The sequence below is a fragment of the Burkholderia sp. ABCPW 14 genome, assembly GCF_001523835.1.
GTDB classification, from domain to species: Bacteria; Pseudomonadota; Gammaproteobacteria; order Burkholderiales; family Burkholderiaceae; genus Burkholderia; species Burkholderia mayonis.
Window position 1 is genome coordinate 1 of sequence record NZ_LOVS01000204.1, and the last position, 45,217, is coordinate 45,217.

Here is a 45,217-nt window from a genome sequence, read left to right on the forward strand (position 1 = left end):
GTGAAACGACTCTACGCCGATGATAGTGCGGATTGCCCGTGTGAAAGTAGGTAATCGTCAGGCTCCCCTCTCAAAACCCCCGCCCACCCAGGCGGGGGTTTTGTTTTTTACACCCCCTCCACTCCAAACTCCCAGGCCCCTCGACCAGGCACAGGCACCCGCGTCTTCCCAACGCCCCACCTCCCTTCTCACCCAACTCCTGCTCCAGCCATCGTCAGCCTTGTCTGCAGGCCTCGTCGCATCGCATGGCCGACGCGGTAGCGAGCCACTGGCGTGGGACGCAACCGCGCTACGATGGCTGGCGTAGATCGACCGCTTTGAAATCCGCCGTCGGGCACACGCCGATCCTGTTTTCTTCTTTGGGTAAACTCCCGCGCCGCGTGCATCTATGCCAAGCTTCAAGGCTACCGCTTCGCGACAACCCCGCACCTAGGAATTCAATCGCCGCGCGACGAACCGCTCTTGCGCGGTGTATGTCGTCGCGAACGCCTGCCATTGGCAAGCGGTAGTGCAAGTGCCGCGCCCGTGACGCTCGAGGATCCGATGGCATCGGAAATGCCCAGGGCAAGATTCCGAGTTCAATGGAACAACTCACCCACGGTACTGCCTTTGAAGAACTCGCCCGAATAATCCTCGCGAGCGAAATGGATGCATATTCCGCTCTCAATGGTCGCCTAATTCGGCCAATGGTCGTTAAACCTCACACTGAGGCGTCGTGCAGGGGGCTTTTCTTGCAGCTTCGATCTCGGCCTCCTAGCGAAACGCCATTTCTCCTCTTTTGCTTGGACGGTTGCCGGCATCGGCAACTCAAGCGTCGCACTCGTCTACTCCTGGCACCTATTTGCATCAGGCGAAAGAGAAGGATGGTTGAGTCGAGGAAATTCGCTTAGAACAGAATGCCGGAGCGTCTCATCGGAGCAGATCTGCTGAGAGGCCGACGCGTATGCATCATCAAGAAAGGCCGAAATCGGATTTCCAACGTTTCCGACGGTGAAGGAAGATGCCACATCGACGCGAATTTGCTCTCGGCAGCCTCGTCGTGGCGAAAGGTATCGCCTGGCAGGCGGCGACCCCCACGCATGCGCGAGCGCTGCACCGCTATTACACGTCGAACATCGACCATCTAGCACCGTGGGAACCGCTCAGGGATGGCGCCTTCTACTCCCTGTCCTCGATCGAGGTGAGGCTCATCGATATGGCGCGGAAGAATGACTCACAATCCACGCTGCATTTGCTCCTGTTTCGGGCCGAAGACAGCGCCGCTCTCCGGAGTCTGCCACTTCACGAACATCGTGCGCGGGCCGTTTCAGGCGTGCCACCTCGGATTTTCTGGCGACGGGGCGCTACAGGGGCGAGGGTTGATGCGGGCGGGCCTGCGGGTCGCGATCGAGCACGTGTTGTTCGGCGTGCTGCGCCTGCATCGCATCATGGCGAACTACCGTCCCGAGAATGGGCGTAGCGGCCGGCTTCTTGCTCGGTTAGGCTTCGAGAGCGAGGGCTTTGCGCGTCGCTATCTTCAGATAAACGGCACACGGACGGACCACGTGCTGACGTCGCTGATCAATCCCGCGAGCGACGATTCATATATGGGGCTCGATTATTGATCGCTTGCTTTTTGCACTTGGGGCGATTTCTTTTGTGTTTGATCGCCGTTCGGCACTTGGCGGCACTCTTCCAACACCGTATGATTCAGGTCTTCCGTTTTCCGGCGCGTTTCTTGCCAGGCGGGCGGAGGCGGCGAAAGGTGGTGCCAGACGTTCCCGTTCGGTTCAGTAACGCGCATAGATGGCCCCGTTGCCGATGCGGCGGCAACTGAAAAGCGGCGACGCAGGTCGGACGACATCGGCGCGCTCGAAGAAGATGTAAATAATCTCAACGAAGCGCTTGACACGAATTCGATGTACCCCCATAATCGTCAGTTCTCTACGGAGGGGTGCCCGAGTGGCTAAAGGGGGCAGACTGTAAATCTGTTGGCTTACGCCTACGTTGGTTCGAATCCAACCTCCTCCACCAAGACATAAGCACAGAGCGGTATAAGGAATCGTTGCTGGCCCTTGCGGGTGTAGCTCAATGGTAGAGCAGAAGCCTTCCAAGCTTACGACGAGGGTTCGATTCCCTTCACCCGCTCCAGTCCAAGTAGTTGAAGCGTAGGGCGCCCATGTGGCTCAGTGGTAGAGCACTCCCTTGGTAAGGGAGAGGTCGGCAGTTCGATCCTGCCCATGGGCACCAGCGAAGTAGTCAGTGTCTGTTTGCGCGCGGCGCAACATGTGAAATTCCTTTCGGGAGTTGAAAATGGCCAAGGAAAAGTTTGAGCGGACCAAGCCGCACGTGAACGTTGGTACGATTGGTCACGTTGACCACGGCAAGACGACGCTGACGGCAGCGATCACGACGGTGCTGACGAAGAAGTTCGGCGGCGAAGCGAAGGCATATGACCAGATCGACGCGGCGCCGGAAGAAAAGGCGCGCGGCATCACGATCAACACGGCGCACGTGGAATACGAGACGGCGAACCGCCACTACGCCCACGTCGACTGCCCGGGCCACGCTGACTATGTGAAGAACATGATCACGGGCGCGGCGCAGATGGACGGCGCGATTCTAGTGTGCTCGGCTGCGGACGGCCCGATGCCGCAAACGCGTGAGCACATTCTGCTGGCGCGTCAGGTTGGCGTTCCGTACATCATCGTGTTCCTGAACAAGTGCGACATGGTGGACGACGCGGAACTGCTCGAACTGGTCGAGATGGAAGTGCGCGAACTGCTGTCGAAGTACGACTTCCCGGGCGACGACACGCCGATCATCAAGGGTTCGGCGAAGCTGGCGCTGGAAGGCGACACGGGCGAGCTGGGCGAAGTGGCGATCATGAGCCTGGCGGACGCGTTGGACACGTACATCCCGACGCCGGAGCGCGCGGTCGATGGTGCGTTCCTGATGCCGGTGGAAGACGTGTTCTCGATCTCGGGCCGCGGTACGGTGGTGACGGGTCGTGTCGAGCGCGGCGTGGTCAAGGTTGGTGAGGAAATCGAAATCGTCGGTATCAAGCCGACGGTGAAGACGACCTGCACGGGCGTGGAAATGTTCCGCAAGCTGCTGGACCAGGGTCAGGCGGGCGACAACGTCGGTATCCTGCTGCGCGGCACGAAGCGTGAAGACGTGGAGCGCGGCCAGGTTCTGGCGAAGCCGGGTTCGATCACGCCGCACACGCACTTCACGGCTGAGGTGTACGTGCTGTCGAAGGACGAAGGTGGTCGTCACACGCCGTTCTTCAACAACTACCGTCCGCAGTTCTACTTCCGTACGACGGACGTGACGGGCTCGATCGAGCTGCCGAAGGACAAGGAAATGGTGATGCCGGGCGACAACGTGTCGATCACGGTGAAGCTGATTGCGCCGATCGCGATGGAAGAAGGCCTGCGCTTCGCGATCCGCGAAGGTGGCCGTACCGTCGGCGCCGGCGTCGTCGCCAAGATCATCGAGTAAGCCAGTTCTCGCTGATCGACAGTTTAGGGGCCGGTGTCAGCCGGTCCCAACATGGTCTAGGGGTATAGCTCAACTGGCAGAGCGTCGGTCTCCAAAACCGAAGGTTGGGGGTTCGATTCCCTCTGCCCCTGCCACATAAGCCACGTTCTTCTACGTGGCGTTTGTTTTAGAGTGTTATGGCGAATCCTTCCGTCGAAACTGTAAATACCTCCGGCGATAAGCTGATGCTGGCCCTGGGTGTATTGTTGGTCTTGGCCGGATTCGCGGGCTTCTTCTTGCTGGGTGGCAAGGAGTGGTATGTCCGCGGCGCTGCTCTGGCAGTGGGGGTGATCGCCGGTGTGGGCGTTGCATTGATATCGCTCCCGGGCAAGAGCTTCATTGCTTTTGCGAAGGATTCATATCGCGAAGTGCGCAAAGTCGTTTGGCCCACGCGCAAGGAAGCCACGCAAACCACGCTTGTCGTCTTCGGTTTTGTGCTGGTCATGGCTCTCCTTCTTTGGATAAGCGATAAATCCATCGAATGGGTGATTTTCTCGGTGATTCTGGGTTGGAAATGATATGAGCGATACTCCGGCATCCCCGAGCGGAAAACGTTGGTACGTCGTGCACGCCTACTCCGGTATGGAGAAGAGCGTGCAACGTGCGCTTCAAGAGCGTATCGAGCGTGCCGGCATGCAGGACAAGTTCGGCCAGATCTTGGTTCCGACTGAGGAAGTGGTTGAAGTCAAGGGCGGTCACAAGGCGGTGACCGAGCGTCGTTTCTTTCCCGGCTACGTGCTGGTGGAAATGGAGATGACGGACGAAACGTGGCACCTCGTGAAAAACACCGCGAAGGTCACCGGTTTCGTCGGTGGGGCACGTAATCGCCCGAGTCCGATTTCCCCGCGGGAAGTCGAAAAGATCATGTCGCAGATGCAGGAAGGCGTGGAGAAGCCACGCCCGAAGACCCTGTTCGAAGTCGGCGAGATGGTGCGGGTGAAGGAAGGTCCGTTCACGGACTTCAACGGCACGGTCGAAGAAGTGAACTACGAAAAATCGAGAGTTCGCGTGTCGGTCACCATTTTCGGTCGCGCAACACCGGTCGAATTGGAATTCGGTCAGGTCGAGAAGGTTTGAGCAAGTTCAGGTGGGCAGCTCCGGGAGCTGCCCACCTTTCGCGCTTACGGCCCGCGCTAATGGTCGTTGAGGAGCGCAAGTAGTCGCAGGACGAACCCGCGTTATCACTCACCGGACGCTTTCATGCGTTCCAACGAGGTTTTCAAATGGCAAAGAAGATTGTCGGCTTTATCAAGCTGCAGATCCCTGCAGGTAAAGCCAACCCGTCGCCGCCGGTCGGTCCGGCACTGGGCCAGCGCGGCCTGAACATCATGGAGTTCTGCAAGGCGTTCAACGCGCAGACTCAAGGCATGGAGCCGGGCCTGCCGGTGCCGGTCGTCATCACGGCATACGCGGACAAGAGCTTCACGTTCGTGATGAAGACCCCGCCCGCAACGGTCCTGATCAAGAAGGCGGCGAAGGTCGACAAGGGCTCGAGCAAGCCCCACACCGACAAGGTCGGCAAGATCACCCGCGCGCAAGCGGAAGAAATCGCGAAGACCAAGATGCCGGATCTTACGGCAGCTGATCTCGATGCAGCCGTTCGCACCATCGCTGGTAGCGCACGCTCGATGGGCATCACTGTGGAGGGCGTGTAAATGGCCAAGATCTCGAAGCGCCGTCAGGCATTTGCCGCTAAGGTCGACCGTCAGAAACTGTACGTGATCGACGAGGCTTTGGCTCTCGTGAAGGAATGTGCGAGCGCGAAGTTCAACGAGTCGATCGACGTCGCGGTTCAGCTCGGCATCGATGCGAAGAAGTCGGACCAGGTCGTTCGTGGTTCGGTCGTGCTGCCGGCTGGTACCGGCAAATCGGTCCGCGTCGCCGTGTTCGCGCAAGGCGAGAAAGCCGAGCAAGCGCGCGCTGCCGGCGCCGAAGTGGTCGGTATGGAAGATCTGGCTGAGCAGATCAAGGCCGGTCAAATGGACTTCGACATCGTGATCGCTTCGCCGGACACGATGCGTATCGTCGGTACGCTGGGTCAGATCCTCGGTCCGCGCGGCCTGATGCCGAACCCGAAGGTCGGCACGGTCACCCCGGACGTCGCGACCGCAGTGAAGAATGCGAAGGCGGGTCAGGTGCAATTCCGTGTCGACAAGGCGGGTATCATCCACGCGACGATCGGCCGTGCATCGTTCGAGTCGACCGCGTTGCGCACGAACCTGTCGGCGCTGATCGAAGCGCTGCAGAAGGCGAAGCCGGCGACGAGCAAGGGCGTGTACCTGCGCAAGATCGCGCTGTCGAGCACGATGGGCGTCGGCGTTCGCGTCGACCAGGGCTCGCTGGCCGCGCAGTAAGCGAAGTATTCGGGCCGCTTCCGCAAGAAGCGGCTAAAAAGGGCTTTGGGCGGTCGTTCGGTGCAGCATCGTCGGACGGCCGGTTATCAAAGACCGTTGGTGGGAAAGCAGCAGTTGAGCGATCCCTTAATGCAAGCCAACGCAGATGGCGAACCCGAAAAAGTTTTGCAGTGGTGAAGCGGAAGGTCGGCGAGCGATCGACGATCTTCGGCGGAAATACTCCTAACGAGTCGGACGCCGTTGTTGAACGAGGTACGCGACGCGTCATGCGGAGCGTATCGATTCTGGAGGCTAACCGTGCCGCTTAATAGAGAAGACAAGCAAGCCGTCGTTGCTGAGGTCGCCGCGCAAGTTGCGAAGGCCCAGACCGTTGTGCTGGCTGAGTATCGTGGGATTACGGTTGGCGATCTGACCACGCTGCGCGCGAAAGCGCGCGAGCAACAGGTTTACCTGCGCGTGTTGAAGAACACGCTGGCGCGCCGCGCCGTCGAAGGTACGCCGTTTGCTCCCCTGGCGGAGCAGATGACTGGCCCCCTGATCTACGGCATCTCGGAAGATGCCATTGCTGCTGCGAAGGTCGTCAACGACTTCAGCAAGAGCAATGACAAGTTGGTCATCAAGGCCGGTTCGTTCGATGGCAAGGTGATGGACAAGGCGGGCGTGCAAGCGCTGGCCAGCATCCCGAGCCGCGAAGAACTGCTCTCGAAGCTGCTGTTCGTCATGCAGGCACCTGTTTCCGGCTTTGCGCGCGCTCTGGCCGCGCTGGCGGAGAAGACGCAGGCCGAAGCTGCATAAGCGGACGCATCTGGGCACAACAGATCGCTGGCTGTATCCGAATTCAATTTAGGAGTATTTCAAATGGCAATCGCAAAAGAAGACATCCTGGCAGCAGTCGAAGGGATGACTGTTCTGGAACTGAACGAGCTGGTCAAGGCGTTTGAAGAGAAGTTTGGCGTGTCGGCTGCTGCTGTCGCCGTTGCTGGCCCGGCTGCTGGCGGCGCGGCTGCTGCTGCTGAAGAAAAGACCGAATTCACGGTCGTTCTGGCTGAAACCGGCGCCAACAAGGTTTCCGTCATCAAGGCCGTTCGCGAACTCACGGGCCTGGGCCTGAAGGAAGCGAAGGACCTCGTCGACGGCGCACCGAAGCCCGTCAAGGAAGGCGTGGACAAGGCCGCTGCCGACGATGCGAAGAAGAAGCTGGAAGAAGCTGGCGCGAAGGTCGAAATCAAGTAAGTTTCGACGCGCTGTGCGAAGGCTGGCGGTTTTTCACCGCCGGCCTTTTTGTGCTTTGTGGGGGCAGTGTTTTGACACTCTTTGAAGAGGTCGGACGAGCACCCTTAGAAGCCAAAGAAAAACGCCTATCCACCATCGATCGGCGATTCTCTTTGTCTTCTGAAGCGACTGCAGAAGGCAAGTTTGGTCGGGCAGCGGGCAACACAGGCATCCGCTGCCGTCAGCCAGCGGTTGGTAGCGGCCAACCACCAAGCTTCTCGGCTCGTGCCGTCGGACGGCCATCGGGTCTCAGTCGGTGAACACTCGGGTTTGACACGTCAAGGTATCCCGCCTCGATAGCGCCCGTCGTGATTCGGAGATCGTATGCAATATTCCTTCACCGAGAAGAAGCGCATTCGCAAGAGTTTCGCGAAGCGTTCCATCGTTCACCAAGTGCCTTTTCTGCTGGCCACCCAGCTTGAATCATTCAGCACATTTCTGCAAGCCGATGTGCTCGCCGCGCAACGCAAGTCCGAAGGGTTGCAGGCCGCCTTCACGTCGGTGTTTCCCATCGTCTCGCATAACGGCTTTGCTCGTCTCGAGTTCGTAAGCTATGCGTTGTCGTCGCCGGCGTTCAACATCAAGGAATGCCAGCAGCGCGGCCTGACCTATTGCTCGGCGCTGCGCGCGAAGGTGCGCCTCGTGCTCCTCGACAAGGAGTCGCCGAGCAAGCCCGTCGTCAAGGAAGTCAAGGAACAGGAAGTGTACATGGGCGAAATTCCGCTCATGACGCCGACCGGTTCGTTCGTCATCAACGGCACCGAGCGCGTGATCGTGTCGCAGCTGCACCGGTCACCCGGCGTGTTCTTCGAACACGACAAGGGCAAGACGCATAGCTCGGGCAAGCTGCTGTTCTCCGCGCGGATCATTCCGTACCGCGGCTCTTGGCTCGACTTCGAATTCGATCCGAAGGACGTGCTGTTCTTCCGCGTCGACCGTCGTCGCAAGATGCCGGTCACGATCCTGTTGAAGGCGATCGGCCTCACGCCGGAACAGATCCTCGCGAACTTCTTCGTCTTCGACAACTTCACGCTGATGGACGAAGGCGCGCAGATGGAGTTCGTGCCCGAGCGCCTGCGTGGCGAAGTCGCGCGCTTCGACATCACTGATCGCGAAGGCAAGGTCATCGTCCAGAAGGACAAGCGGATCAATGCGAAGCACATTCGCGATCTCGAAGCCGCGAAGACCAAGTACATCTCGGTGCCCGAAGACTATCTGCTCGGCCGCGTGCTGGCGAAGAACGTCGTCGACGGCGACACGGGCGAAGTGATCGCGAACGCGAACGACGAGATCACGGAAGGTGTGCTCGAGAAGCTGCGCGAAGCGAAGATCAAGGAAATCCAGACGCTCTACACGAACGATCTGGACCAGGGTCCGTACATCTCGTCGACGCTGCGCGTCGACGAAACCGTCGACAAGACGGCCGCGCGCATCGCGATCTACCGGATGATGCGCCCGGGCGAGCCGCCGACGGAAGAAGCCGTCGAGGCGCTGTTCAATCGTCTGTTCTACAGCGAAGACGCGTACGACCTGTCGAAGGTCGGCCGCATGAAGTTCAACCGCCGCGTCGGCCGTGACGAAATCACGGGCCCAATGACGCTGCAGGACGACGACATCCTCGCGACGATCAAGATCCTCGTCGAGCTGCGCAACGGCAAGGGCGAAGTCGACGACATCGACCACCTCGGCAACCGTCGCGTGCGCTGCGTCGGCGAACTGGCGGAGAACCAGTTCCGCGCGGGTCTCGTGCGCGTCGAGCGCGCGGTGAAGGAACGCCTCGGCCAGGCCGAAAGCGAAAACCTGATGCCGCACGACCTGATCAACTCGAAGCCGATCTCGTCGGCGATCCGCGAGTTCTTCGGTTCGTCGCAGCTGTCGCAGTTCATGGACCAGACCAACCCGCTGTCGGAAATCACGCACAAGCGCCGCGTTTCCGCGCTGGGCCCGGGCGGTCTGACGCGCGAGCGCGCGGGCTTCGAAGTCCGCGACGTGCACCCGACCCACTATGGCCGCGTGTGCCCGATCGAAACGCCGGAAGGTCCGAACATCGGTCTGATCAACTCGCTCGCCCTGTACGCACACCTGAACGAGTATGGCTTCCTCGAGACGCCGTACCGCAAGGTCGCCGACAGCAAGGTGACCGATCAGATCGACTATCTGTCGGCGATCGAAGAAGGCCGCTACATGATCGCGCAGGCGAACGCGGCGATCGACAACAACGGTCAGCTGGTCGACGAACTGGTGTCGTCGCGCGAAGCCGGCGAAACGATGATGGTCACGCCGGACCGCATTCAGTACATGGACGTGGCGCCGTCGCAGATCGTGTCGGTTGCGGCCTCGCTGATTCCGTTCCTCGAGCACGATGACGCGAACCGTGCACTGATGGGCTCGAACATGCAGCGTCAGGCCGTGCCGTGTCTGCGTCCCGAGAAGCCCGTCGTCGGTACCGGCATCGAGCGCACCGTGGCGGTCGACTCGGGTACGACGGTGCAGGCGCTGCGCGGCGGCGTCGTCGATTATGTGGACGCGGGCCGTATCGTGATTCGCGTGAACGACGACGAAGCGGTCGCGGGCGAAGTCGGCGTCGACATCTACAACCTGATCAAGTACACGCGTTCGAACCAGAACACGAACATCAATCAGCGTCCGATCGTGAAGATGGGCGACAAGGTCGCGCGAGGCGACGTGCTGGCCGACGGCGCATCGACGGATCTGGGCGAGCTCGCACTCGGCCAGAACATGCTGATCGCGTTCATGCCGTGGAACGGCTACAACTTCGAGGATTCGATCCTGATCTCGGAGAAGGTCGTGGCCGACGATCGCTACACGTCGATCCACATCGAAGAGCTGAACGTCGTTGCACGCGACACGAAGCTCGGGCCGGAAGAAATCACGCGCGACATCTCGAACCTGGCGGAAGTCCAGCTCGGCCGTCTCGACGAATCGGGCATCGTCTACATCGGTGCGGAAGTCGAAGCGGGCGACGTGATGGTCGGCAAGGTGACGCCGAAGGGCGAAACCCAGCTCACGCCGGAAGAGAAGCTGCTGCGCGCGATCTTCGGCGAGAAGGCGTCGGACGTGAAGGACACGTCGCTGCGCGTGCCGTCGGGCATGAGCGGCACGGTGATCGACGTCCAGGTCTTCACGCGTGAAGGCATCCAGCGCGACAAGCGTGCGCAACAGATCATCGACGACGAACTGAAGCGCTATCGTCTCGACCTGAACGACCAGCTGCGTATCGTGGAAGGCGACGCGTTCCAGCGTCTCGCGCGCATGCTCGTCGGCAAGGTCGCGAACGGCGGTCCGAAGAAGCTCGCGAAGGGCACGAAGATCGACCAGGCTTACCTGGAAGACCTCGACCACTATCACTGGTTCGACATCCGCCTCGCCGACGACGAAGCGGCCGCGCAGCTCGAAGCGATCAAGAACTCGATCGAAGAGAAGCGTCACCAGTTCGACCTCGCGTTCGAAGAGAAGCGCAAGAAGCTCACGCAAGGCGACGAACTGCCGCCGGGCGTGCTGAAGATGGTCAAGGTGTATCTCGCGGTGAAGCGCCGTCTGCAGCCTGGCGACAAGATGGCAGGCCGTCACGGTAACAAGGGTGTCGTGTCGAAGATCGTTCCGATCGAGGACATGCCGTACATGGCCGACGGCCGTCCGGCAGACGTCGTGCTGAACCCGCTCGGCGTGCCGTCGCGGATGAACGTGGGTCAGGTTCTGGAAGTGCACCTCGGCTGGGCCGCGAAGGGTCTCGGCTGGCGTATCGGCGAAATGCTGGCGCGTCAGACGAAGATCGAGGAACTGCGCGTGTTCCTGACGAAGATCTACAACGAGTCGGGCCGCGCGGAAGATCTGGAAAGCTTCAGCGACGACGAGATCCTCGAACTGGCGAAGAACCTGCGCGAAGGCGTGCCGTTCGCGACGCCGGTGTTCGATGGTGCGACCGAAGAAGAAATGTCGAAGATGCTCGATCTGGCATTCCCGGACGACATCGCCGAACAGCTCGGCATGAATCCGTCGAAGAACCAGGTTCGTCTGTACGACGGCCGCACGGGCGAGATGTTCGAGCGTCGCGTGACGCTCGGTTACATGCACTACCTGAAGCTGCACCACTTGGTCGACGACAAGATGCACGCGCGTTCGACGGGCCCGTACTCGCTCGTGACGCAGCAGCCGCTGGGCGGCAAGGCTCAGTTCGGCGGCCAGCGTTTCGGTGAAATGGAAGTGTGGGCGCTCGAAGCGTATGGCGCATCGTACGTGCTGCAGGAAATGCTGACGGTGAAGTCGGACGACGTGACCGGCCGGACCAAGGTTTACGAGAACCTGGTCAAGGGCGATCACGTGATCGATGCAGGCATGCCGGAATCCTTCAACGTGCTCGTGAAGGAAATCCGCTCGCTCGGTATCGACATCGATCTCGACCGCAATTAATCGGACTACGGAGAGAAAGCAATGAAAGCGCTGCTCGATCTATTCAAGCAAGTCCAACAAGAAGAAGTTTTTGACGCGATCAAGATTGGTCTGGCTTCGCCGGACAAGATCCGTTCGTGGTCGTTCGGCGAAGTAAAGAAGCCGGAGACGATCAACTACCGCACGTTCAAGCCGGAGCGCGATGGTCTGTTCTGCGCGAAGATCTTCGGCCCGATCAAGGACTACGAGTGCTTGTGCGGCAAGTACAAGCGCCTGAAGCACCGCGGCGTGATCTGCGAGAAGTGCGGCGTCGAAGTGACGCTCGCGAAGGTGCGTCGTGAACGGATGGGCCACATCGAGCTGGCCTCGCCGGTCGCGCACATCTGGTTCCTGAAGTCGCTGCCGTCGCGTCTGGGCATGGTGCTCGACATGACGCTGCGCGACATCGAGCGCGTGCTGTACTTCGAAGCATACGTGGTGATCGATCCGGGCATGACGCCGCTGAAGGCGCGGCAGATCATGACCGAAGAGGATTACTACAACAAGGTCGAGGAATACGGCGACGAATTCCGTGCAGAGATGGGCGCGGAAGGCGTGCGTGAACTGTTGCGCGCGATCAACATCGACGAGCAGGTCGAGACGCTGCGCACCGAGCTGAAGAACACCGGCTCGGAAGCGAAGATCAAGAAGTACGCGAAGCGCCTGAAGGTCCTCGAGGCATTCCAGCGCTCGGGCATCAAGCCCGAGTGGATGATCCTCGAAGTGCTGCCGGTGCTGCCGCCGGAACTGCGTCCGCTCGTGCCGCTCGACGGCGGCCGCTTCGCCACGTCGGACCTGAACGACCTGTATCGCCGCGTGATCAACCGTAACAACCGGTTGAAGCGTCTGCTCGAGCTGAAGGCGCCGGAGATCATCGTCCGCAACGAAAAGCGGATGCTGCAGGAAGCCGTCGACTCGCTGCTCGACAACGGCCGCCGCGGCAAGGCGATGACGGGCGCGAACAAGCGTCCGCTGAAGTCGCTCGCGGACATGATCAAGGGCAAGGGCGGCCGCTTCCGTCAGAACCTGCTCGGCAAGCGCGTCGACTACTCGGGCCGTTCGGTCATCGTGGTCGGCCCGACGCTGAAGCTGCATCAGTGCGGTCTGCCGAAGCTGATGGCGCTCGAGCTGTTCAAGCCGTTCATCTTCAACAAGCTGGAAGTGATGGGCGTCGCGACGACCATCAAGGCTGCGAAGAAGGAAGTCGAGAACCAGACGGCGGTCGTGTGGGACATCCTCGAAGAGGTGATCCGCGAGCACCCGGTGATGCTGAACCGCGCGCCGACGCTGCACCGTCTCGGCATCCAGGCGTTCGAGCCGGTGCTGATCGAAGGCAAGGCGATCCAGCTGCACCCGCTCGTCTGCGCGGCGTTCAACGCCGACTTCGACGGTGACCAGATGGCCGTTCACGTGCCGCTGTCGCTCGAAGCGCAGATGGAAGCGCGCACGCTGATGCTCGCGTCGAACAACGTGCTGTTCCCGGCGAACGGCGATCCGTCGATCGTGCCGTCGCAGGATATCGTGCTGGGTCTGTACTACGCGACCCGCGAAGCGATCAATGCGAAGGGCGAAGGCCTGACGTTCACCGGCGTGTCGGAAGCGCTCCGCGCGTACGAAAACAAGGAAGTCGAGCTCGCATCGCGCGTGAACGTGCGGATCACCGAAATGGTCCGCAACGAGGACACGTCGGAAGGCGCGCCGCAGTTCGTGCCGAAGATCTCGCTGTACGCGACGACCGTCGGCCGCGCGATCCTGTCGGAAATCCTGCCTGCCGGCCTGCCGTTCTCGGTGCTGAACAAGCCGCTGAAGAAGAAGGAAATCTCGCGCCTCATCAACACCGCGTTCCGCAAGTGCGGTCTGCGCGCGACGGTGGTCTTTGCCGACCAGCTGATGCAGTCGGGCTTCCGTCTCGCGACGCGCGCCGGCATCTCGATCTGCGTCGACGACATGCTCGTGCCGCCGCAGAAGGAAACGATCGTCGGCGACGCCGCGAAGAAGGTGAAGGAGTACGACCGTCAATACATGTCGGGTCTCGTCACCGCGCAGGAACGCTACAACAACGTGGTCGACATCTGGTCGGCGACGTCGGAAGCGGTCGGCAAGGCGATGATGGAGCAACTGTCGACGGAGCCGGTGACGGACCGCGACGGCAACGAAACGCGCCAGGAATCGTTCAACTCGATCTACATGATGGCCGACTCGGGCGCCCGGGGTTCGGCGGTGCAGATTCGTCAGCTGGCCGGTATGCGCGGCCTGATGGCGAAGCCGGACGGCTCGATTATCGAGACGCCGATTACCGCGAACTTCCGTGAAGGCCTGAACGTGTTGCAGTACTTCATCTCGACCCACGGTGCACGTAAGGGTCTGGCTGATACGGCGCTGAAGACGGCGAACTCGGGTTACCTGACGCGTCGTCTCGTCGACGTGACGCAGGATCTCGTCGTCGTCGAGGACGATTGCGGTACGTCCAACGGCGTCGCGATGAAGGCGCTCGTCGAAGGCGGTGAAGTCGTCGAAGCGCTGCGCGACCGTATCCTTGGCCGCGTCGCGGTGGCGGACGTCGTGAATCCGGAAACGCAGGAAACTCTGTACGAATCCGGCACGCTGCTCGACGAAACGGCAGTCGAAGAGATTGAGCGCCTTGGCATCGACGAAGTGCGCGTGCGCACGGCGCTGACCTGCGAAACGCGCTACGGTCTGTGCGCGTCGTGCTACGGCCGCGACCTCGGCCGCGGCTCGCTCGTGAACGTCGGCGAAGCGGTCGGCGTGATCGCGGCGCAGTCGATCGGTGAGCCGGGCACGCAGTTGACGATGCGTACGTTCCACATCGGCGGTGCGGCATCGCGCGCGGCAGTGGCTTCGTCGGTCGAAGCGAAGAGCAACGGCACCGTGCGCTTCACGGCGACGATGCGTTACGTCACGAACGCGAAGGGCGAGCAGATCGTCATCTCGCGTTCGGGCGAGGCGATGATCACGGACGATATCGGCCGTGAGCGTGAACGCCACAAGGTGCCGTACGGCGCGACGCTGCTGCAGCTCGACGGTGCGCAGATCAAGGCGGGTACGCAGTTGGCCACGTGGGATCCGCTGACGCGTCCGATCATCACCGAGTACGGCGGTACGGTGAAGTTCGAGAACGTCGAGGAAGGCGTGACGGTCGCGAAGCAGATCGACGACGTGACCGGTCTTTCGACCCTCGTCGTGATCGACGTGAAGCGCCGCGGTTCGCAAGCTTCGAAGAGCGTGCGTCCGCAGGTGAAGCTGCTCGACGCGAACGGCGACGAAGTGAAGATCCCGGGCACGGAGCACGCGGTGCAGATCGGCTTCCAGGTCGGCGCGCTGATCACCGTGAAGGACGGTCAGCAGGTGCAGGTGGGTGAGGTGCTCGCGCGGATCCCGACCGAAGCGCAGAAGACGCGTGACATTACCGGCGGTCTGCCGCGAGTCGCCGAGCTGTTCGAAGCGCGTTCGCCGAAGGATGCGGGCATTCTCGCGGAAGTCACCGGTACGACGTCGTTCGGCAAGGACACGAAGGGCAAGCAGCGTCTCGTCATCACGGATCTCGAGGGCAACCAGCACGAGTTCCTGATTGCGAAGGAAAAGCAGGTGCTGGTCCACGATGCTCAGGTCGTCAACAAGGGCGAAATGATCGTGGACGGCCCGGCCGATCCGCACGACATCCTGCGTCTGCAGGGTATCGAGGCGCTGTCGCGCTACATCGTCGACGAAGTGCAGGACGTGTACCGTCTGCAAGGCGTGAAGATCAACGACAAGCACATCGAAGTGATCGTGCGTCAGATGCTGCGCCGCGTGCAGATCACCGACAACGGCGATACGCGTTTCATCCCTGGCGAGCAGGTCGAGCGTTCGGACATGCTGGACGAGAACGATCGCATGACCGCTGAGGACAAGCGCCCGGCGTCGTACGACAACATCCTGCTGGGTATCACGAAGGCGTCGCTGTCGACCGACTCGTTCATCTCCGCGGCATCGTTCCAGGAAACGACCCGCGTGCTGACCGAAGCCGCGATCATGGGCAAGCGCGACGATCTGCGTGGCCTGAAGGAAAACGTGATCGTCGGTCGTCTGATTCCGGCAGGTACGGGCCTCGCGTTCCACAAGGCGCGCAAGGCGAAGGAACTGTCGGATCGCGAGCGTTTCGACCAGATCGCAGCGGAAGAGGCGTTCGAGTTCGGCACGCCGGCGGCGCCCGCCGAAGAGCCGCAGCATCCGGCGGAGTAAGCGAAGCGGCGTGAGCCGCTTTGCCAGTCTGCTGATGAAGCCGCCCGGTTTCGACCGGGCGGCTTTTTTTTCGCGAACCGTTCGGCGGCGAGTCCGCCGAACGGACAACGTGCGCACGCCGTCCTCCTTTCGCTGCGGGGACGTTGGTAAAATTCCGCCAACCGGCTCTTTTCGCTGTCCTCCATCCGATCCATGTCCCGCGCGCTCGAAATTCTCAACGAAATCTTTGGCTATCCCGCCTTCCGAGGTCAACAGGGCGAGATCGTCGAGCACGTCGCCGCGGGCGGCGACTGTCTCGTGCTGATGCCGACAGGCGGGGGCAAGTCGCTCTGCTATCAAATCCCGGCGCTCGTGCGCAGCGAGGCGGGCCGCGGCGCCGGCATCGTCGTGTCGCCGCTGATCGCGCTGATGCAGGACCAGGTCGCCGCGCTTTCCGAAGTCGGCGTGCGCGCCGCGTATCTGAATTCGACGCTTTCCGGCGCCGAGGCGGCCGCGACCGAGCGCGCGCTGCGCGACGGCGACATCGATCTGCTCTACGTCGCGCCCGAGCGGCTCATGACGCCGCGCTTTCTCGATCTGATCGAGCGCGCCCGCATCGGCCTCTTCGCAATCGACGAGGCACACTGCGTGTCGCAGTGGGGGCACGATTTCCGGCCCGAATACATCCAGCTGTCGGTGCTGCACGAGCGCTTCCCGGACGTACCGCGGATCGCGCTGACGGCGACCGCTGACGCGATCACACGCGACGAGATCGTCCAGCGGCTCGCGCTCGACGACGCGCGGATTTTCGTATCGAGCTTCGATCGGCCGAACATCCGGTACCGGATCGTCGAGAAGGACAACGCGCGCGCGCAGCTGCTCGACTTCATCCGGGCGGAGCACACGAATGCGGACGGCACGACCGACGCGGGCGTCGTCTACTGCCTGTCGCGCCGCAAGGTCGAGGAGACAGCCGAGTGGCTGAAGGCGCAAGGGGTTCGCGCGCTGCCGTATCACGCGGGGATGGATTTCGAAATCCGCCAGAGGCACCAGGAGATGTTCCAGCGCGAGGAAGGCGTCGTCATGTGCGCGACGATCGCGTTCGGGATGGGCATCGACAAGCCGGACGTGCGTTTTGTCGCGCACCTCGATTTGCCGAAGAGCGTCGAAGGCTACTACCAGGAGACGGGCCGCGCGGGTCGCGACGGCATGCCCGCCAACGCGTGGATGGCGTACGGGCTCGGCGACGTGGTCCAGCAGCGCAAGATGATCGACGAGTCGGACGCCGACGACACGCACAAGCGCGTCCAGACGTCGAAGCTCGACGCGCTGCTCGGGCTGTGCGAGACGGCGTCGTGCCGCCGCGTCCGGCTGCTTGCGTATTTCGGCGAGACGAGCGCGCCGTGCGGCAACTGCGACACTTGCCTGGAGCCGCCGGCGACGTGGGATGCGACGCGCGAGGCGCGGATGGCGCTGTCGTGCGTGTTCCGGGCGCAGCGCGCGAGCGGCTTCAATTTCGGCGCGAGCCACCTGATCGAAGTGCTGCGTGGCGCGCGCAACGAGAAGGTGCTGCAGCGCGGCCACGAGAATCTCAGCACGTTCGGCATCGGCGCCGAGCTGTCCGAGCCCGAATGGCGCGCGATCTTCCGGCAGCTTGTCGCGTTCGGCTACCTCGCCGTCGATCACGGCGGATTCGGCGCGCTCGTGCTGACCGAGGCGAGCAAGCCGGTGCTGAAGGGCGAGGAGAAGGTCACGCTGCGCCGCTACGTGAAGCCGGCGCGCACCCGCCAGTCGTCGGGCCGCAGCGGCGCACGCGTCGATCCGACGGCCGGCATGAATCCGCGCGAGCGCGCATGCTGGGAGCGGTTGCGCGCATGGCGGGCGGAGACCGCGAAGAGCGACGGCGTGCCCGCGTACGTGATCTTCCATGACGCGACGCTCGCGGAGATCGCCCGCAACGCGCCGGAGTCGATCGACGACCTGCGCCATATTCCGGGGATCGGCGCGCGCAAGCTCGACCGCTTCGGCGACGAGATCCTCGAGGTCGTCGAAGCGGCCTGACGCGCGTCGCGCCCGCCTGTATTCCGGCACCAAAAATCACGCAAGCTGTTGACTCACTTGGGATTTTCGGAATATCATGCGAGGTTCCGGTTCTCGGTGGGTTGATTCCTGGGCGCAAGCCCTAGGTCGCGTGCTCGTTCCGGAGCGTCACGCACGTCGGATTTCGCTTTGCCCGAGGCCGACGCGTCGTTTTTGGTCAATTTCAGGAATAAACAATGCCAACCATCAATCAACTGGTTCGCAAAGGCCGTGCGTCGGAAACGACGAAGAGCAAGAGCCCGGCCTTGCAGGACTGCCCCCAGCGTCGCGGCGTGTGCACCCGTGTGTACACGACGACGCCGAAGAAGCCGAACTCGGCACTCCGTAAGGTCGCCAAGGTTCGCCTGACGAACGGCTTCGAAGTGATTTCGTACATCGGCGGTGAAGGCCACAACCTGCAGGAACACTCGGTTGTGCTGATCCGCGGCGGCCGTGTGAAGGACTTGCCGGGTGTGCGTTACCACATGGTTCGCGGTTCGCTGGATACGCAGGGCGTCAAGGACCGTAAGCAAGCTCGCTCGAAGTACGGCGCGAAGCGTGCGAAGGCTGCGAAGTAAGCTGCCTCTGAATGGAGATCGCCTCCGGGCGGTTAAGGCGGTGGTGCCGGATTGCCGGTGCTGTCGAGTAAGTGGTCACCCGGCCAAGCTGGTTAGTCGAGCAGATGAGATCGGGTTAGTTGGTGGCCGCGGGGCTTTCGAGCTCCAACTGAACAGGTAAAGGAAGAAACATGCCGCGTCGTCGCGAAGTCCCCAAGCGGGAAGTGTTGCCGGATCCGAAGTACGGCAACGTTGATGTAGCCAAGTTCATGAACATGCTGATGCTGTCCGGCAAGAAGTCGGTCGCTGAACGCATCGTTTATGGCGCATTCGAACAAATCCAGACCAAGGGTGGCAAGGACCCGCTGGAAGTGTTCACGGTTGCGCTCAACAACGTGAAGCCGGTGGTCGAAGTGAAGAGCCGTCGCGTTGGTGGTGCCAACTATCAGGTTCCGGTCGAAGTGCGCCCGTCGCGTCGTATGGCATTGGCGATGCGCTGGTTGCGCGAGGCTGCGAAGAAGCGTAGCGAGAAGTCGATGGCGCTGCGTCTGGCCGGTGAGCTCTCCGAAGCGGCTGAAGGCCGCGGCGGCGCAATGAAGAAGCGCGACGAAGTTCACCGGATGGCGGAAGCCAACCGGGCGTTCTCGCACTTCCGTTTCTAAGCGCCAGGCTGGGCTGTTAGCGGAAAAATTCCGGGCGGGTGCGCTTTTCGAGCGCCTCGCCCGTTTGTGTTGAGGTGTGCTGCGACAAGGGTCGCATCGCGCCAACCAATAGAGGATCAAAGTGGCTCGTAAGACTCCTATCGAGCGCTACCGCAACATCGGTATTAGCGCTCACATCGACGCCGGCAAAACGACGACGACCGAGCGCATTCTGTTTTACACCGGTGTGAACCACAAGATCGGTGAAGTTCACGACGGCGCTGCAACGATGGACTGGATGGAGCAGGAACAGGAGCGTGGCATCACGATCACGTCCGCTGCGACCACCGCCTTCTGGAAGGGCATGGGCGGCAACTATCCGGAACACCGCATCAACATCATCGACACCCCGGGGCACGTCGACTTCACGATCGAAGTGGAGCGCTCGATGCGCGTCCTCGACGGTGCGTGCATGGTCTACTGCGCAGTGGGCGGCGTGCAGCCGCAGTCGGAAACGGTGTGGCGCCAGGCGAACAAGTACAAGGTGCCGCGTCTTGCGTTCGTCAATAAGATGGACCGTACCGGCGCGAACTTCTTCAAGGTCTACGACCAACTGAAGACGCGTCTGAAGGCGAACCCGGTGCCGGTGGTGGTGCCGATCGGCGCGGAAGAGACCTTCAAGGGCGTCGTCGACCTCATCAAGATGAAGGCGATCATTTGGGACGAGGCGTCCCAAGGCACGAAGTTCGACTACGTCGACATTCCGGCTGAACTCGCCGATACGTGCAACGAGTGGCGCGAGAAGATGGTTGAAGCAGCGGCCGAATCGAGCGAAGACTTGATGAACAAGTATCTCGAGGCGGGCGAGCTGGCCGAGGCGGAAATCGTCAAGGGCCTGCGAGATCGTACGATCGCTTGCGAAATCCAGCCGATGCTGTGCGGTACCGCGTTCAAGAACAAGGGCGTGCAGCGCATGCTCGACGCCGTGATCGACTTCCTGCCGTCGCCGGTCGATATTCCGCCGGTTACGGGCGAACTCGAAAATGGCGAGAAGACGGAACGCCGCGCTGCCGACGACGAGAAATTCTCGGCGCTCGCGTTCAAGATCATGACCGACCCGTTCGTCGGCCAACTGATCTTCTTCCGCGTGTATTCGGGTGTGGTGAATTCGGGCGACACGCTGCTCAACGCGACCAAGGACAAGAAGGAACGTCTCGGCCGTATTCTGCAGATGCACGCGAACCAGCGCGAAGAAATCAAGGAAGTGCGCGCCGGCGACATCGCTGCAGCGGTCGGCCTGAAGGAAGCGACGACGGGCGACACGCTGTGCGATCCGGCACATCCGATCGTGCTCGAACGCATGATTTTCCCGGAGCCGGTGATTTCGCAGGCAGTCGAGCCGAAGACGAAGGCTGACCAGGAAAAGATGGGCCTGGCGCTCAACCGTCTCGCTCAGGAAGATCCGTCGTTCCGCGTGCAGACCGACGAAGAATCGGGTCAAACGATCATTTCGGGCATGGGCGAGCTCCACCTCGAAATCCTGGTTGACCGGATGAAGCGTGAGTTCGGCGTGGAAGCGACGGTCGGCAAGCCGCAGGTGGCATACCGCGAAACCATTCGCAAGTCGGCTGCAGATGTGGAAGGCAAGTTCGTCAAGCAGTCGGGCGGCCGTGGTCAGTATGGCCATGCGGTGATTACGCTTGAGCGTAGCGAGCAAGGCAAGGGTTATGAATTCGTTGATGCGATCAAGGGCGGTGTGATTCCTCGCGAATTCATTCCTTCGGTCGACAAGGGTATTCAAGAAACCCTGAAGAGCGGTGTGATGGCAGGCTTCCCGGTGGTGGACGTCAAGGTCACGCTGACTTTCGGCTCGTACCACGACGTCGACTCGAACGAAAATGCGTTCCGCATGGCTGGTTCGATGGCGTTCAAGGAAGCAATGCGCCGCGCCGATCCGGTTCTGCTCGAGCCGATGATGGCTGTGGAAGTCGAGACGCCTGAAGATTTCATGGGCAACGTGATGGGCGATCTGTCGGGTCGTCGCGGCATTATCCAGGGCATGGATGACATGGTCGGCGGCGGCAAGATCGTTCGCGCCGAAGTGCCGCTGTCGGAGATGTTCGGCTACTCGACGTCGCTGCGTTCGCTGACGCAAGGTCGTGCAACGTACACGATGGAGTTCAAGCACTACGCTGAAGCTCCGAAGAACGTTGCTGATGCGATCATCAGCGCCAAGTCGAAGTAACTCGACAATACAACTGATTATTTTTGAAAGAAGAGAGTCATGGCAAAAGGTAAATTCGAGCGGACCAAGCCGCACGTGAACGTTGGTACGATTGGTCACGTTGACCACGGCAAGACGACGCTGACGGCAGCGATCACGACGGTGCTGACGAAGAAGTTCGGCGGCGAAGCGAAGGCATATGACCAGATCGACGCGGCGCCGGAAGAAAAGGCGCGCGGCATCACGATCAACACGGCGCACGTGGAATACGAGACGGCGAACCGCCACTACGCCCACGTCGACTGCCCGGGCCACGCTGACTATGTGAAGAACATGATCACGGGCGCGGCGCAGATGGACGGCGCGATTCTAGTGTGCTCGGCTGCGGACGGCCCGATGCCGCAAACGCGTGAGCACATTCTGCTGGCGCGTCAGGTTGGCGTTCCGTACATCATCGTGTTCCTGAACAAGTGCGACATGGTGGACGACGCGGAACTGCTCGAACTGGTCGAGATGGAAGTGCGCGAACTGCTGTCGAAGTACGACTTCCCGGGCGACGACACGCCGATCATCAAGGGTTCGGCGAAGCTGGCGCTGGAAGGCGACACGGGCGAGCTGGGCGAAGTGGCGATCATGAGCCTGGCGGACGCGTTGGACACGTACATCCCGACGCCGGAGCGCGCGGTCGATGGTGCGTTCCTGATGCCGGTGGAAGACGTGTTCTCGATCTCGGGCCGCGGTACGGTGGTGACGGGTCGTGTCGAGCGCGGCGTGGTCAAGGTTGGTGAGGAAATCGAAATCGTCGGTATCAAGCCGACGGTGAAGACGACCTGCACGGGCGTGGAAATGTTCCGCAAGCTGCTGGACCAGGGTCAGGCGGGCGACAACGTCGGTATCCTGCTGCGCGGCACGAAGCGTGAAGACGTGGAGCGCGGCCAGGTTCTGGCGAAGCCGGGTTCGATCACGCCGCACACGCACTTCACGGCTGAGGTGTACGTGCTGTCGAAGGACGAAGGTGGTCGTCACACGCCGTTCTTCAACAACTACCGTCCGCAGTTCTACTTCCGTACGACGGACGTGACGGGCTCGATCGAACTGCCGAAGGACAAGGAAATGGTGATGCCGGGCGACAACGTGTCGATCACGGTGAAGCTGATTGCGCCGATCGCGATGGAAGAAGGCCTGCGCTTCGCGATCCGCGAAGGTGGCCGTACCGTCGGCGCCGGCGTCGTCGCCAAGATCATCGAGTAATATCGACGATCCGCAGTTTGTAGTAATATTCAGCGCCCGGGGCCGGGCGCCCGCTCTCCGCGGATGTCCGGTCCTACGTTCTTTTTGTGATCCGGCGGTGCAATATCGCCTCGCTCTTTTGAAGGAATCGCCATGCAGCAGCAAAAAATCCGCATTCGCCTGAAGGCTTTCGACTATCGTCTGATTGATCAGTCGGCTGCCGAGATCGTCGACACGGCAAAGCGGACCGGCGCGATCGTCCGTGGCCCCGTGCCGCTGCCGACGCGTATCCAGCGCTTCGATATCCTCCGTTCGCCGCACGTCAACAAGACGTCGCGCGACCAGCTTGAAATCCGCACCCACCAGCGCCTGATGGACATCGTCGATCCGACCGACAAGACGGTTGACGCGCTGATGAAGCTCGACCTGCCGGCTGGCGTCGACGTGGAAATCAAGCTGCAATAAGGCTTGCAGCGCCGCCCGGCTTGCCGGGCGGCGCTAAGTCTTTGATTGCTTGCAGAAAACGAAAAGCCTCGCTATAATGCAAGGCTTTTCGCGTATTTGCGTAAAAAAGCTGGCGATCTGGGGGCTTCCTGGGTCACGGCGTTTTGTAAATTAGCCCCGACCAATCGCAGTCGGGAATGGAGAAAACGATGAGCCTTGGACTCGTAGGTCGCAAGGTTGGCATGACCCGTATTTTCACGGCTGAAGGGGATTCGATTCCCGTCACCGTGCTCGACGTGTCGGACAACCGCGTGACGCAGATCAAGACTGTTGAAACCGACGGCTACACGGCCGTGCAGGTTGCATTCGGCTCCCGCCGCGCATCGCGCGTGACGAAGCCGCTGGCAGGTCATCTCGCCAAAGCCGGTGTCGAAGCCGGTGAAATCCTCAAGGAATTCCGCATCGATGCGGCCAAGGCAGCCGAGCTGTCGAATGGCGCCATCGTCGGTCCGGATCTGTTCGAAGTGGGCCAGAAGGTCGACGTGCAAGGCGTGTCGATCGGTAAGGGCTACGCCGGCACGATCAAGCGCTACAACTTCGGTTCCGGCCGTGCGTCGCACGGTAACTCGCGCTCGCACAACGTGCCGGGCTCGATCGGTATGGCGCAGGATCCGGGTCGTGTGTTCCCGGGCAAGCGCATGACGGGTCACATGGGTGACGAGACGGTGACGGTTCAGAACCTCGAAATCGCTCGCATCGACGCCGACCGTAAGCTGCTGCTCGTCAAGGGTGCAGTTCCGGGTGCGAAGGGCGGCAAGGTTTTCGTGACGCCGGCCGTGAAGACGCGTGCCGTGAAGGGGGCGAAATAATGGAACTCAAGCTCCTGAATTCGAATGGTCAGGAAGGTGCGGTGGTCAACGCGTCGGACGTCGTGTTCGGCCGTGACTACAACGAAGCGCTGATCCACCAGGTCGTCGTTGCTTACCAGGCGAATGCTCGCCAGGGCAACCGCGCCCAGAAGGATCGCGAGCAAGTCAAGCACACGACCAAGAAGCCGTGGCGCCAGAAGGGTACGGGCCGTGCTCGTGCCGGTATGTCGTCGAGCCCGTTGTGGCGTGGCGGCGGTCGGATCTTCCCGAACTCGCCCGACGAAAACTTCTCGCACAAGGTCAACAAGAAGATGCATCGCGCAGGTCTCTGCTCGATCTTCTCGCAGCTGGCCCGCGAAGGCCGTCTGTCGGTCGTCGAGGACATCGTTCTCGAGGCACCGAAGACCAAGCTGCTGGCCGACAAGTTCAAGGCCATGGGTCTCGAATCCGTGTTGATCATCACCGACACGGTCGACGAAAACCTGTACCTCGCGTCGCGCAACCTGCCGCACGTGGCAGTTGTCGAGCCGCGCTACGCTGACCCGCTGTCGCTGATCTACTTCAAGAAAGTGCTGGTCACGAAGGCTGCGGTCGCCCAGATCGAGGAGTTGCTGTCATGAGCGAGATTCGCAAGAACGATCATCGTTTGATGCAGGTCCTGCTCGCACCGGTGATCTCCGAAAAGGCCACGCTGGTTGCCGACAAGAACGAGCAAGTCGTGTTCGAAGTCGCACCGGATGCCACGAAGCAGGAAGTGAAGGCGGCTGTCGAGCTGCTGTTCAAGGTTGAAGTTGATTCGGTCAACGTGCTGGTTCAGAAGGGCAAGCACAAGCGCTTCGGCCGCTCGATGGGCCGTCGCAAGGACGTGAAGAAGGCATACGTGTGCCTGAAGCCCGGCCAGGAAATCAACTTTGAAGCGGAGGCCAAGTAATCATGGCAATCGTGAAAGTTAAGCCGACTTCGCCGGGTCGCCGCGCGATGGTCAAGGTGGTCAACAAGGATCTGCACAAGGGCAAGCCGCACGCAGCGCTGCTCGACACGCAGAGCTCCAAGGCTGGCCGCAACAACAACGGCCGTATCACGACGCGTCACCAGGGTGGTGGTCACAAGCAGCACTACCGCGTGATCGATTTCCGTCGCACGAAGGACGGCATCCCGGCGAAGGTCGAGCGTCTCGAGTACGACCCGAACCGCAGCGCGAACATCGCGCTGGTGCTGTACGCCGACGGCGAACGCCGTTACATCATCGCGCCGAAGGGCGTGACGGTCGGCCAGCAGCTGATGTCGGGCTCGGAAGCGCCGATCCGTGCAGGTAACACGCTGCCGATCCGCAACATTCCGGTCGGTACGACGATCCACTGCATCGAAATGCTGCCGGGCAAGGGCGCGCAAATGGCGCGTTCGGCCGGTACGTCGGCGATGCTGCTGGCTCGCGAAGGCCTGTACGCGCAGGTTCGTCTGCGTTCGGGCGAAATCCGCCGCGTGCACATCGAGTGCCGCGCGACGATCGGTGAAGTCGGCAACGAAGAGCACAGCCTGCGCCAGATCGGCAAGGCCGGTGCAAATCGCTGGCGCGGTATCCGCCCGACGGTCCGTGGCGTTGCAATGAACCCGGTCGACCACCCGCACGGTGGTGGCGAAGGCAAGACTGCAGCGGGTCGCGACCCGGTGAGCCCGTGGGGCACGCCGGCGAAGGGCTTCCGTACGCGTCGCAATAAGCGCACGACGACGATGATCGTCCAGCGCCGTCACAAGCGTTAAGGAGTAGGCAATGGCACGTTCTGTTAAAAAAGGTCCGTTCTGCGACGCCCATTTGCTGAAGAAAGTTGAGGCGGCTGCAGCTTCGCGCGACAAGAAGCCGATCAAGACTTGGTCGCGTCGTTCGACGATCCTTCCGGATTTCATCGGTCTGACGATCGCCGTGCACAACGGCCGTCAACACGTTCCGGTGTACATCTCGGAAAACATGGTCGGCCACAAGCTTGGCGAGTTCGCACTGACCCGTACGTTCAAGGGTCACGCGGCCGACAAGAAGGCCAAGAAATAAGGGGCTATCAAGATGGAAGTGAAAGCAATTCATCGCGGTGCCCGCATCTCGGCGCAGAAGACGCGCCTTGTGGCTGACCAGATCCGCGGTTTGCCGGTCGACAAGGCGCTGAACGTTCTGACGTTCTCGCCGAAGAAGGCGGCTGGCATCGTGAAGAAGGTCGTGCTGTCGGCGATCGCGAATGCGGAGCACAACGAAGGCGCCGATATCGACGAGCTCAAGATCAAGAGCATCTGCGTCGACAAGGCTGCATCGCTCAAGCGCTTCACCGCGCGCGCCAAGGGCCGCGGCAACCGCATTGAGAAGCAATCCTGTCACATCACTGTGACGGTCGGGAATTAAGGGGTCATACGATGGGACAGAAAATTCATCCGACTGGCTTCCGTTTGGCCGTCAGCCGCAATTGGGCTTCGCGCTGGTACGCGAACAACAACAATTTCGCGGCGATGTTGCAGGAAGACATCGGTGTTCGTGAATACCTGAAGAAGAAGCTGAAGAACGCTTCGGTCGGCCGCGTCGTCATTGAGCGTCCGGCGAAGAACGCGCGCATCACGATTTTCAGCTCGCGTCCGGGTGTCGTCATCGGTAAGAAGGGCGAGGATATCGAACAGCTGAAGACGGAACTGCAGCGCCGCATGGGCGTTCCGGTTCACGTCAACATCGAAGAAATCCGCAAGCCGGAAACCGATGCGCAACTGATCGCCGATTCGATCACGCAGCAGCTCGAGCGCCGGATCATGTTCCGCCGCGCGATGAAGCGTGCGATGCAGAACGCGATGCGTCTTGGCGCCCAAGGCATCAAGATCATGAGCGCCGGTCGTCTGAACGGCATCGAAATCGCCCGTACCGAGTGGTACCGCGAAGGCCGCGTGCCGCTGCACACGCTGCGCGCCGACATCGACTACGCGACGTCGGAAGCGAAGACGACGTACGGCGTCATCGGCGTCAAGGTGTGGGTGTACAAGGGCGATACGCTCGGCCGCAACGACGCGCCGGTGGTGGAAGAAGTCGCCGAAGACAAGCGTCCGCGTCGCAATGCGCGTCCGGGCGACCGTCGTCCGCGCCGTGACGGCGAAGGCGGTGCTCCGGGTGCTCGCCGTGGCGCACCGCGCCGTGGCGCCGGCAAGCCGGAAGACGGCAAGACTGGAGAATAACGATGCTGCAACCGAAACGCAGGAAGTATCGCAAAGAGCAGAAGGGGCGTAACACCGGTATCGCCACGCGCGGCAACGCCGTGTCGTTCGGCGAGTTCGGCCTGAAGGCTGTCGGTCGCGGCCGTTTGACCGCGCGTCAGATCGAGGCGGCGCGTCGTGCAATGACGCGTCACATCAAGCGTGGCGGCCGCATCTGGATTCGCATCTTCCCGGACAAGCCGATTTCGCAGAAGCCGGCCGAAGTGCGGATGGGTAACGGTAAGGGTAACCCTGAGTACTACGTCGCCGAGATCCAGCCGGGCAAGATGCTGTACGAAATGGATGGCGTAACCGAAGAACTGGCACGTGAAGCGTTCCGTCTGGCCGCAGCGAAGCTGCCGCTGAAGACGACGTTCATCGTGCGTCAGCTCGGCGCCTAAGGAGAAAACATGAAGGCTTCCGAACTTCTCCAGAAAGATCAGGCCGCGCTCAACAAGGAGCTGTCGGACCTGTTGAAGGCGCAATTCGGCCTGCGCATGCAACTCGCGACCCAGCAGCTCACGAACACGAGCCAGCTGAAGAAGGTTCGTCGCGACATCGCACGTGTGCGGACCGTCCTGACTCAGAAGGCGAACCAGAAATGAACGATAGCGTGAAAACCTCGCTGAAGCGGACGCTCGTCGGTAAGGTCGTCAGCAACAAGATGGACAAGACCGTCACCGTGCTGGTCGAGCACCGCGTCAAGCACCCGATCTACGGCAAGTATGTCGTGCGTTCGAAGAAGTACCACGCGCACGATGAAGCGAACACCTACAACGAAGGCGATCTCGTCGAAATCCAGGAAACCCGTCCTGTTTCGAAGACGAAGGCCTGGGCGGTGTCGCGTCTCGTCGAGGCAGCCCGCGTGATCTAAGCGGGACCAGGCAGTAAAGGCACTTCGGCAACGAAGTGCTTGAAATCGCAAAGTTTTTGCTTGCGTGACCGGGATTATTTGTTATAATCTCGGTCTTCCCTCTTTATGGGAGCCCCGTCGCGGGCGAAGTGACTGGTGGGGGAAGCGGACTGGCGTCAGGCCTGCTCCGAAGGATTCACCGATTTGCGATGGCGGGTTTCGTTTGCCGTCGCTGCTGTTCCAACCCAAGCAGCCGATTGGCTGACGGGACCAAGACTGACCGTATGCGCCATGGTGGCGTATCCGGATTAAGTTGGGAAAGACAAACCATGATCCAGACCGAATCTCGGCTTGAAGTGGCCGACAACACGGGTGCGCGTGAAGTCATGTGCATCAAGGTGCTCGGCGGCTCGAAGCGTCGTTATGCCAGCATTGGCGACATCATCAAGGTGAGCGTCAAAGAGGCAACGCCGCGCGGGCGCGTGAAGAAAGGCGAAATCTACAATGCCGTGGTGGTCCGCACCGCCAAGGGCGTTCGTCGTCAAGACGGCTCGCTGATCAAGTTCGACGGCAACGCCGCTGTGCTTTTGAATAACAAGCTCGAGCCGATCGGCACCCGTATCTTCGGGCCGGTCACGCGTGAGCTGCGTAGCGAGCGATTCATGAAGATCGTCTCGCTGGCGCCGGAAGTGCTGTAAGGAGTCGCGATGAACAAGATTCGCAAGGGTGACGAAGTGATCGTCGTCACCGGCAAGGACAAGGGCAAGCGCGGTGTCGTGCTGGCCGTGGGCGCCGAGCATGTGACGGTCGAGGGTATCAATCTCGTCAAGAAGCATGTGAAGCCGAACCCGATGAAGGGTACGACGGGCGGTGTGGAAGCGAAGACGATGCCGCTGCATATTTCGAACGTCGCGCTGGTCGACGCGAACGGCAAGGCTTCGCGTGTTGGCATCAAGGTCGAGGATGGCAAGAAGGTTCGCTTCCTGAAGACGACCGGTGCCGTCCTGAGCGCCTGACGCTGCGGAGTAGAGAAATGGCACGTTTTCAAGAGTTTTATAAAGAGAAGGTTGTTCCCGGCCTGATCGAGAAGTTCGGCTACAAGTCGGTCATGGAAGTGCCGCGCATCACCAAGATCACCCTGAACATGGGCCTTGGCGAAGCGGTCGCCGACAAGAAGATCATCGAGAACGCCGTTGGCGATCTGACGAAGATCGCGGGTCAAAAGCCGGTCGTGACGAAGGCTCGCAAGGCAATCGCGGGCTTCAAGATCCGCCAGGGCTACCCGATCGGCGCGATGGTCACGCTGCGCGGCCGTGCGATGTACGAATTCCTCGATCGTTTCGTGACGGTTGCGCTGCCCCGCGTGCGCGACTTTCGCGGCGTGTCGGGTCGTGCTTTCGATGGCCGCGGCAACTACAACATCGGTGTGAAAGAGCAGATCATTTTCCCCGAAATCGATTACGACAAGATCGACGCGCTGCGTGGGCTGAACATCAGCATCACGACGACCGCGAAGACCGACGACGAAGCGAAGGCTCTGCTCGCCAGCTTCAAGTTCCCGTTCAGAAACTGAGGTTACCGTGGCTAAACTGGCACTGATCGAACGTGAAAAGAAGCGCGCTCGCCTTGCGCAAAAGTACGCTCCGAAGCGTGCTGAACTGAAGGCGATCATCGACGACGCGAGCAAGTCCGAAGAAGAGCGTTACGCCGCTCGTCTGGAACTGCAACAACTGCCCCGCAACGCAAACCCGACCCGCAAGCGTAACCGTTGCGCGATCACGGGTCGTCCGCGTGGCACGTTCCGCAAGTTCGGCCTCGCGCGCAACAAGATTCGTGAAATCGCATTCCGTGGCGAGATTCCTGGCCTGACCAAGGCGAGCTGGTAATAGGAGAAACATAAATGAGCATGAGTGATCCTATCGCCGATATGCTGACTCGCATCCGCAACGCGCAGATGGTCGAGAAGGTTTCGGTGGCGATGCCCTCGTCGAAGGTCAAGGTTGCGATCGCGCAGGTCCTGAAGGACGAAGGCTATATCGACGATTTCGCCGTGAAGGCGGACGGCGCGAAGGCCGAACTGAACATCGCGTTGAAGTACTACGCGGGTCGTCCGGTCATCGAGCGCCTCGAGCGCGTGTCGAAGCCGGGTCTGCGCGTGTACCGCGGCCGTAACGAGATTCCGCAGGTCATGAACGGCCTCGGTGTGGCAATCGTGTCGACGCCGAAGGGCGTGATGACCGACCGCAAGGCGCGCGCTACGGGCGTCGGCGGCGAAGTCATCTGCTACGTCGCTTAAAGCCGAAAGGAGAGAGGAACATGTCTCGAGTAGGTAAGAGCCCGATCGCGCTGCAAGGCGCGGAAGTCAAGCTGGCCGACGGCTCCATCACCGTCAAGGGGCCGCTGGGCACGATCACGCAAGCGGTCAATCCGCTCGTGAGCGTGGCGAACAACGACGGCACGCTGAACCTGTCGCCGGTTGACGACAGCCGCGAAGCAAATGCACTGTCGGGCACGATGCGCGCGATCATCGCGAACATGGTGCACGGCGTGACCAAGGGTTTCGAGCGCAAGTTGACGCTGGTTGGCGTCGGTTATCGTGCGCAAGCGCAAGGCGACAAGCTGAACCTGTCGCTGGGTTTCTCGCACCCGGTGGTGCACCAGATGCCGGAAGGCGTCAAGGCTGAAACCCCGACGCAAACCGAAATCGTGATCAAGGGGATCAACAAGCAACAAGTCGGTCAAGTGGCTGCGGAAGTCCGCGGTTACCGTCCGCCGGAGCCGTACAAGGGCAAGGGCGTGCGCTATTCCGACGAGGTTGTGATCCTCAAAGAAACGAAGAAGAAGTAAGGGTGCGCAATCATGGATAAGACTCAATCTCGCCTGCGCCGCGCTCGCCAGACGCGTATCAAGATCGCTGAGTTGCAGGTCGCGCGTCTCGCCGTGCATCGCACGAACACGCACATCTACGCGCAAGTGTTTTCGCCCTGCGGCACCAAGGTGCTCGCCAGCGCGTCGACGCTCGAAGCGGAAGTGCGTGCTCAGCTTGCCGACAAGTCGGGCAAGGGTGGCAACGTTAATGCTGCGACGCTGATCGGCAAGCGCATTGCTGAGAAGGCCAAGGCCGCCGGCATCGAATCCGTCGCCTTCGACCGCTCGGGCTTCCGCTACCACGGCCGTGTGAAGGCGCTGGCTGAGGCAGCTCGTGAAGCTGGGCTCAAGTTCTAAGGAAGGAATTCGTCATGGCAAAGATGCAAGCGAAAGTTCAGGCTGACGAGCGCGACGACGGCCTTCGCGAAAAAATGATTTCGGTCAATCGCGTGACCAAGGTCGTGAAGGGTGGCCGGATTCTCGGCTTCGCCGCGCTGACCGTGGTCGGTGATGGTGACGGCCGTATCGGTATGGGCAAGGGCAAGGCGAAGGAAGTGCCGGTCGCTGTCCAGAAGGCAATGGAACAGGCTCGCCGCAACATGTTCAAGGTGCCGCTCAAGAACGGCACGTTGCAACACGAAGTGCACGGCAAGCACGGCGCGTCGGCAGTCCTCCTCGCTCCGGCGAAGGGCGGCACGGGCGTGATCGCCGGCGGCCCGATGCGCGCGGTGTTCGACGTGATGGGTGTGCAGAACGTTGTTGCGAAGAGCCACGGTTCGACGAATCCGTACAACCTCGTTCGTGCGACGCTGGACGGCCTGCGCAAGCAGTCGACCCCGGCCGACATCGCGGCGAAGCGCGGCAAGTCCGTCGAAGATATTTTGGGCTAAGCCCAGGTGGTCACCATGTCTGAAAAAACTGTCAAGGTTCAGCTCGTGAAGAGCCTGATCGGGACCCGCGAAACGCACCGCGCTACCGTGCGCGGTTTGGGTCTGCGCCGTCTCAACTCGGTCAGCGAACTGCAGGATACGCCGGCGGTGCGCGGAATGATCAACAAGGTCTCGTACCTCGTGAAGGTCATCGGTTAAGCGGCCGACTACGGATCAAGGAGTTGATATGGAATTGAATAACCTGAAGCCGGCCGAAGGCGCGAAGCACGCTAAGCGCCGCGTCGGTCGCGGCATCGGTTCTGGCCTCGGCAAGACGGCCGGCCGTGGTCACAAGGGTCAGAAATCGCGTTCGGGCGGCTTCCACAAGGTCGGCTTCGAAGGCGGTCAGATGCCGCTGCAGCGTCGTCTGCCGAAGCGCGGCTTCACGTCGCTGACGAAGGAATTCGTCGGTGAAGTGCGCCTCTCCGACCTCGAGAAGCTGCCGGTCGACGAAATCGATCTGCTCGCTCTGAAGCAAGCCGGCCTCGTCGGCGAACTGACGAAGAGCGCGAAGATCATCGCGACGGGCGAACTGAAGCGCAAGATCGTCGTCAAGGGTCTGGGTGCGACGAAGGGTGCGCGCGCCGCGATCGAAGCGGCTGGCGGTTCGTTTGCCGAGTGACACGCAACGCGTGCCGTCACTAGCATTTGCATCGGAGAAGATACTTGGCTAACAGTCCGAGTCTCGCAAAACCCGGTCGAAGCACGGCGAAGTTCGGCGATCTGCGCCGGCGTGCAATGTTCTTGCTGCTGGCGCTGATCGTCTATCGCATCGGCGCGCACATTCCGGTGCCGGGCATCGACCCGGATCAACTGGCGAAGCTGTTCCAGAGCCAGGCGGGCGGCATCCTGGGCATGTTCAACATGTTCTCGGGTGGCGCGCTGTCACGCTTCACGATCTTTGCGCTGGGGATCATGCCGTACATTTCGGCATCGATCATCATGCAGCTGATGGCGATCGTGTCGCCGCAACTCGAGGCGCTAAAGAAGGAAGGGCAGGCCGGACAGCGGAAGATCACGCAGTACACGCGGTACTTCACCGTGGTGCTCGCGACGTTCCAGGCTTTCGGCATTGCCGCCGCGCTGGAGAACCAGCCGGGGCTCGTGACCGATCCGGGCGCGGTGTTCCGTCTGACGACGGTCGTCACGCTGGTGACGGGCACGATGTTCCTGATGTGGCTCGGCGAGCAGATCACCGAGCGTGGTCTCGGCAACGGTATCTCGATCATCATCTTCGGCGGGATCGCAGCAGGGTTCCCGAATGCCGTCGGTGGGCTGTTCGAGCTGGTGCGCACGGGTTCGATGAGCATCATTTCGGCGATCATTATCGTCGTTCTGATTGCCGCGGTGACTTACCTGGTCGTGTTCATCGAACGCGGTCAGCGCAAGATCCTCGTGAACTACGCGAAGCGCCAGGTCGGCAACAAGATCTACGGCGGGCAGTCGTCGCACCTGCCGCTGAAGCTGAACATGTCGGGCGTGATCCCGCCGATCTTCGCGTCGTCGATCATTCTGTTCCCGGCGACGATCCTGAGCTGGTTCAGCTCGGGCGAGCGCAAGGGCTTGCTGTCCGATACGCTGCACAACGTCGCGGAAGCGCTGAAGCCGGGCCAGCCGGTGTACGTGCTGTTATACACGCTGGCAATCGTGTTTTTCTGCTTCTTCTACACCGCGCTGGTGTTCAACAGCAGGGAAACCGCGGACAACCTGAAGAAGAGCGGCGCGTTCGTGCCGGGCATCCGTCCGGGTGACCAGACCGCCCGGTACATCGACCGGATCCTTACGCGTCTCACACTGGCCGGTGCGGTCTACATCGTCTTCGTGTGTCTGCTGCCAGAGTTCCTGGTGCTGCGCTGGAACGTGCCGTTTTATTTTGGTGGAACGTCGCTGCTGATCATTGTCGTCGTCACGATGGACTTCATGGCGCAGGTGCAGTCGTACGTTATGTCGCAACAGTATGAGTCGCTGCTCAAGAAGGCCAACTTCAAGGGCGGCAACATCCCAATGCGTTAAAAAGGACCTATGGCCAAGGACGATGTAATCCAGATGCAGGGTGAGGTGATCGAAAACCTTCCGAATGCGACCTTCCGGGTGAAGCTGGAAAACGGCCATGTCGTATTGGGGCATATCTCCGGAAAGATGCGGATGCACTACATCCGTATCCTTCCCGGCGACAAGGTGACGGTTGAGTTGACGCCTTACGATCTGTCTCGTGCACGGATCGTGTTCCGGGCGAAGTGATTTAGAAAAAGGGTAATATCATGAAAGTGATGGCATCGGTTAAGCGCATTTGCCGCAATTGCAAGATCATCAAGCGCAAAGGCGTGGTTCGCGTGATCTGCAGCTCGGATCCGCGTCACAAGCAACGTCAAGGCTGACTGCGCGTTTGTTTGCGCTTTTTGTTTGAGGAACAACAATGGCTCGTATCGCAGGGGTTAACATCCCGAACCACCAGCATACCGAAATCGGTCTGACGGCGATTTTTGGTATCGGTCGCACGCGCGCGCGCAGCATTTGCGCGACTTCTGGTGTGGCTTTCTCGAAGAAGGTCAAGGACCTGACCGACGCAGACCTCGAAAAGCTGCGTGAAGAAATAGGCAAGTTTGTCGTCGAAGGCGATCTGCGCCGTGAAGTGACGATGAACATCAAGCGCCTGATGGATCTCGGCTGCTATCGCGGCGTGCGTCATCGCAAGGGCCTGCCCCTGCGCGGCCAGCGTACGCGTACGAACGCCCGTACTCGCAAGGGTCCGCGTCGCGCAGCGCAAGCGCTGAAGAAATAAGCGGAACTGACAGTTACAGGAAAACGTAATGGCTAAGGCTTCGAACTCCGCGGCGCAACGCGTTCGCAAAAAGGTTAAGAAGAACGTTGCTGAAGGCGTGGTGCACGTTCACGCGTCGTTCAACAACACGATCATCACGATCACCGATCGCCAGGGCAATGCGCTGGCGTGGGCGACGTCGGGCGGTCAGGGCTTCAAGGGCTCGCGCAAGTCGACGCCGTTCGCCGCACAGGTGGCTGCCGAGTCGGCCGGCCGCGTGGCGATGGAATATGGCGTGAAGAATCTGGAAGTGCGGATCAAGGGTCCTGGCCCGGGCCGTGAGTCGGCAGTGCGTGCACTGCACGGCCTCGGCATCAAGATCACCGCGATTTCGGATGTGACGCCGATTCCGCACAACGGCTGCCGTCCGCCGAAGCGTCGCCGCATCTAACGATGCGTTGGCGCCTTGCCTGTCGCCGCTATGCGTCGACGGGCTGCGCGTTTTTGATGGCGCATTTGATTGATTAAGTCCACCGTTCGCCCCAAAGGGCGCGAACTAGCGCGGATTCAGGTCCGCGTGACTGATAGATAGAGGAATGCAAAGTGGCACGTTATATCGGCCCTAAAGCCAAGCTGTCCCGCCGTGAAGGCACCGATCTGTTCCTGAAGAGCGCGCGCCGCTCGCTCGCCGACAAGTGCAAGCTCGACAGCAAGCCGGGTCAGCACGGCCGTACCTCGGGTGCGCGCACGTCGGACTACGGCACGCAGCTCCGCGAAAAGCAGAAGGTCAAGCGCATCTATGGCGTGCTGGAGCGTCAGTTCCGCCGCTACTTCGCTGAAGCCGATCGCCGCAAGGGCAACACGGGTGAAAACCTGCTGCAATTGCTCGAGTCGCGTCTCGACAACGTCGTGTACCGCATGGGCTTCGGTTCGACCCGCGCTGAAGCGCGTCAGCTCGTGAGCCACAAGGCCATCACGCTGAACGGCGTCGTCGCGAATATCCCGTCGCAGCAAGTGAAGGCTGGCGACGTGATCTCGATTCGCGAAAAGTCGAAGAAGCAGGCCCGTATCGTCGAAGCGCTGTCGCTGGCCGAGCAAGGCGGCCTGGCGAGCTGGGTTGCGGTCGATGCGAAGAAATTCGAAGGCACGTTCAAGCAAGTGCCGGAGCGCGCCGACATCGCGGGCGACATCAACGAAAGCCTGATCGTCGAATTGTATTCGCGTTAATCCGATTGATGGCCGAGGAATCCTGCTCATTGCGTTTCGCAAGGCGGGGCCTCGGCTGTTCATTTTCAGGTTGTTACCGGTCAGCCTTATCGGTGTAACGAGCCGAGGGTATTGAAAAGGAAAACCTATGCAAACCAGTTTGTTGAAACCCAAGATCATCGCCGTGGAATCGCTTGGTGAGAACCACGCGAAGGTGGTGATGGAGCCGTTCGAACGCGGTTACGGCCACACCTTGGGCAATGCGCTTCGCCGCGTACTGCTGTCGTCGATGGTCGGCTATGCGCCGACCGAAGTGACGATCGCCGGTGTCGTGCACGAGTATTCGACGCTTGATGGTGTGCAAGAGGACGTCGTCAACCTGCTGCTGAACCTGAAGGGCGTGGTGTTCAAGCTGCATAACCGCGACGAAGTCACGGTGACGCTGCGCAAGGAAGGCGAAGGCGTCGTGACGGCCGGCGATATCGAGCTGGCCCACGACTGCGAAGTCATCAACCCGAATCACGTGATCGCGCATCTGTCGAAGGGCGGCAAGCTCGACGTGCAGATCAAGGTCGAGAAGGGCCGCGGCTACGTGCCGGGCAACGTGCGCCGCTACGGCGACGAAACGGCGAAGATCATTGGCCGCATCGTCCTCGACGCGTCGTTCTCGCCGGTTCGCCGCGTGAGCTATGCGGTCGAGAGCGCGCGTGTCGAACAGCGTACCGACCTCGACAAGCTCGTGATGAACATCGAAACGAGCGGCGTCATCACGCCGGAAGAAGCGATCCGCCAATCGGCACGCATCCTCGTCGACCAGCTGTCCGTGTTCGCGGCGCTGGAAGGCACGGAAACGGCCGCGGAAGCGCCGTCGCGCGCGCCGCAGATCGACCCGATCCTGCTGCGTCCGGTCGATGATCTCGAACTGACCGTCCGTTCGGCGAACTGCCTGAAGGCCGAGAACATCTACTACATCGGCGACCTGATCCAGCGCACGGAAAACGAGCTGCTGAAGACGCCGAATCTCGGCCGCAAGTCGCTCAACGAGATCAAGGAAGTGCTCGCTTCGCGCGGTCTCACGCTGGGCATGAAGCTCGAGAACTGGCCGCCGGCTGGTCTCGACAAGTAATCCCGGTTATCGCTGTAACTGGTCAAGGTGCGGATTTTCTTTTAGAATCCGCATCTTGCTTTTTTCCATACCGGCCCGTGCGCCTGTTTTTCCGCGCGATAGAAGAGCTGGATCAAAACTTTGAATCAAGGAAACTGAAATGCGTCACCGTCATGGTCTGCGGAAACTGAACCGCACGAGCAGCCACCGTCTGGCTATGCTCCGCAACATGTCCAACTCGCTGATCGAGCACGAAGTCATCAAGACGACGCTGCCGAAGGCGAAGGAACTCCGTAAAGTCGTCGAGCCGCTGATCACGCTAGGCAAGAAGCCGTCGCTCGCGAACCGCCGCCTGGCGTTCAACCGCCTGCGCGATCGCGATTCCGTCGCGAAGCTGTTCGACGTCCTCGGCCCGCGCTTCGCGAACCGTCCGGGCGGCTACCTGCGCATCCTGAAGTTCGGTTTCCGCGTCGGCGACAATGCACCGATGGCGCTCGTCGAACTGCTCGACCGTCCGGAAGTCGAAGAGACCGAAAACGTCCAGGAAGCCGAATAAGCGTCTTCCGGTACGTAGCACGAAGGGCCAAGCGATGCTTGGCCCTTTTTGTTTTCGTTGATTGATTCCGTGCGTCGGATTGACGCGGCGCGCATCGTCCACGCGCTTTCACGACGTGCGATACGATATGACGTTTCAACGCAAACGACGGAGACGCGAATGGTGATCGTGATGATGTTGACGACCGTGCCCGACGCCGCCGCCGCCCACGCGCTCGCCGACGGCGCGCTGTCGGCCCGGCTCGCCGCGTGCGTGTCCGAGCTCGGCGCGATCCGTTCGAGCTACCATTGGCAGGGCAAGGTCGAGACGGCCGCCGAGATCCAGCTCCTGTTCAAGACGAGCGCCGTGCGGGCGCTGGAACTCGAGCGGTATATCCAGTCGCACCATCCGTACGACGTCCCGGAGATCGTCTCGTGGCAGGCGACGGCCTCCGCCGCCTACGGCCAGTGGGTCGCCACCGAAACTCAGCGTTCATTCCATGTTTAGCCGTATTCCGCTTCACGCGCAGTCCCGCCTCCGCTTCCTGCTCGCCGTCGTCGCAATGCTCGGCGTGCTGCTCGGCGCGTCGTTCGCGGCGCGCGCCGCAGACGACTTTCTCGATCCCGCGGTCGCGTTCAGATTCAGCGCGAGCGAGGCGCCGGGACAGGTCGACATCCATTTCAAGATCGCCGACGGCTATTACATGTATCGCGAGCGGTTCGCGTTCGCCGTGAAAAGCGGCTCGGCGACGCTCGGCGAGCCGCAACTGCCGGCCGGACACGTGAAGTTCGATCCGACGTTCCAGAAGAACGTCGAAACCTACCGCGGCGACCTGACGGTCCATCTGCCGGTCAAGCAGGCGTCGGGGCCATTCGAGCTCGCGGTGACGTCGCAGGGCTGCGCCGACGAAGGGATCTGCTATCCGCCCGCCGAGCATGTCGCGCGGATCGACGGCGCGGCGCTCGGCGCCGCCGGAGCGACGCCGGTGGCCGCGGCCGGTGCCGATCCGTCCGCGACCGACGGCGGCAGCTGGTACGAGCGTGTGACGAGCGCCGACTACGCGCGCTCGCTGCTCGAAGGGCACGGGTTCCTGACGATCATCGCACTCTATTTCGTGGCCGGCATGGTGCTGAGCCTGTTGCCGTGCTCGTATCCGATGATTCCGATCCTGTCGGCGATCATCGTCGGCGAAGGCGCGCATGCGACGCGCACGCGCGCCTTCGCGTTGTCGCTCACCTACGTGATCGGCATGGCGCTCGTTTATACGGCGCTCGGCGTCGCGGCCGCACTGGTCGGGCAGAGCCTCGGCGCCTGGCTGCAGAATCCGTGGGTGCTCGGCGCGTTCGCGCTGCTCCTCACGGTGTTCGCGCTGCTGTTGATCGGCGGAATCGACATCGCGTTGCCGCAGCGTTGGCAGAGCGGCGCCGCGCAGACTTCCGGGCCGCGCAAGGGCGGGCGCTTCGCCGCCGTTGCAACGATGGGCGCATTGTCGGCGTTCGTTGTCGGCGCGTGCATGACCGCGCCGCTTTTCGCGGTACTCGCGTTCATCGCGCATACCGGCAACGCGTTTCTCGGTGGCGCGGCGCTCTTTTCGATGGGGCTCGGGCTCGGCGTTCCGCTCCTCGTCATCGGGCTCGGCGCGGGCACGGTGCTGCCGCGCGCCGGCGCCTGGATGGACGGCGTGAAGGTGTTTTTCGGCGTCGTGCTGCTCGCCGCCGCGCTGTGGATCGTCTGGCCGGTGCTGAACGCCGCGTCGCAGCTCGGCCTGGGCGCGTTGTGGCTGCTGCTCGCCGCCGCTGCGCTCGGGCTCTTCACGCCGCATTCGGGCTCGTCGTCGATCTGGCGCCGCCTCGGGCGCGGGCTCGGCGCCGCGCTCGCGATCTGGGCCGCGACGCTCCTCGTCGGCTTGGCAGCGGGCTCGACCGATCCGCTGCGCCCGCTCGCGGTGCTGGCGGCGCGCGCGGCGCCCGGCGGCGCAGTGGCGAGTGCCGGCGCGGCCGCGCACGAAGGGCCGGCGTTCGCGCCGGTGCGTTCGGTCGCCGAGCTCGACGAGATCGTGAAGACGTCGACGCAGCCCGCGATGCTCGACTTCTATGCGGACTGGTGCGTGAGTTGCAAGGAGATGGAGCATTTGACGTTCTCCGACGCGCGCGTCGAGGCGCGGCTCGCGCAAATGCATCTCGTGCGCGCGGACGTCACGGCGAACACGCCGGACGATCAGGCGCTCTTGAAGCGTTTCGGGTTGTTTGGGCCGCCCGGCATCATCGTGTTCGATCGGAACGGGCAGGAGCGCGGACGTGTCGTCGGCTATCAGTCCGCGGATCGTTTCCTGCGCAGTCTCGATCGCATGGCGCTGCCGCCCGCGTCGTCGGCGTCGTGACGGATCGAAGCGGGCCGCGCGATCGGATTCGTGCCGTGCCCATTGCCGTCGTCGCCCGTTAATCAGGTGCAAATAAAAACGGCGAGGCTCGATGCCTCGCCGTTTTTATTTTCACAGCCGGCGCGCCCCGCTTTATTCGCGGGACGCCGGCCGCACGCTTACTTCTGTGCGCGCAGCAGCCGCGCCGCGTCGAGCGCGAAGTACGTGAGGATGCCGTCCGCACCCGCACGCTTGAACGCGAGCAGCGATTCGAGCACGGCCTTGTCGTGATCGAGCCAGCCGTTCTGCGCGGCGGCCTTCAGCATCGCGTACTCACCGCTCACCTGGTAGACGTAGGTCGGGAAGCGGAATGCGTCCTTCACGCGGCGCACGATGTCGAGGTACGGCATGCCGGGCTTCACCATCACCATGTCCGCGCCTTCTTCGATGTCGAGACGCACTTCGCGCAGCGCCTCGTCGCTGTTGGCCGGGTCCATCTGGTAGGTCATCTTGTTGCTCTTGCCGAGATTCGACGCGGAGCCGACCGCGTCGCGGAACGGGCCGTAGAACGCGGACGCGTACTTCGCGGAGTACGCCATGATCCGCGTGTAGATGTGGCCGTCGCTCTCGAGCATCTCGCGCACCGCGCCGATGCGGCCATCCATCATGTCCGACGGCGCGACGATGTCGACCCCCGCTTCCGCCTGCGCGCGCGCCTGCTCGACGAGGAGCTCGAGCGTTTCGTCGTTGAGCACGTAGCCGGACTCGTCTAGCACGCCGTCCTGGCCGTGGCTCGTGTACGGATCGAGCGCGACGTCGGTCAGCACGCCGAGTTCCGGGAAGCGGCGCTTCAGCTCGCGCACCGCGCGCGGGATCAGCCCTTCGGGGTTGGCGGCTTCGCGGCCGTCGGGCGTCTTCAGCGACGGCTCGATCGCCGGAAAGAGCGACAGGACCGGCACGCCGAGCGCGACGCACTGCTCGGCGACGCCCATCAGCAGATCGACCGACACGCGTTCGACGCCCGGCATCGACGGCACCGGCTGGCGCACGTTCGTGTCTTCGACGACGAACACGGGATAGATCAGGTCGTTCGTGGTGAGGATGTTTTCGCGCATCAGGCGGCGCGAGAAATCGTCGCGACGCATGCGGCGCGGACGGTACAGGGGATGGATGCTCATGGCGGAATGGCTGGGACCCGTGTTCGAAGGAAGCTTACAGTTCCCTTCGGTAAACTTTTGAGACAATGGTATATGATAGCGATCGAGCAACGCGCACTGCGCAATGCTCCCCGCTTCTCCTCCCTGAGCGGGTGCCTGTCGTTTTTCGATTAGGCTGTTTAACCCGCCGTTCAACGGCGGGTTTTTTTATGGGCCGCATTTATGGGCCGCACGAATCGAATCGCGACATCCGTCAGGCAGGCGCGGCTTCACAACGCACGCTGCACGATCGTCATTCTGCTACAGCGCCGCGATCTTCGTCGGCGGCCGCGGGCCGCACCCAGCTCTCGATCAACGCATGCGCGTCGTCGAGCCCCGTGCGCTTCAGCGCCGAGAAGAGCTGCACGGTCAGCTTGCCCGCGTAGCCGGCGTCCCGATACGCGTCGAGGCCCTTCTGCGTCGCGCGCAGCGCGTTGATGCTTTCCTGTCGCGTCAATTTGTCGCACTTCGTCAGCAGCGTGTGAATCGGCTTGCCGGTCGGCGCGAACCATTCGATCATCCGGCGATCGAGCTCGGTGAGCGGCCGGCGCGAATCCATCATCAGGATCATGCCGCGAAGTTGCGGGCGGGTCTGCAGGTACATCGACAGCAACTGCTCCCAGTGCGCCTTCGCGACGCCCGGCACTTCCGCGTAGCCGTAGCCCGGCAGGTCGACGAGGTTCGCGACGGGCTCCGCCGCCGGGCCGACCGAGAAATAGTTGATGTGCTGCGTGCGTCCGGGCGTTTTCGACGCGAAAGCGAGCCGCTTCTGATTGCAAAGCACGTTGATCGCCGTCGATTTGCCGGCGTTCGAGCGGCCGGCGAACGCGATTTCGGGCTGCACGGTCGGCGGCAGGTCGCGCAGATGATTGACGGTCGTGAGGAAGCGGGCTTGATGGAGCAAGAAGGCCATGGGACAGGAGGGAGACTGGCGGCGCGGGCCGCGCGGTGGGAGGCGGGGAGCCCCGAGGTAGCCCTGATGGGCACCGGGGCTTTCATCGGGGTATTGTACAATACGACGCATTTGCCGCAGGCGGTGGAAGCTGATGAGCGCGCTTCTACGGTAGACTGGGCGCCGTCGTTTTTTGCAGAACCTCACAACTCCCACAAGACGAAACAAGGTGTGCGAATGAATCGACTGAGCAAGTCTCTGGTGGTGCTTCAGTTCGCAGTAGCAGGGCTCGTTGGTTTCATGGCGGAGGTAAAAGCGGCGGATGCGGCAAAGCCGGATCTCGACCGGGGCAAGGCGATCGCGGCGCAAGTGTGCGTGGCGTGCCACGGCGTCGACGGCAACAGTGCGACGGGCTCGTTCCCGAAGCTCGCCGGTCAGCACCCCGATTATCTGGTCAAGCAGTTGCACGATTTCAAGACGCAGCCGGGCGCGAAGGGGCCGGTGCGCGTCAATTCCGTGATGGTCGGATTCGCGAGCGCGCTGAACGATCAGGATGCGCGCAGCGTCGCCGCCTATTACGGGTCGCAGTCGGTCAAGCTCGGCGCCGCGCGCAACGCGGCCACCGTGCCGGTCGGTCAGAAGATCTATCGCGGCGGTATCGCCGAGAAAGGCGTGCCCGCCTGCGCGAGCTGCCACGGGCCGACGGGACAGGGCATTCCGGTCCAGTATCCGCGGCTGTCGGGCCAGTGGGCGGACTACACGGTCGCGCAGTTGACCGCGTTCCAGCAGGGTACGCGCAACAACGAGGCGATGCATCAGATCGCGCTCCGGCTGACGGACAGCGAAGTCAAGGCCGTCGCCGATTACATCGCCGGCCTGCACTGAGCCGATCCCGGTTCGCGAGCCGGATGAACGAGCCGGCCGTCCACGCGGCGGCCGCTAGAACAAGAAAAGGGTGGGGCGCCGCCGAAGCACGGCCGCCTTACCCTTTTTTGCTGTGAGTTGGAGTTCGAATGAGCGTTACCACATCGGGGTTGCAGTCGAGAGCGGGCCAGTCCGCGATCAAGCGTACGGTCGAGCTGCTGAGCTCGATGCGTTTTGCGATCGCGCTGCTCGTCGTCCTGTCGATCGCGAGCATCATCGGCACGGTCCTCACGCAGGACGATCCGTATCCTAACTACGTCAATCAGTTCGGCCCGTTCTGGGCCGACATCTTCCGCTCGCTCAGCCTCTATACGGTCTACAGCGCGTGGTGGTTCATGCTGATCCTGATTTTCCTCGTCGTGTCGATTTCGCTTTGCGTGATCCGCAACGCGCCGAAGATGGTCGCCGACGCGAAGAGCTGGAAGGACAAGGTCCGCGAAGGCAGCCTGCGCGCGTTCCATCACAGGGCCGAGTTCGCGGTCGCAGGCGATCGCGCGCGCGCGACGCAGACCATTGCTGCGTTCGTCGCGAAGGCGGGCTACCGGCTCGTCGTGCGCGAATCGGACGGCGCGACGCTCGTCGCCGCGAAGCGCGGCGCGTTGACGAAGTTCGGCTACATCGCCGCGCACCTCGCGATCGTCGTGATCTGTATCGGCGGCCTGCTCGACAGCAACCTGCCGATCAAATTTCAGATGTGGATGTTCGGCAAGAGCCCCGTCAACTCGAGCGCGCCGATTAGCGAGATCGGCGCCGAGCACCGGCTTGCCGCGTCGAACCCGACGTTCCGCGGCTACGCCTGGGTGCCGGAGGGCCAGTACGTGTCGACCGCGATCCTCAATCAGCCGACCGGTTCGCTGATCCAGGATCTGCCGTTCTCGATCCAGCTCGAGAAGTTCATCGTCGACTATTACTCGACCGGCATGCCGAAGCTCTTCGCGAGCGACATCGTCGTCGTCGATCGCGAGACCGGCAAGCGGATTCCCGTGCGCGTCGAAGTCAACAAGCCGTTCACGTACAAGGGCGTGTCAATCTACCAGTCGAGCTTCCAGGACGGCGGCTCGTTGATGGAAATGACCGCGTATCCGATGACGGGCTCGAGCGCCGCGACATTCCCGTTCAAGGGCACGATCGGCAACTCGGTGCCGCTGGCGACGGCGGGCGCCGACGGCGAAACCGTCGAGTTCTCGGATTTCCGCGCGATCAACGTCGAGAACGTCACCGACGCGAACGGCAAGACCGACGCGCGCGGCGTCGCGGCGAACCGCTCGATCAAGGAGATCTTCGACGAGCGGCTCGGCTCCGGCGCGAAGACGTCGAAGCCGCTCGAACTGCATAACATCGGGCCGTCGGTCCAGTACAAGGTGCGCGGCAAGGACGGCCAGGCGCGCGAATTCAACAACTACATGCTGCCCATCGACATGGGTGGCGACCGCGTGTTCCTCGCCGGCGTGCGCGAGAGCCCGAACGATCCGTTCCGTTATCTGCGGATTCCGGCCGACAGCCGCGACACGGTCGGCGATTGGATGCGGCTGCGCGCGGCGCTCGAAGATCCGGCGGTGCGCACGGAGGCTGCGCGCCGCTTCGCGCAGCATTCGCTCGGCGCGGGCGACGCCGCGTTGCGCGAGCGCCTCGACGACAGCGCGCAACGCGTCCTGACCCTTTTTGCGGGCGCGGACGGCAGCATCGGCCGTGGCGCCGACGGCAATCCGATCGGCGGTTTCCAGGCGGTCGCGACGTTCATCGACCGGTCGGTGCCGAAGGAAGAAAAGGAGAAGGCCGCCGCGCTGCTGCTGCGGATGCTCGAAGGCTCGATGTGGGAAGTCTGGCAAGTCGCGCGCGAGCGTGCGAACGAGCCGCCCGTCCAGCAGGCGCAGGACACGGTCCGCTTCGTGCAGAACGCGATCAACGCGCTGTCGGACAGCTTCCTGTACGGCGCACCTGTCTATCTGCAGCTCGATTCGTTCAAGCAGGTGCAGGCCTCGGTGTTCCAGCTGACGCGCGCGCCGGGCAAGAATCTGGTGTATCTTGGCAGCCTGCTGCTCGTCGCCGGCATCTTCGCGATGTTCTACGTGCGCGAGCGACGCCTCTGGTTCTGGCTCAAGGATACGGGCGCGGGCGTCAGCGTGCTGATGGCGATGTCCACCGCACGCAAGACATTCGACTTCGAAAAGGAATTCGTGCAGACGCGCGATGCGGCCGGGGCCGCATTGGGCGCGCCGCCTGCCTCCCGCGCGCCCGACGGCGCCGGCTCCAAGGACTCGACTCGGTAACATCATGGATCTAACCCAAGTTTCGACATCCCCCGCGCCGCGCGCTTCCGTCGCGGCCGAGCCGGCGTTCTTCGACGACCGGCCGTTCCTGCGCCGCCTGTCGCTCGTCGACTGGCTGTTCGCGCTGGCGCTCGTGGCCGGCGCGGGCTTCGCGCTCGCGCAATACCACGCGCACATGGACTACTACGACAAGGCCGTGCTGATCGGCACCGTACCGGCGCTCATCGTGCTTGGCTGG

The 45,217-nt window shown here is 62.0% G+C and carries 51 protein-coding genes, 4 tRNA genes and 1 pseudogene; 53 read left to right on the plus strand and 3 right to left on the minus strand.

Translation table 11 applies throughout. The annotated features are described in order from the left end of the window. Positions 1 to 1,208: 1,208 nt before the first annotated feature. Positions 1,209 to 1,604, plus strand: coding sequence for a GNAT family N-acetyltransferase (locus WS62_RS35615; protein ID WP_231748466.1), 396 nt, complete (start codon positions 1,209 to 1,211; stop codon positions 1,602 to 1,604). Here WS62_RS35615 and WS62_RS37145 read toward each other — a convergent pair. Further along, complete coding sequence (locus WS62_RS37145) at positions 1,598 to 1,843, minus strand: hypothetical protein (protein WP_156441195.1); 246 nt, start codon at positions 1,841 to 1,843, stop codon at positions 1,598 to 1,600. The genes WS62_RS35615 and WS62_RS37145 overlap by 7 nt on opposite strands. Positions 1,844 to 1,927: 84 nt before the next feature. On the opposite strand from WS62_RS37145, the gene WS62_RS30900 reads away from it, so the two are divergent. The 49 genes from WS62_RS30900 to dsbD all read left to right on the plus strand — a co-directional run bounded on the left by WS62_RS30900 (position 1,928) and on the right by dsbD (position 39,718). Beyond that, a tRNA-Tyr gene (locus WS62_RS30900) sits at positions 1,928 to 2,013 on the plus strand. A gap of 43 nt (positions 2,014 to 2,056) precedes the next feature. After that, positions 2,057 to 2,130: transfer RNA gene (locus WS62_RS30905), tRNA-Gly, on the plus strand. A gap of 24 nt (positions 2,131 to 2,154) precedes the next feature. Beyond that, positions 2,155 to 2,229 (plus strand) — tRNA-Thr (locus WS62_RS30910). A gap of 63 nt (positions 2,230 to 2,292) precedes the next feature. Then, positions 2,293 to 3,483 carry an elongation factor Tu gene (gene tuf, locus WS62_RS30915; RefSeq protein ID WP_066486714.1) on the plus strand — a complete coding sequence of 397 codons (1,191 nt, stop codon included), beginning with the start codon at positions 2,293 to 2,295 and terminating at the stop codon, positions 3,481 to 3,483. 58 nt (positions 3,484 to 3,541) lie between these two features. Then, positions 3,542 to 3,617 (plus strand) — tRNA-Trp (locus WS62_RS30920). Positions 3,618 to 3,659: 42 nt separating this feature from the next. Further along, entirely contained in the window at positions 3,660 to 4,040 is a 381-nt protein-coding gene (gene secE / locus WS62_RS30925; RefSeq protein ID WP_066486712.1) for a preprotein translocase subunit SecE, read from the plus strand. A gap of 1 nt (position 4,041) precedes the next feature. After that, positions 4,042 to 4,599 carry a transcription termination/antitermination protein NusG gene (nusG, locus tag WS62_RS30930; RefSeq protein ID WP_004525645.1) on the plus strand — a complete coding sequence of 186 codons (558 nt, stop codon included), beginning with the start codon at positions 4,042 to 4,044 and terminating at the stop codon, positions 4,597 to 4,599. Between the two features lie 146 nt (positions 4,600 to 4,745). Further along, positions 4,746 to 5,177: a 50S ribosomal protein L11 gene (gene rplK, locus WS62_RS30935; protein WP_004198368.1), complete on the plus strand. Its 432-nt coding sequence runs from the start codon at positions 4,746 to 4,748 to the stop codon at positions 5,175 to 5,177. Then, a complete protein-coding gene (rplA, locus tag WS62_RS30940) occupies positions 5,178 to 5,876 on the plus strand; it encodes a 50S ribosomal protein L1 (RefSeq protein ID WP_066579210.1) in 699 nt (232 codons plus the stop codon). A gap of 297 nt (positions 5,877 to 6,173) precedes the next feature. Beyond that, the gene (gene rplJ / locus WS62_RS30945) at positions 6,174 to 6,671 is read left to right on the plus strand and encodes a 50S ribosomal protein L10 (RefSeq protein ID WP_066579217.1); all 498 of its coding nucleotides are present in this window, start codon (positions 6,174 to 6,176) and stop codon (positions 6,669 to 6,671) included. A gap of 63 nt (positions 6,672 to 6,734) precedes the next feature. Further along, on the plus strand, positions 6,735 to 7,109 hold the full coding sequence (gene rplL / locus WS62_RS30950; RefSeq protein WP_038754735.1) for a 50S ribosomal protein L7/L12: 375 nt from the start codon (positions 6,735 to 6,737) through the stop codon (positions 7,107 to 7,109). A gap of 363 nt (positions 7,110 to 7,472) precedes the next feature. Further along, complete coding sequence (gene rpoB, locus WS62_RS30955; protein WP_066579223.1) at positions 7,473 to 11,579, plus strand: DNA-directed RNA polymerase subunit beta; 4,107 nt, start codon at positions 7,473 to 7,475, stop codon at positions 11,577 to 11,579. Positions 11,580 to 11,600: 21 nt separating this feature from the next. Further along, a complete protein-coding gene (gene rpoC / locus WS62_RS30960; RefSeq protein WP_066579225.1) occupies positions 11,601 to 15,839 on the plus strand; it encodes a DNA-directed RNA polymerase subunit beta' in 4,239 nt (1,412 codons plus the stop codon). A 192-nt stretch (positions 15,840 to 16,031) separates the two neighbouring features. Further along, positions 16,032 to 17,879 (plus strand): DNA helicase RecQ, encoded by a 1,848-nt coding sequence (gene recQ, locus WS62_RS30965; protein WP_066579227.1) that lies wholly within the window; start codon positions 16,032 to 16,034, stop codon positions 17,877 to 17,879. Between the two features lie 215 nt (positions 17,880 to 18,094). After that, positions 18,095 to 18,475: a 30S ribosomal protein S12 gene (gene rpsL / locus WS62_RS30970; protein ID WP_004521903.1), complete on the plus strand. Its 381-nt coding sequence runs from the start codon at positions 18,095 to 18,097 to the stop codon at positions 18,473 to 18,475. 170 nt (positions 18,476 to 18,645) lie between these two features. Continuing rightward, positions 18,646 to 19,116: a 30S ribosomal protein S7 gene (gene rpsG / locus WS62_RS30975; RefSeq protein WP_004198359.1), complete on the plus strand. Its 471-nt coding sequence runs from the start codon at positions 18,646 to 18,648 to the stop codon at positions 19,114 to 19,116. 121 nt (positions 19,117 to 19,237) lie between these two features. Then, a complete protein-coding gene (fusA, locus tag WS62_RS30980) occupies positions 19,238 to 21,340 on the plus strand; it encodes an elongation factor G (protein WP_059472181.1) in 2,103 nt (700 codons plus the stop codon). A 39-nt stretch (positions 21,341 to 21,379) separates the two neighbouring features. After that, positions 21,380 to 22,570, plus strand: a complete 1,191-nt coding sequence (gene tuf, locus WS62_RS30985; protein WP_066486698.1) for an elongation factor Tu — start codon at positions 21,380 to 21,382, stop codon at positions 22,568 to 22,570. A gap of 132 nt (positions 22,571 to 22,702) precedes the next feature. Further along, complete coding sequence (gene rpsJ, locus WS62_RS30990; protein WP_004199280.1) at positions 22,703 to 23,014, plus strand: 30S ribosomal protein S10; 312 nt, start codon at positions 22,703 to 22,705, stop codon at positions 23,012 to 23,014. Positions 23,015 to 23,202: 188 nt separating this feature from the next. Beyond that, entirely contained in the window at positions 23,203 to 23,862 is a 660-nt protein-coding gene (gene rplC / locus WS62_RS30995) for a 50S ribosomal protein L3 (RefSeq protein ID WP_010106969.1), read from the plus strand. Beyond that, positions 23,862 to 24,482, plus strand: coding sequence for a 50S ribosomal protein L4 (rplD, locus tag WS62_RS31000; RefSeq protein WP_066486695.1), 621 nt, complete (start codon positions 23,862 to 23,864; stop codon positions 24,480 to 24,482). The genes rplC and rplD overlap by 1 nt, the downstream gene beginning before the upstream one ends. Further along, complete coding sequence (gene rplW / locus WS62_RS31005) at positions 24,479 to 24,793, plus strand: 50S ribosomal protein L23 (protein WP_059472183.1); 315 nt, start codon at positions 24,479 to 24,481, stop codon at positions 24,791 to 24,793. Before rplD ends, rplW begins: the two co-directional genes overlap by 4 nt. Before the next feature lie 2 nt (positions 24,794 to 24,795). Continuing rightward, positions 24,796 to 25,623 carry a 50S ribosomal protein L2 gene (gene rplB, locus WS62_RS31010; RefSeq protein ID WP_059472184.1) on the plus strand — a complete coding sequence of 276 codons (828 nt, stop codon included), beginning with the start codon at positions 24,796 to 24,798 and terminating at the stop codon, positions 25,621 to 25,623. 10 nt (positions 25,624 to 25,633) lie between these two features. Beyond that, a complete protein-coding gene (gene rpsS, locus WS62_RS31015; protein WP_004199273.1) occupies positions 25,634 to 25,909 on the plus strand; it encodes a 30S ribosomal protein S19 in 276 nt (91 codons plus the stop codon). A 12-nt stretch (positions 25,910 to 25,921) separates the two neighbouring features. Further along, positions 25,922 to 26,251, plus strand: a complete 330-nt coding sequence (gene rplV, locus WS62_RS31020; RefSeq protein ID WP_066486689.1) for a 50S ribosomal protein L22 — start codon at positions 25,922 to 25,924, stop codon at positions 26,249 to 26,251. Positions 26,252 to 26,262: 11 nt separating this feature from the next. Next, positions 26,263 to 27,063 carry a 30S ribosomal protein S3 gene (rpsC, locus tag WS62_RS31025; RefSeq protein ID WP_066486688.1) on the plus strand — a complete coding sequence of 267 codons (801 nt, stop codon included), beginning with the start codon at positions 26,263 to 26,265 and terminating at the stop codon, positions 27,061 to 27,063. Between the two features lie 2 nt (positions 27,064 to 27,065). Then, positions 27,066 to 27,482, plus strand: a complete 417-nt coding sequence (rplP, locus tag WS62_RS31030) for a 50S ribosomal protein L16 (RefSeq protein WP_006029288.1) — start codon at positions 27,066 to 27,068, stop codon at positions 27,480 to 27,482. 9 nt (positions 27,483 to 27,491) lie between these two features. After that, a complete protein-coding gene (rpmC, locus tag WS62_RS31035) occupies positions 27,492 to 27,686 on the plus strand; it encodes a 50S ribosomal protein L29 (protein ID WP_004199856.1) in 195 nt (64 codons plus the stop codon). Beyond that, a complete protein-coding gene (rpsQ, locus tag WS62_RS31040) occupies positions 27,683 to 27,955 on the plus strand; it encodes a 30S ribosomal protein S17 (protein WP_004201274.1) in 273 nt (90 codons plus the stop codon). The genes rpmC and rpsQ overlap by 4 nt, the downstream gene beginning before the upstream one ends. Positions 27,956 to 28,263: 308 nt before the next feature. Then, entirely contained in the window at positions 28,264 to 28,632 is a 369-nt protein-coding gene (rplN, locus tag WS62_RS31045) for a 50S ribosomal protein L14 (RefSeq protein WP_004197951.1), read from the plus strand. Between the two features lie 9 nt (positions 28,633 to 28,641). After that, entirely contained in the window at positions 28,642 to 28,950 is a 309-nt protein-coding gene (rplX, locus tag WS62_RS31050) for a 50S ribosomal protein L24 (protein WP_010106963.1), read from the plus strand. A gap of 17 nt (positions 28,951 to 28,967) precedes the next feature. Beyond that, positions 28,968 to 29,507, plus strand: coding sequence for a 50S ribosomal protein L5 (gene rplE, locus WS62_RS31055; protein WP_004202757.1), 540 nt, complete (start codon positions 28,968 to 28,970; stop codon positions 29,505 to 29,507). 7 nt (positions 29,508 to 29,514) lie between these two features. After that, a complete protein-coding gene (rpsN, locus tag WS62_RS35620) occupies positions 29,515 to 29,820 on the plus strand; it encodes a 30S ribosomal protein S14 (RefSeq protein ID WP_010106961.1) in 306 nt (101 codons plus the stop codon). Between the two features lie 14 nt (positions 29,821 to 29,834). After that, on the plus strand, positions 29,835 to 30,230 hold the full coding sequence (rpsH, locus tag WS62_RS31065) for a 30S ribosomal protein S8 (protein WP_059472186.1): 396 nt from the start codon (positions 29,835 to 29,837) through the stop codon (positions 30,228 to 30,230). Between the two features lie 20 nt (positions 30,231 to 30,250). Beyond that, positions 30,251 to 30,781, plus strand: a complete 531-nt coding sequence (gene rplF, locus WS62_RS31070; RefSeq protein ID WP_066579232.1) for a 50S ribosomal protein L6 — start codon at positions 30,251 to 30,253, stop codon at positions 30,779 to 30,781. Between the two features lie 12 nt (positions 30,782 to 30,793). Next, entirely contained in the window at positions 30,794 to 31,159 is a 366-nt protein-coding gene (rplR, locus tag WS62_RS31075; protein ID WP_010106956.1) for a 50S ribosomal protein L18, read from the plus strand. Between the two features lie 14 nt (positions 31,160 to 31,173). Continuing rightward, positions 31,174 to 31,692, plus strand: a complete 519-nt coding sequence (gene rpsE, locus WS62_RS31080) for a 30S ribosomal protein S5 (protein WP_010106955.1) — start codon at positions 31,174 to 31,176, stop codon at positions 31,690 to 31,692. 15 nt (positions 31,693 to 31,707) lie between these two features. Beyond that, a complete protein-coding gene (gene rpmD / locus WS62_RS31085) occupies positions 31,708 to 31,890 on the plus strand; it encodes a 50S ribosomal protein L30 (protein ID WP_010106952.1) in 183 nt (60 codons plus the stop codon). 28 nt (positions 31,891 to 31,918) lie between these two features. Next, entirely contained in the window at positions 31,919 to 32,353 is a 435-nt protein-coding gene (gene rplO, locus WS62_RS31090; RefSeq protein WP_010106951.1) for a 50S ribosomal protein L15, read from the plus strand. A 44-nt stretch (positions 32,354 to 32,397) separates the two neighbouring features. Further along, positions 32,398 to 33,744 carry a preprotein translocase subunit SecY gene (gene secY, locus WS62_RS31095; protein ID WP_066486686.1) on the plus strand — a complete coding sequence of 449 codons (1,347 nt, stop codon included), beginning with the start codon at positions 32,398 to 32,400 and terminating at the stop codon, positions 33,742 to 33,744. 9 nt (positions 33,745 to 33,753) lie between these two features. Continuing rightward, a complete protein-coding gene (gene infA / locus WS62_RS31100; RefSeq protein ID WP_004521905.1) occupies positions 33,754 to 33,972 on the plus strand; it encodes a translation initiation factor IF-1 in 219 nt (72 codons plus the stop codon). Between the two features lie 20 nt (positions 33,973 to 33,992). Then, positions 33,993 to 34,109 carry a 50S ribosomal protein L36 gene (rpmJ, locus tag WS62_RS35625; protein WP_004199844.1) on the plus strand — a complete coding sequence of 39 codons (117 nt, stop codon included), beginning with the start codon at positions 33,993 to 33,995 and terminating at the stop codon, positions 34,107 to 34,109. A gap of 38 nt (positions 34,110 to 34,147) precedes the next feature. After that, positions 34,148 to 34,513 (plus strand): 30S ribosomal protein S13, encoded by a 366-nt coding sequence (gene rpsM / locus WS62_RS31105; RefSeq protein WP_066486683.1) that lies wholly within the window; start codon positions 34,148 to 34,150, stop codon positions 34,511 to 34,513. Between the two features lie 28 nt (positions 34,514 to 34,541). Beyond that, positions 34,542 to 34,943: a 30S ribosomal protein S11 gene (gene rpsK / locus WS62_RS31110; protein WP_010106947.1), complete on the plus strand. Its 402-nt coding sequence runs from the start codon at positions 34,542 to 34,544 to the stop codon at positions 34,941 to 34,943. A 152-nt stretch (positions 34,944 to 35,095) separates the two neighbouring features. Beyond that, positions 35,096 to 35,719 (plus strand): 30S ribosomal protein S4, encoded by a 624-nt coding sequence (rpsD, locus tag WS62_RS31115; RefSeq protein ID WP_059472188.1) that lies wholly within the window; start codon positions 35,096 to 35,098, stop codon positions 35,717 to 35,719. Between the two features lie 127 nt (positions 35,720 to 35,846). Further along, on the plus strand, positions 35,847 to 36,824 hold the full coding sequence (locus WS62_RS31120; RefSeq protein ID WP_009888441.1) for a DNA-directed RNA polymerase subunit alpha: 978 nt from the start codon (positions 35,847 to 35,849) through the stop codon (positions 36,822 to 36,824). Between the two features lie 139 nt (positions 36,825 to 36,963). Then, positions 36,964 to 37,359: a 50S ribosomal protein L17 gene (rplQ, locus tag WS62_RS31125; protein ID WP_004197924.1), complete on the plus strand. Its 396-nt coding sequence runs from the start codon at positions 36,964 to 36,966 to the stop codon at positions 37,357 to 37,359. A 159-nt stretch (positions 37,360 to 37,518) separates the two neighbouring features. Then, positions 37,519 to 37,845 carry a divalent-cation tolerance protein CutA gene (cutA, locus tag WS62_RS31130; RefSeq protein ID WP_066579233.1) on the plus strand — a complete coding sequence of 109 codons (327 nt, stop codon included), beginning with the start codon at positions 37,519 to 37,521 and terminating at the stop codon, positions 37,843 to 37,845. Then, a complete protein-coding gene (gene dsbD, locus WS62_RS31135; protein ID WP_066579237.1) occupies positions 37,838 to 39,718 on the plus strand; it encodes a protein-disulfide reductase DsbD in 1,881 nt (626 codons plus the stop codon). Before cutA ends, dsbD begins: the two co-directional genes overlap by 8 nt. A gap of 158 nt (positions 39,719 to 39,876) precedes the next feature. On the opposite strand, the gene hemB is transcribed toward dsbD, so the two are convergent. Together hemB and yihA are read right to left on the minus strand one after the other, a co-directional pair. Continuing rightward, on the minus strand, positions 39,877 to 40,875 hold the full coding sequence (gene hemB / locus WS62_RS31140; RefSeq protein ID WP_066579240.1) for a porphobilinogen synthase: 999 nt from the start codon (positions 40,873 to 40,875) through the stop codon (positions 39,877 to 39,879). Positions 40,876 to 41,146: 271 nt separating this feature from the next. Continuing rightward, positions 41,147 to 41,806, minus strand: a complete 660-nt coding sequence (gene yihA / locus WS62_RS31145) for a ribosome biogenesis GTP-binding protein YihA/YsxC (protein ID WP_066579243.1) — start codon at positions 41,804 to 41,806, stop codon at positions 41,147 to 41,149. A gap of 216 nt (positions 41,807 to 42,022) precedes the next feature. Here yihA and WS62_RS31150 point away from each other — a divergent pair, with 216 nt between their 5' ends. From WS62_RS31150 to WS62_RS31160, 3 genes and pseudogenes are all read left to right on the plus strand, one after another. Next, positions 42,023 to 42,670: a c-type cytochrome gene (locus WS62_RS31150; protein ID WP_066579247.1), complete on the plus strand. Its 648-nt coding sequence runs from the start codon at positions 42,023 to 42,025 to the stop codon at positions 42,668 to 42,670. Positions 42,671 to 42,798: 128 nt separating this feature from the next. After that, the gene (locus tag WS62_RS31155; protein WP_066579249.1) at positions 42,799 to 44,979 is read left to right on the plus strand and encodes a cytochrome c biogenesis protein ResB; all 2,181 of its coding nucleotides are present in this window, start codon (positions 42,799 to 42,801) and stop codon (positions 44,977 to 44,979) included. A gap of 4 nt (positions 44,980 to 44,983) precedes the next feature. Next, positions 44,984 to 45,217 (plus strand): annotated as a pseudogene (locus tag WS62_RS31160) (c-type cytochrome biogenesis protein CcsB); the annotation flags it as partial.

Coding starts and splice junctions, on each gene's coding strand:
- rpmC (WP_004199856.1), top strand. CDS start 27,492: ATGAAGGCTTCCGAACTTCTCCAGAAAGATCAGGCCGCGCTCAACAAG.
- yihA (WP_066579243.1), bottom strand. CDS start 41,806: ATGGCCTTCTTGCTCCATCAAGCCCGCTTCCTCACGACCGTCAATCAT.
- tuf (WP_066486698.1), top strand. CDS start 21,380: ATGGCAAAAGGTAAATTCGAGCGGACCAAGCCGCACGTGAACGTTGGT.
- rplW (WP_059472183.1), top strand. CDS start 24,479: ATGAGCGAGATTCGCAAGAACGATCATCGTTTGATGCAGGTCCTGCTC.
- rplD (WP_066486695.1), top strand. CDS start 23,862: ATGGAACTCAAGCTCCTGAATTCGAATGGTCAGGAAGGTGCGGTGGTC.
- tuf (WP_066486714.1), top strand. CDS start 2,293: ATGGCCAAGGAAAAGTTTGAGCGGACCAAGCCGCACGTGAACGTTGGT.
- rplO (WP_010106951.1), top strand. CDS start 31,919: ATGGAATTGAATAACCTGAAGCCGGCCGAAGGCGCGAAGCACGCTAAG.
- dsbD (WP_066579237.1), top strand. CDS start 37,838: ATGTTTAGCCGTATTCCGCTTCACGCGCAGTCCCGCCTCCGCTTCCTG.
- WS62_RS31150 (WP_066579247.1), top strand. CDS start 42,023: ATGAATCGACTGAGCAAGTCTCTGGTGGTGCTTCAGTTCGCAGTAGCA.
- rpsJ (WP_004199280.1), top strand. CDS start 22,703: ATGCAGCAGCAAAAAATCCGCATTCGCCTGAAGGCTTTCGACTATCGT.
- rplB (WP_059472184.1), top strand. CDS start 24,796: ATGGCAATCGTGAAAGTTAAGCCGACTTCGCCGGGTCGCCGCGCGATG.
- rpsS (WP_004199273.1), top strand. CDS start 25,634: ATGGCACGTTCTGTTAAAAAAGGTCCGTTCTGCGACGCCCATTTGCTG.
- rpsC (WP_066486688.1), top strand. CDS start 26,263: ATGGGACAGAAAATTCATCCGACTGGCTTCCGTTTGGCCGTCAGCCGC.
- rpoB (WP_066579223.1), top strand. CDS start 7,473: ATGCAATATTCCTTCACCGAGAAGAAGCGCATTCGCAAGAGTTTCGCG.
- rplA (WP_066579210.1), top strand. CDS start 5,178: ATGGCCAAGATCTCGAAGCGCCGTCAGGCATTTGCCGCTAAGGTCGAC.
- rpsG (WP_004198359.1), top strand. CDS start 18,646: ATGCCGCGTCGTCGCGAAGTCCCCAAGCGGGAAGTGTTGCCGGATCCG.
- hemB (WP_066579240.1), bottom strand. CDS start 40,875: ATGAGCATCCATCCCCTGTACCGTCCGCGCCGCATGCGTCGCGACGAT.
- secE (WP_066486712.1), top strand. CDS start 3,660: ATGGCGAATCCTTCCGTCGAAACTGTAAATACCTCCGGCGATAAGCTG.
- rpsK (WP_010106947.1), top strand. CDS start 34,542: ATGGCTAAGGCTTCGAACTCCGCGGCGCAACGCGTTCGCAAAAAGGTT.
- rpmJ (WP_004199844.1), top strand. CDS start 33,993: ATGAAAGTGATGGCATCGGTTAAGCGCATTTGCCGCAATTGCAAGATC.
- rpsE (WP_010106955.1), top strand. CDS start 31,174: ATGGCAAAGATGCAAGCGAAAGTTCAGGCTGACGAGCGCGACGACGGC.
- rplQ (WP_004197924.1), top strand. CDS start 36,964: ATGCGTCACCGTCATGGTCTGCGGAAACTGAACCGCACGAGCAGCCAC.
- rpsQ (WP_004201274.1), top strand. CDS start 27,683: ATGAACGATAGCGTGAAAACCTCGCTGAAGCGGACGCTCGTCGGTAAG.
- recQ (WP_066579227.1), top strand. CDS start 16,032: ATGTCCCGCGCGCTCGAAATTCTCAACGAAATCTTTGGCTATCCCGCC.
- rpsM (WP_066486683.1), top strand. CDS start 34,148: ATGGCTCGTATCGCAGGGGTTAACATCCCGAACCACCAGCATACCGAA.
- rplX (WP_010106963.1), top strand. CDS start 28,642: ATGAACAAGATTCGCAAGGGTGACGAAGTGATCGTCGTCACCGGCAAG.
- rplE (WP_004202757.1), top strand. CDS start 28,968: ATGGCACGTTTTCAAGAGTTTTATAAAGAGAAGGTTGTTCCCGGCCTG.
- cutA (WP_066579233.1), top strand. CDS start 37,519: ATGGTGATCGTGATGATGTTGACGACCGTGCCCGACGCCGCCGCCGCC.
- rplN (WP_004197951.1), top strand. CDS start 28,264: ATGATCCAGACCGAATCTCGGCTTGAAGTGGCCGACAACACGGGTGCG.
- WS62_RS37145 (WP_156441195.1), bottom strand. CDS start 1,843: ATGTCGTCCGACCTGCGTCGCCGCTTTTCAGTTGCCGCCGCATCGGCA.
- rplF (WP_066579232.1), top strand. CDS start 30,251: ATGTCTCGAGTAGGTAAGAGCCCGATCGCGCTGCAAGGCGCGGAAGTC.
- rplR (WP_010106956.1), top strand. CDS start 30,794: ATGGATAAGACTCAATCTCGCCTGCGCCGCGCTCGCCAGACGCGTATC.
- rplK (WP_004198368.1), top strand. CDS start 4,746: ATGGCAAAGAAGATTGTCGGCTTTATCAAGCTGCAGATCCCTGCAGGT.
- rpmD (WP_010106952.1), top strand. CDS start 31,708: ATGTCTGAAAAAACTGTCAAGGTTCAGCTCGTGAAGAGCCTGATCGGG.
- rplC (WP_010106969.1), top strand. CDS start 23,203: ATGAGCCTTGGACTCGTAGGTCGCAAGGTTGGCATGACCCGTATTTTC.
- WS62_RS31155 (WP_066579249.1), top strand. CDS start 42,799: ATGAGCGTTACCACATCGGGGTTGCAGTCGAGAGCGGGCCAGTCCGCG.
- rplL (WP_038754735.1), top strand. CDS start 6,735: ATGGCAATCGCAAAAGAAGACATCCTGGCAGCAGTCGAAGGGATGACT.
- rpsH (WP_059472186.1), top strand. CDS start 29,835: ATGAGCATGAGTGATCCTATCGCCGATATGCTGACTCGCATCCGCAAC.
- rpsL (WP_004521903.1), top strand. CDS start 18,095: ATGCCAACCATCAATCAACTGGTTCGCAAAGGCCGTGCGTCGGAAACG.
- infA (WP_004521905.1), top strand. CDS start 33,754: ATGGCCAAGGACGATGTAATCCAGATGCAGGGTGAGGTGATCGAAAAC.
- rpoC (WP_066579225.1), top strand. CDS start 11,601: ATGAAAGCGCTGCTCGATCTATTCAAGCAAGTCCAACAAGAAGAAGTT.
- rplV (WP_066486689.1), top strand. CDS start 25,922: ATGGAAGTGAAAGCAATTCATCGCGGTGCCCGCATCTCGGCGCAGAAG.
- rplP (WP_006029288.1), top strand. CDS start 27,066: ATGCTGCAACCGAAACGCAGGAAGTATCGCAAAGAGCAGAAGGGGCGT.
- WS62_RS31120 (WP_009888441.1), top strand. CDS start 35,847: ATGCAAACCAGTTTGTTGAAACCCAAGATCATCGCCGTGGAATCGCTT.
- WS62_RS35615 (WP_231748466.1), top strand. CDS start 1,209: ATGACTCACAATCCACGCTGCATTTGCTCCTGTTTCGGGCCGAAGACA.
- nusG (WP_004525645.1), top strand. CDS start 4,042: ATGAGCGATACTCCGGCATCCCCGAGCGGAAAACGTTGGTACGTCGTG.